General features: G+C 70.8%; 54 protein-coding genes (2 of these 54 only partly in view). 36 read left to right on the top strand and 18 right to left on the bottom strand.

Going from position 1 to position 57671, the window contains the following annotated elements; all coding sequences use genetic code 11:
• The 5 genes in view from AC1MEY_RS11265 to AC1MEY_RS11245 are tightly spaced (at most 58 nt apart) and all read left to right on the top strand, a layout consistent with a single transcriptional unit that may run on beyond the window.
• On the top strand, nt 1-811 hold the 3' portion of the coding sequence (locus tag AC1MEY_RS11265) for a sugar porter family MFS transporter (protein ID WP_480230710.1). Its footprint begins 662 nt before the window's first position; the window shows 811 of its 1473 coding nt (coding positions 663-1473); its start codon lies beyond the left edge, outside the window; the stop codon is at nt 809-811.
• Between the two features lie 58 nt (nt 812-869).
• Nucleotides 870-1151 (top strand): phosphoribosyl-ATP diphosphatase, encoded by a 282-nt coding sequence (locus tag AC1MEY_RS11260; RefSeq protein WP_480230709.1) that lies wholly within the window; start codon nt 870-872, stop codon nt 1149-1151.
• Between the two features lie 32 nt (nt 1152-1183).
• Nucleotides 1184-2035 carry an ATP phosphoribosyltransferase gene (gene hisG / locus AC1MEY_RS11255; RefSeq protein WP_480231425.1) on the top strand — a complete coding sequence of 284 codons (852 nt, stop codon included), beginning with the start codon at nt 1184-1186 and terminating at the stop codon, nt 2033-2035.
• Nucleotides 2036-2053: 18 nt separating this feature from the next.
• Entirely contained in the window at nt 2054-2536 is a 483-nt protein-coding gene (locus AC1MEY_RS11250) for a DUF4126 domain-containing protein (RefSeq protein WP_480230708.1), read from the top strand.
• A gap of 4 nt (nt 2537-2540) precedes the next feature.
• Complete coding sequence (locus AC1MEY_RS11245) at nt 2541-3917, top strand: FAD-containing oxidoreductase (protein WP_480230707.1); 1377 nt, start codon at nt 2541-2543, stop codon at nt 3915-3917.
• A 7-nt stretch (nt 3918-3924) separates the two neighbouring features.
• Here the strand turns inward: AC1MEY_RS11245 and AC1MEY_RS11240 are convergent, their stop codons facing one another.
• The gene (locus AC1MEY_RS11240; protein WP_480230706.1) at nt 3925-4725 is read right to left on the bottom strand and encodes a thioesterase family protein; all 801 of its coding nucleotides are present in this window, start codon (nt 4723-4725) and stop codon (nt 3925-3927) included.
• Nucleotides 4722-5540: a RecB family exonuclease gene (locus AC1MEY_RS11235; RefSeq protein WP_480231424.1), complete on the bottom strand. Its 819-nt coding sequence runs from the start codon at nt 5538-5540 to the stop codon at nt 4722-4724. The genes AC1MEY_RS11240 and AC1MEY_RS11235 overlap by 4 nt, the downstream gene beginning before the upstream one ends.
• A gap of 170 nt (nt 5541-5710) precedes the next feature.
• Here AC1MEY_RS11235 and AC1MEY_RS11230 point away from each other — a divergent pair, with 170 nt between their 5' ends.
• On the top strand, nt 5711-6538 hold the full coding sequence (locus AC1MEY_RS11230; RefSeq protein ID WP_480230705.1) for a tRNA (adenine-N1)-methyltransferase: 828 nt from the start codon (nt 5711-5713) through the stop codon (nt 6536-6538).
• A gap of 23 nt (nt 6539-6561) precedes the next feature.
• On the opposite strand, the gene AC1MEY_RS11225 is transcribed toward AC1MEY_RS11230, so the two are convergent.
• From AC1MEY_RS11225 to AC1MEY_RS11215, 3 genes are read right to left on the bottom strand one after another with little or no spacing between them, the layout of a single operon-like run.
• Nucleotides 6562-6858 (bottom strand): DUF503 domain-containing protein, encoded by a 297-nt coding sequence (locus tag AC1MEY_RS11225; protein ID WP_480230704.1) that lies wholly within the window; start codon nt 6856-6858, stop codon nt 6562-6564.
• A gap of 7 nt (nt 6859-6865) precedes the next feature.
• Nucleotides 6866-7393 (bottom strand): lipoprotein LppK, encoded by a 528-nt coding sequence (gene lppK, locus AC1MEY_RS11220; protein ID WP_480230703.1) that lies wholly within the window; start codon nt 7391-7393, stop codon nt 6866-6868.
• Nucleotides 7394-7402: 9 nt separating this feature from the next.
• Complete coding sequence (locus AC1MEY_RS11215; protein ID WP_480230702.1) at nt 7403-7894, bottom strand: MTB12 family secreted protein; 492 nt, start codon at nt 7892-7894, stop codon at nt 7403-7405.
• A gap of 145 nt (nt 7895-8039) precedes the next feature.
• Here AC1MEY_RS11215 and arc point away from each other — a divergent pair, with 145 nt between their 5' ends.
• A complete protein-coding gene (gene arc, locus AC1MEY_RS11210; protein WP_480230701.1) occupies nt 8040-9881 on the top strand; it encodes a proteasome ATPase in 1842 nt (613 codons plus the stop codon).
• Between the two features lie 22 nt (nt 9882-9903).
• Here arc and AC1MEY_RS11205 read toward each other — a convergent pair whose 3' ends face one another.
• Nucleotides 9904-11163 carry a hypothetical protein gene (locus tag AC1MEY_RS11205; RefSeq protein WP_480231423.1) on the bottom strand — a complete coding sequence of 420 codons (1260 nt, stop codon included), beginning with the start codon at nt 11161-11163 and terminating at the stop codon, nt 9904-9906.
• A 33-nt stretch (nt 11164-11196) separates the two neighbouring features.
• Between AC1MEY_RS11205 and AC1MEY_RS11200 the strand changes: the two genes are divergently transcribed.
• Complete coding sequence (locus tag AC1MEY_RS11200; protein WP_480230700.1) at nt 11197-12603, top strand: sensor histidine kinase; 1407 nt, start codon at nt 11197-11199, stop codon at nt 12601-12603.
• On the opposite strand, the gene AC1MEY_RS11195 is transcribed toward AC1MEY_RS11200, so the two are convergent.
• The 3 genes from AC1MEY_RS11195 to AC1MEY_RS11185 form a co-directional block, all read right to left on the bottom strand.
• Nucleotides 12564-13253 carry a response regulator transcription factor gene (locus AC1MEY_RS11195; protein ID WP_480230699.1) on the bottom strand — a complete coding sequence of 230 codons (690 nt, stop codon included), beginning with the start codon at nt 13251-13253 and terminating at the stop codon, nt 12564-12566. The genes AC1MEY_RS11200 and AC1MEY_RS11195 overlap by 40 nt on opposite strands.
• Nucleotides 13254-13402: 149 nt before the next feature.
• The gene (gene mspA, locus AC1MEY_RS11190) at nt 13403-14038 is read right to left on the bottom strand and encodes a porin MspA (protein ID WP_480230698.1); all 636 of its coding nucleotides are present in this window, start codon (nt 14036-14038) and stop codon (nt 13403-13405) included.
• A gap of 154 nt (nt 14039-14192) precedes the next feature.
• A complete protein-coding gene (locus AC1MEY_RS11185; RefSeq protein WP_480230697.1) occupies nt 14193-15365 on the bottom strand; it encodes a hypothetical protein in 1173 nt (390 codons plus the stop codon).
• 112 nt (nt 15366-15477) lie between these two features.
• Between AC1MEY_RS11185 and dop the strand changes: the two genes are divergently transcribed.
• The 8 genes from dop to AC1MEY_RS11145 all read left to right on the top strand — a co-directional run bounded on the left by dop (nt 15478) and on the right by AC1MEY_RS11145 (nt 25358).
• Nucleotides 15478-16986, top strand: coding sequence for a depupylase/deamidase Dop (dop, locus tag AC1MEY_RS11180; protein ID WP_480230696.1), 1509 nt, complete (start codon nt 15478-15480; stop codon nt 16984-16986).
• Nucleotides 16987-17082: 96 nt separating this feature from the next.
• A complete protein-coding gene (locus AC1MEY_RS11175; RefSeq protein WP_480230695.1) occupies nt 17083-17277 on the top strand; it encodes a ubiquitin-like protein Pup in 195 nt (64 codons plus the stop codon).
• On the top strand, nt 17274-18176 hold the full coding sequence (gene prcB, locus AC1MEY_RS11170) for a proteasome subunit beta (RefSeq protein WP_480230694.1): 903 nt from the start codon (nt 17274-17276) through the stop codon (nt 18174-18176). Before AC1MEY_RS11175 ends, prcB begins: the two co-directional genes overlap by 4 nt.
• Complete coding sequence (gene prcA / locus AC1MEY_RS11165; RefSeq protein WP_480230693.1) at nt 18173-18916, top strand: proteasome subunit alpha; 744 nt, start codon at nt 18173-18175, stop codon at nt 18914-18916. The genes prcB and prcA overlap by 4 nt, the downstream gene beginning before the upstream one ends.
• 64 nt (nt 18917-18980) lie before the next feature.
• Nucleotides 18981-20474, top strand: a complete 1494-nt coding sequence (locus AC1MEY_RS11160) for an aldehyde dehydrogenase family protein (RefSeq protein WP_480230692.1) — start codon at nt 18981-18983, stop codon at nt 20472-20474.
• Nucleotides 20475-20487: 13 nt separating this feature from the next.
• Nucleotides 20488-22023, top strand: coding sequence for an APC family permease (locus tag AC1MEY_RS11155; protein ID WP_480230691.1), 1536 nt, complete (start codon nt 20488-20490; stop codon nt 22021-22023).
• Complete coding sequence (locus AC1MEY_RS11150; RefSeq protein WP_480230690.1) at nt 22016-23536, top strand: GMC family oxidoreductase; 1521 nt, start codon at nt 22016-22018, stop codon at nt 23534-23536. The genes AC1MEY_RS11155 and AC1MEY_RS11150 overlap by 8 nt, the downstream gene beginning before the upstream one ends.
• Nucleotides 23511-25358 (top strand): putative nucleotidyltransferase substrate binding domain-containing protein, encoded by a 1848-nt coding sequence (locus AC1MEY_RS11145; RefSeq protein ID WP_480230689.1) that lies wholly within the window; start codon nt 23511-23513, stop codon nt 25356-25358. Before AC1MEY_RS11150 ends, AC1MEY_RS11145 begins: the two co-directional genes overlap by 26 nt.
• A gap of 6 nt (nt 25359-25364) precedes the next feature.
• Here AC1MEY_RS11145 and AC1MEY_RS11140 read toward each other — a convergent pair whose 3' ends face one another.
• Complete coding sequence (locus AC1MEY_RS11140; protein ID WP_480230688.1) at nt 25365-26822, bottom strand: HNH endonuclease signature motif containing protein; 1458 nt, start codon at nt 26820-26822, stop codon at nt 25365-25367.
• Between the two features lie 260 nt (nt 26823-27082).
• Here AC1MEY_RS11140 and pafA point away from each other — a divergent pair, with 260 nt between their 5' ends.
• The 7 genes from pafA (at nt 27083) to AC1MEY_RS11105 (ending at nt 35459) form a co-directional block, all read left to right on the top strand.
• Nucleotides 27083-28441, top strand: a complete 1359-nt coding sequence (gene pafA, locus AC1MEY_RS11135) for a Pup--protein ligase (RefSeq protein WP_480230687.1) — start codon at nt 27083-27085, stop codon at nt 28439-28441.
• Between the two features lie 64 nt (nt 28442-28505).
• On the top strand, nt 28506-29507 hold the full coding sequence (locus tag AC1MEY_RS11130; protein WP_480230686.1) for a helix-turn-helix transcriptional regulator: 1002 nt from the start codon (nt 28506-28508) through the stop codon (nt 29505-29507).
• 11 nt (nt 29508-29518) lie between these two features.
• Entirely contained in the window at nt 29519-30502 is a 984-nt protein-coding gene (locus AC1MEY_RS11125) for a helix-turn-helix transcriptional regulator (RefSeq protein WP_480231422.1), read from the top strand.
• Nucleotides 30503-30533: 31 nt separating this feature from the next.
• Nucleotides 30534-30806: a Sec-independent protein translocase subunit TatA gene (gene tatA / locus AC1MEY_RS11120; RefSeq protein WP_480230685.1), complete on the top strand. Its 273-nt coding sequence runs from the start codon at nt 30534-30536 to the stop codon at nt 30804-30806.
• Between the two features lie 62 nt (nt 30807-30868).
• Nucleotides 30869-31816 carry a twin-arginine translocase subunit TatC gene (gene tatC / locus AC1MEY_RS11115; RefSeq protein WP_480230684.1) on the top strand — a complete coding sequence of 316 codons (948 nt, stop codon included), beginning with the start codon at nt 30869-30871 and terminating at the stop codon, nt 31814-31816.
• Nucleotides 31800-34586 (top strand): DEAD/DEAH box helicase, encoded by a 2787-nt coding sequence (locus AC1MEY_RS11110; protein ID WP_480230683.1) that lies wholly within the window; start codon nt 31800-31802, stop codon nt 34584-34586. The genes tatC and AC1MEY_RS11110 overlap by 17 nt, the downstream gene beginning before the upstream one ends.
• A gap of 63 nt (nt 34587-34649) precedes the next feature.
• The gene (locus tag AC1MEY_RS11105) at nt 34650-35459 is read left to right on the top strand and encodes a DUF4333 domain-containing protein (RefSeq protein ID WP_480230682.1); all 810 of its coding nucleotides are present in this window, start codon (nt 34650-34652) and stop codon (nt 35457-35459) included.
• A 6-nt stretch (nt 35460-35465) separates the two neighbouring features.
• Here the strand turns inward: AC1MEY_RS11105 and AC1MEY_RS11100 are convergent, their stop codons facing one another.
• Nucleotides 35466-36422 carry a 5'-3' exonuclease gene (locus AC1MEY_RS11100; RefSeq protein WP_480230681.1) on the bottom strand — a complete coding sequence of 319 codons (957 nt, stop codon included), beginning with the start codon at nt 36420-36422 and terminating at the stop codon, nt 35466-35468.
• Nucleotides 36423-36444: 22 nt separating this feature from the next.
• Here AC1MEY_RS11100 and AC1MEY_RS11095 point away from each other — a divergent pair, with 22 nt between their 5' ends.
• Nucleotides 36445-36840, top strand: a complete 396-nt coding sequence (locus tag AC1MEY_RS11095) for a VOC family protein (RefSeq protein ID WP_480230680.1) — start codon at nt 36445-36447, stop codon at nt 36838-36840.
• 10 nt (nt 36841-36850) lie between these two features.
• Complete coding sequence (locus tag AC1MEY_RS11090; protein WP_480230679.1) at nt 36851-37996, top strand: M24 family metallopeptidase; 1146 nt, start codon at nt 36851-36853, stop codon at nt 37994-37996.
• On the opposite strand, the gene AC1MEY_RS11085 is transcribed toward AC1MEY_RS11090, so the two are convergent.
• Entirely contained in the window at nt 37993-38418 is a 426-nt protein-coding gene (locus tag AC1MEY_RS11085; RefSeq protein WP_480230678.1) for a F420-dependent biliverdin reductase, read from the bottom strand. The genes AC1MEY_RS11090 and AC1MEY_RS11085 overlap by 4 nt on opposite strands.
• A gap of 35 nt (nt 38419-38453) precedes the next feature.
• Between AC1MEY_RS11085 and dprE2 the strand changes: the two genes are divergently transcribed.
• Genes dprE2 through AC1MEY_RS11065 form a run of 4 tightly spaced genes read left to right on the top strand, consistent with a single transcriptional unit; the run spans nt 38454 to nt 41888 of the window.
• Nucleotides 38454-39236: a decaprenylphospho-beta-D-erythro-pentofuranosid-2-ulose 2-reductase gene (gene dprE2, locus AC1MEY_RS11080; RefSeq protein ID WP_480230677.1), complete on the top strand. Its 783-nt coding sequence runs from the start codon at nt 38454-38456 to the stop codon at nt 39234-39236.
• A complete protein-coding gene (cbiE, locus tag AC1MEY_RS11075) occupies nt 39233-40411 on the top strand; it encodes a precorrin-6y C5,15-methyltransferase (decarboxylating) subunit CbiE (protein WP_480230676.1) in 1179 nt (392 codons plus the stop codon). The genes dprE2 and cbiE overlap by 4 nt, the downstream gene beginning before the upstream one ends.
• Nucleotides 40408-41166, top strand: coding sequence for a precorrin-4 C(11)-methyltransferase (gene cobM, locus AC1MEY_RS11070; RefSeq protein ID WP_480230675.1), 759 nt, complete (start codon nt 40408-40410; stop codon nt 41164-41166). The genes cbiE and cobM overlap by 4 nt, the downstream gene beginning before the upstream one ends.
• Entirely contained in the window at nt 41166-41888 is a 723-nt protein-coding gene (locus AC1MEY_RS11065) for a cobalt-precorrin-6A reductase (RefSeq protein ID WP_480230674.1), read from the top strand. Before cobM ends, AC1MEY_RS11065 begins: the two co-directional genes overlap by 1 nt.
• Here AC1MEY_RS11065 and AC1MEY_RS11060 read toward each other — a convergent pair.
• From AC1MEY_RS11060 to AC1MEY_RS11045, 4 genes are all read right to left on the bottom strand, one after another.
• Nucleotides 41875-42936, bottom strand: a complete 1062-nt coding sequence (locus AC1MEY_RS11060; protein ID WP_480231421.1) for a phosphotransferase family protein — start codon at nt 42934-42936, stop codon at nt 41875-41877. The genes AC1MEY_RS11065 and AC1MEY_RS11060 overlap by 14 nt on opposite strands.
• A gap of 83 nt (nt 42937-43019) precedes the next feature.
• Nucleotides 43020-44504, bottom strand: coding sequence for a precorrin-2 C(20)-methyltransferase (locus AC1MEY_RS11055; protein ID WP_480230673.1), 1485 nt, complete (start codon nt 44502-44504; stop codon nt 43020-43022).
• On the bottom strand, nt 44501-45127 hold the full coding sequence (locus tag AC1MEY_RS11050) for a precorrin-8X methylmutase (protein WP_480230672.1): 627 nt from the start codon (nt 45125-45127) through the stop codon (nt 44501-44503). The genes AC1MEY_RS11055 and AC1MEY_RS11050 overlap by 4 nt, the downstream gene beginning before the upstream one ends.
• 44 nt (nt 45128-45171) lie before the next feature.
• Nucleotides 45172-47076, bottom strand: coding sequence for an AMP-binding protein (locus tag AC1MEY_RS11045; RefSeq protein WP_480230671.1), 1905 nt, complete (start codon nt 47074-47076; stop codon nt 45172-45174).
• 170 nt (nt 47077-47246) lie between these two features.
• On the opposite strand from AC1MEY_RS11045, the gene AC1MEY_RS11040 reads away from it, so the two are divergent.
• The 6 genes from AC1MEY_RS11040 to AC1MEY_RS11015 all read left to right on the top strand — a co-directional run bounded on the left by AC1MEY_RS11040 (nt 47247) and on the right by AC1MEY_RS11015 (nt 52694).
• Nucleotides 47247-47645, top strand: a complete 399-nt coding sequence (locus tag AC1MEY_RS11040; RefSeq protein WP_480230670.1) for a GlcG/HbpS family heme-binding protein — start codon at nt 47247-47249, stop codon at nt 47643-47645.
• Nucleotides 47646-47718: 73 nt separating this feature from the next.
• Nucleotides 47719-48147, top strand: a complete 429-nt coding sequence (locus AC1MEY_RS11035; RefSeq protein WP_480230669.1) for a diol dehydratase small subunit — start codon at nt 47719-47721, stop codon at nt 48145-48147.
• A gap of 9 nt (nt 48148-48156) precedes the next feature.
• On the top strand, nt 48157-49869 hold the full coding sequence (locus AC1MEY_RS11030; RefSeq protein WP_480230668.1) for a propanediol/glycerol family dehydratase large subunit: 1713 nt from the start codon (nt 48157-48159) through the stop codon (nt 49867-49869).
• 1 nt (nt 49870) lies between these two features.
• Nucleotides 49871-50455, top strand: a complete 585-nt coding sequence (locus AC1MEY_RS11025; RefSeq protein WP_480230667.1) for a propanediol/glycerol family dehydratase medium subunit — start codon at nt 49871-49873, stop codon at nt 50453-50455.
• Nucleotides 50456-50466: 11 nt separating this feature from the next.
• The gene (locus AC1MEY_RS11020; RefSeq protein ID WP_480230666.1) at nt 50467-52314 is read left to right on the top strand and encodes a diol dehydratase reactivase subunit alpha; all 1848 of its coding nucleotides are present in this window, start codon (nt 50467-50469) and stop codon (nt 52312-52314) included.
• A complete protein-coding gene (locus AC1MEY_RS11015) occupies nt 52311-52694 on the top strand; it encodes a glycerol dehydratase reactivase beta/small subunit family protein (protein WP_480230665.1) in 384 nt (127 codons plus the stop codon). The genes AC1MEY_RS11020 and AC1MEY_RS11015 overlap by 4 nt, the downstream gene beginning before the upstream one ends.
• On the opposite strand, the gene cobG is transcribed toward AC1MEY_RS11015, so the two are convergent.
• Nucleotides 52691-53755, bottom strand: coding sequence for a precorrin-3B synthase (cobG, locus tag AC1MEY_RS11010; protein WP_480231420.1), 1065 nt, complete (start codon nt 53753-53755; stop codon nt 52691-52693). The two genes, AC1MEY_RS11015 and cobG, sit on opposite strands and share 4 nt — an antisense overlap.
• A 79-nt stretch (nt 53756-53834) precedes the next feature.
• Entirely contained in the window at nt 53835-54788 is a 954-nt protein-coding gene (locus AC1MEY_RS11005) for a TauD/TfdA dioxygenase family protein (RefSeq protein ID WP_480230664.1), read from the bottom strand.
• Between the two features lie 417 nt (nt 54789-55205).
• On the opposite strand from AC1MEY_RS11005, the gene cobN reads away from it, so the two are divergent.
• Nucleotides 55206-57671, top strand: partial view of a cobaltochelatase subunit CobN gene (cobN, locus tag AC1MEY_RS11000; RefSeq protein ID WP_480231419.1) — the 5' portion only. Its footprint extends 1110 nt past the window's final position; only the first 2466 of its 3576 coding nucleotides appear in the window; its start codon is at nt 55206-55208; its stop codon lies beyond the right edge, outside the window.

Genomic DNA, 57671 nt, shown 5'->3' with positions numbered 1-57671 from the left:
CGTTGCGAGCCATCAGATCCCCGAGGCGCGCAGGGTCCTCAGCACGTTGCTCGGCAAGAAGAACCTCGAGATCACGATCACCCGCATCCGGGACACCCTGGAGCGCGAGGACAAGCCGTCGTGGCGCGACATGCGCAAGCCCACGGGCGGCATCTATGGCATCGTGTGGGTCGGCCTCGGGCTGTCGGTGTTCCAGCAGTTCGTCGGCATCAACGTCATCTTCTACTACTCGAACGTGCTGTGGCAGGCGGTCGGCTTCAGCGCCGACGACTCCGCGATCTTCACCGTCATCACCTCGGTGATCAACGTGTTGACCACCCTCATCGCGATCGCGCTGATCGACAAGATCGGCCGCAAGCCGCTGCTGCTCATCGGGTCGTCGGGCATGGCGATCACGCTGATCACGATGGCGGTCATCTTCGGCAACGCGACGCTCAACGCCGATGGGACGCCCAGCCTGCCCGGCGCCTCCGGGACGATCGCGCTGATCGCGGCCAACCTGTTCGTCGTCGCCTTCGGCATGTCGTGGGGCCCGGTGGTCTGGGTGCTGCTCGGCGAGATGTTCCCCAACCGCATCCGCGCCGCCGCCCTCGGCCTCGCCGCCGCCGGGCAGTGGGCCGCCAACTGGCTGATCACCGTCACGTTCCCGGGTCTGCGCGAGCACCTCGGTCTGGCCTACGGCTTCTACGGGCTGTGTGCGGTGCTGTCGGGTCTGTTCGTGTGGAGGTGGGTCATGGAGACCAAGGGCATGGACCTCGAGGACATGCACGGCCAGATCATCGCCAGCCCGAAGACCGCCACCAACCCCTGATCGCGACGGGCCCGTCACGGCGGTCCGGGGAAACCGCCGTGACGGCGCCGTGCGCGGCGTGGAACAATCGCGAGCCGTGAAGACCTTCGATGCGCTGTTCGCCGAATTGAACGAGCGTGCGCGCACCCGGCCCGAGGGCAGCGGTACCGTCGCGGCGCTCGACGGTGGCGTGCACGGGCTCGGCAAGAAGATCATCGAGGAGGCCGGCGAGGTCTGGCTGGCCGCCGAGCACGAGGGTGACGAGGCGCTCGCCGAGGAGATCAGCCAGCTCCTCTACTGGACGCAGGTGCTGATGATCAAGCGCGGGCTCACCCTCGACGACGTGTACGCCAAGCTGTGAGCGGCTCAGGGGCGAACGCGTCGGCGGCGAACCTGCTCCGGGTCGCCGTCCCCAACAAGGGGGCGCTCAGCGAATCCGCCGCCGAGATCCTGTCGGAGGCCGGCTACCGCCGCCGCCGCGACGCCAAGGACCTGACGGTCATCGACCGCGTCAACAACGTCGAGTTCTTCTTCCTGCGGCCCAAGGACATCGCGATCTACGTCGGTTCGGGGCAGCTCGACCTGGGCATCACCGGACGCGACCTGGCCGCCGACTCCGGCGCCGCCGTCGGCGAGCGGCTCGCCCTGGGCTTCGGCAACTCCACCTTCCGCTACGCAGGCCCGATCGGCCGCGACTGGGCCGTCGAGGACCTCGCCGGCCTGCGGATCGCCACGTCGTTCCCCAATCTGGTCCGAAAGGACCTGGCGGACAGGGGGATCGACGCGACCGTGATCCGGCTCGACGGCGCGGTCGAGATCTCGGTGCAGCTCGGCGTCGCCGACGTGATCGCCGACGTCGTCGGATCCGGACGCACGCTCGGCCTGCACGACCTCGTCGCGTTCGGTGACTCGCTGTGCGACTCGGAGGCCGTGCTCATCGAGGGCGACGACCCCGACCCGGCGACCGCCCCTGCCCGCGCACAGCTCACCGCGCGCGTGCAGGGCGTGGTGTTCGGTCAGCAGTACCTGATGCTGGACTACGACTGTCCGCGAACGGTTCTCGATCGCGCGACCGCCGTCACGCCCGGCCTGGAGTCGCCCACCATCGCGCCGCTGGCCGACCCGGACTGGGCCGCGGTCCGAGCGCTGGTGCCGCGCAGCGACGTCAACGCGATCATGGACGAACTGGCCTCCATCGGGGCCAAGGCCATCCTCGCTTCGGACATCCGGTTCTGTCGCTTTTGACGTGTTAGCGTCCTGCGCATGACGCATGCGCTCGTCCTCGTCCTCGCTGTCCTGATCGGTGTCGTGGCGGGGCTGCGGGCGCTGACGCCGCCGGCCGCCGTCGCCTGGGGCGCCATGCTGGGTTGGCTGCCCACCGAGGGCACCTGGGCCGAGTGGGTCGGCCATCCCATCACCGTCGCGGTGCTGACGGTCCTGCTGATCGTCGAACTGGTCACCGACCAGTTGCCCAAGACGCCGCCGCGGACCGTGCCGCCGCAGTTCATCGCGCGACTGCTGACCGGTGCCTTCGCCGGTGCGGTGATCGGCGCCGGCTTCCACCACACGTTCAGCGCCATCGGCGCCGGCATGATCGGCGCCGTGCTGGGCACGCTCGGCGGCTTCCACGCCCGTCGCGCGCTGGTGAGCCGCAACGGCGGTCGCGACCTGCCGATCGCCGCCACCGAAGACGTCATCGCAGTCCTCGGCGGGTTCGCCGTGGTCGCCCTCGCCGCCACGCTCTGACGCCATGGCCCGCGAATTCGACGCCATCGTCATCGGAGCCGGCCAGGCCGGCCCGCCGCTCGCCGGCCGACTGACCGAGGCGGGCAAGACCGTCGCCGTCATCGAACGGAAACTGGTCGGCGGCACCTGCGTCAACTACGGCTGCATCCCCACCAAGACGTTGGTCGCGAGCGCGCACACCGCCCACGTCGCCCGCCGCGCCGCCGACTTCGGCATCGGCACCGGCGACGTCACCGTCGACATCGCGAAGGTGAAGGCGCGCAAGGACCGCATCATGCTCGACGACCGACACGGCCTCGAGTCGTGGCTCGAGGGCATGGACGGCGCGACGCTGATCCGCGGCCACGCCCGCTTCGAGGGGCCGCATCAGATCCGCGTCGGCGACGAGGTGCTCACCGCGCCGCAGATCTTCCTCAACGTCGGTGGGCGCGCGACGGTCCCCGACGTGCCCGGCCTCGCCGACGTCGACTACCTCACCAACGTCGGCATCCTGGACCTCGACGAGCTGCCCGAGCACCTCGTCGTGCTGGGCGGCAGCTACATCGCCCTCGAGTTCGCCCAGATGTACCGCCGCTTCGGTGCGCGGGTCAGCGTCGTCGAACGTGGTCCGCGGCTCACGTCCCGTGAGGACGAGGACGTGTCCGCCGCGATCAAGGAGATCCTCGAGGCCGAGGGCATCGACGTCCACCTCGACGCCACCGGCATGCGAGTGGTCAAGCACGACAACGGAACTGGTTTCGACCTGTATCCGAGCGACGGCGCCGATCCCGTCTCGGGCAGCCACCTGCTGGTGGCCACGGGCCGGCGACCCAACACCGACGACCTCGGCCTCGACGTCGCCGGCGTCGCCACCGACTCGCACGGGTACGTCGAGACCGACGATCAGCTCCGGACCAACGTCGAGGGCATCTGGGCCATGGGCGACTGCAACGGCAAGGGCGCCTTCACCCACACCTCCTACAACGACTTCGAGATCGTCGCGGCCAACCTCCTCGACGGTGACGCACGCCGGGTCAGCGACCGGGTGAGCACCTACGCGCTCTACATCGACCCGCCGCTGGGCCGCGCGGGCATGAGCGTGGACGAGGTGCGCAGATCGGGCCGCAAGGCGCTGGTGGGCAAGCGGCCGATGACGAAGGTCGGGCGCGCCGTCGAGAAGGGCGAGACGCAGGGCTTCATGAAGGTGGTCGTCGACGCCGAGACCGAGCAGATCCTCGGCGCCGCGATCCTCGGGGTGGGCGGCGACGAGGTGATCCAGGACATCCTCGACGTGATGACCGCCGGACTGCCGTACACCGCGATCTCCCGCACCATGCACATCCACCCCACGGTCGGCGAACTCGTGCCGACCATGCTGCAGGGCCTCGAGCCGCTGACGTAGGTCCTCCTCAGCGGCGCTGCACCAGCAGCGTCTGGGCGGAGGTGCCGATGAACCCGCGGCGGTCGAAGACGTCGGCGGTGGTGACACCGATGCCGTCGGGTCCGATCGACCCGCGTGCGCGCAACGCGAAGTCGTTGCCCTCGGGCAGACGGTGCAGGTGCACGGTGGTGTCGGTGTTCATGAACAGGAACTCGGCGGGGTCGATCGCCGCGCCGACCCCGTTGGCGGAGTCGACGACCATGGTCAGGCGCTGCAGGTCCGACATCGGTTCGTCGTCGACGAGCGGCACCAGCGGACTCATCCACGACACCGCGGCCTCGCCCTCGGCGGTGACCTGACTGCGCCAGCTCACCGATTCGAGGTATCCGGGCGCGCCCATCCAGCCGTGGGCGTTCTCCCTGGCCTCGCCTTCGACGAGTGGGGGATGGCGGTCGGTGACGGCGTCGGTGGTGTCGCTGGTCGCGAGCAGCCAGGTGCTCAGCCGGGCGACGGCCCGGTCGGTGCCGTCGGGGCGGGTGGCGAGCATCTCGGCCGTCATCAGCGAGATGCGCGATCCCGGCCGGTCGACCCAGGCCCGAACCTTCACCGGCGCAACGGGAATGGCGCCCAGGATGTCCATCGCCAGCCGGCCCACCCGCAGACCCGGTGCGGTGTCCGCGGCCAGTTCCTCGACCACCTTCGTCATCAGCGCCAGCGGCGGCGAGCCGTGCTGGATCGACGGGTCCCAGTTGCTGGCCGTGCCCATGGTCGACTCGAACACCTGGAGGTCGCCGTCGGCGGGCAGCCGGCGGTAGTGACGGTCGATCATGCTGCGGGCTCCGTGACCTCGGGCCACCCCGGATAGGGCGGCGGCGTCCCACCGAACACCGGGCAGAACTCGTGATGGGCGCACCAGTCGCACATCCGCGACGGGTTCGGCCGGAAGTCGCCGGTCTGGCCGGCCGCCTGGATGGCCCGCCACATCGCCATCAGCGTCTTCTCGAACCGCTCGAGTTCATCCAGGTCGGGGCTGTAGTCGAGCACCTGCCGGTCGGTGAGGTAGATGAGCCGCAGCCGCGCGGGCAGCACGCCGCGCGAGCGCAGCAGCGCCACGGCGTAGAACTTCATCTGGAACATCGCCTTCGCCTCGGCCATGGCGCGCGCCGCGGGCGGTGCCTTGCCGGTCTTGTAGTCGACCACCCGCATCTCGCCGGTCGGGGCGACGTCGATCCGGTCGACGAAGCCGCGCAGCAGGGTGCCGTCGGCCAGTTCGACCTCGACGTGCTGCTCGCAGCTCTGCGGGTCGACCCGCCGCGGATCCTCGAGCCGGTAGTACCCCGACAGCAGTCGACGGGCCTGCTCGAGCAGTTCGGCCCGGAGTTCCGGTGCGAAGTCGACCGCCAGTTCCGGCTTCTCGCCCGAGATGCGGTCCCAGGCCGGATCGACGAGCGACATCGCGGTGTCGGGATGACGGTCGGCGGCGGGCAACGCGTAGAGCTGTTCGAGGGCGGCGTGCACCACCGAGCCGCGCACCTGCGCCGTGGACGACGGTTCCGGCAGTCGGTCGATCGCGCGGAACCGGTACAGCAGCGGGCACTGCTTGAAGTCGCTGGCCCGCGACGGCGACAGTGCCGGCCGCCGCATGGGCTTCACGGTCACCGCGGCCACCGGCGGCGCCGCCCGCTCCTCGTCCACGCGCTGCTCCTCTCCGGTCGGCTCCCGGCCGCCCCCGACGGCCGTGCTGCCAGGGTATGGCGCGGGTCGGACAACCCCGCGCACCGCATCCGGCGCGTTCGATGGCAGGCTGAGCAGCCGTGTCCACTACCGGTCCCTTCGTCGTCGGCGATCGCGTGCAGTTGACCGACCCCAAGGGTCGGCACTACACGATGGTCCTCGCGCCGGGGGGCGAGTTCCACACCCACCGCGGTGCCATCACCCACGACTCCGTCATCGGTCAACCCGAGGGCAGCGTGGTCAAGTCGACCAACGGCGACCAGTTCCTGGTGCTGCGGCCGCTGCTGATCGACTACGTGCTGTCGATGCCGCGCGGCGCCCAGGTCATCTATCCGAAGGACGCCGCCCAGATCGTGCACGAGGGTGACGTGTTCCCGGGTGCGCGCGTTCTGGAGGCGGGCGCCGGGTCCGGTGCGCTGACGTGCTCGCTGCTGCGCGCCGTCGGTCCCGAGGGCACGGTGACGTCCTACGACGTGCGCGCCGACCACGCCGAGCACGCCGAGCGCAACGTGGTGACGTTCTTCGGCGGACACCCGCCCAACTGGGACCTGCGCGTCGCCGACGTGAAGGACTACGACGGCGACCAGGTCGACCGCGTCGTGCTCGACATGCTGGCCCCGTGGGAGGTGCTCGACGCCGTGTCGGCCGCGCTCATCCCGGGTGGGGTCCTCATCGTCTACGTCGCGACGGTGACGCAGCTGTCGCGCACGGTCGAGGCGCTGCGCGAGCAGCAGTGCTGGACCGAGCCGCGGTCGTGGGAGTCGCTGCAGCGCGGCTGGGACGTGGTGGGGCTCGCGGTGCGTCCGCAGCACTCCATGCGCGGCCACACCGCGTTCCTGATCAGCGCCCGCCGCCTCGCGCCGGGTGCGGTGACGCCGGCGCCGTTGCGCCGCAAGAAGAACATCTAGTCGTCACCGCCGCCGGAGGCGGCTCAGTCATCACTGCTGCGTCGCAGCCCGCGCCGCGCGGAGAGCAACTCGATCTCGGGACGTGCGGCCACCATGCGCTCCGCGGTGTCGAGCACGTCGACCACGTGGCCGCGGTCGGCGGCCACCACAGCCACGCCGATCGCCGCCCGGCGGTGCAGGTCCAGCTCGCCGGTCTCGGCGGCGGTGACGCTCAGCCGGCGGCGCAGTTCGGCGACGATGGGACGCACCACCGACCGCTTCTCCTTCAGCGAGTGCACGTCACCGAGCAGGAGGTCGAACTCGAGCCAGCCGATCCACACGATCGGCTCAGCGGGGCGGAGTGGGTGCGGTGAGGAAGGGCAGGAGCTGGTCGGCGGTGCGGCGGGTGAGTTGCCACCCGTCGCGCATCGGACTGAACTCCATCGGATAGACGAATGGCGGGATCGCCGAATCGGCGGCGCCCAGCGTCATGGTGGCGGTCACGTTCCCCGGCTGCGCGGCCCAGGTCAGGTCGGCCGCCCGAACGGTCAGCGGGTCGTAACCGTTCGCGGCCAGGGCGTCGGCGAAGTTCACCAGCACGGGTTCGTCCTCGGCGGTGCCGTACTGGATGAGGCCGATCTTCTGGGCGGGCGGGACCGCCCGGTCGGCGAGGGTCGACAGCACACGCGTCAGCGTGTCGGGGGCGGGCAGCGGCGCGACGTCGGGGGCGGGCGCTGCGGCCGGGATCGACGTCGTGCCGCGCACGCGCGACGTCGCGGGCTCGGCGGACGGTACGCCGGTGTCGGCACACCCGCACAGCCCGAACGCCGCCACGAAGGTGACGGCGCTCAGGACTGCTGTCGTGGTGCGGTGCACCGGTGGGTGTCAGCCCACCGCTGACATCACGGACAACGCGGATTCCTTGGTGATCTGGTATCCGGTGGGGCTCGGGCCGGTGACGAAGACCACGGGCTGGGTGGCCGTGCCTCCGGTGGCGGCCGTTGCCGTGACGTTGGCCGTGACGACGGGGCCGTTCTGGTCGATGTCCACGACGGTGAACGTCAGGGGGAAGTAGCCCTTGGCGGCCGCGTCCTGGTACTTGCGGTCGGCCAGGCGGCTCTCGACACGCCCGAGGCCACCCTGGATGTAGGTGCCCTTCGAGGAGAAGGAGCCGGGGCCGGCGAGACCGTTGAGGGTCTGCGTCAGCGGCGCCTGCAGGTCGGGGGCGGGGGCCTGCGGCAGGGGAACGTCCCACACGACCGGGGTGACCGACGGCGCCGAGGCGAGCGTGCTGGACGCAATGGACGTCACACCACCCGCAGCTGCGGCCACCACGGCCGCCGCTGCCATGCCGGTAACGAGGGTTTTCAGGATCACGACGGACCTTTCGATGGGACCAACTCTTGACAGAGGCTAACAGTGTTGCTGGTGTGTCGAATTACTACACCGCACACGAAGACTGAATCGCCGGTAGCGTTGAAGGTGTTACTGCACCAACTTTCGGTGCGGGGAGGAGCCTGACATGAGTGAGTCGCAGCGTTCGGGAACGAACCCAGAAGACGACACCTCTCCACTGTCGAGCAGCGATGCTGCCGAGCTGGAGGAACTTCGCCGCGAGGCGGCGTTGCTCCGGGAGCAACTCTCGGAGGTCGCGAGCACGCCCAGCGCGTCGCGCAGCCCGCGCGACGTGCATCAGTTGGAGTCCAGGATCGACTCCCTCGCGGCGCGCAACGCCAAGCTCATGGACACGCTCAAGGAGGCCCGGCAGCAATTGCTGGCGCTCCGCGAGGAGGTGGACCGGCTCGGCCAGCCGCCCAGTGGATACGGCGTCCTGCTCGCCACCCACGAGGACGACACGGTCGACGTGTTCACCTCGGGGCGCAAGATGCGGCTCACGTGCTCGCCCAACATCGAGGTCGACGAACTCAAGCAGGGCCAGACGGTCCGCCTCAACGAGGCGCTGACGGTCGTCGAGGCTGGCAGCTTCGAGTCCGTCGGTGAGATCAGCACGCTGCGCGAGGTGCTCTCCGACGGCCACCGCGCACTCGTCGTCGGCCATGCCGACGAGGAGCGCATCGTCTGGCTGGCCGAGCCTCTCGTCGCCGCGGAGTTCCTGCCCGAGGGCGTACCGCTCGCCGACGACCAGCCCAACGACGACTCCCGGCCGCGCAAGCTGCGCCCGGGCGACTCGCTGCTGGTCGACACCAAGGCCGGCTACGCGTTCGAGCGCGTCCCCAAGGCCGAGGTCGAGGATCTGGTCCTGGAGGAGGTGCCGGACGTCAGCTACGAGGACATCGGCGGCCTGACCCGGCAGATCGAGCAGATCCGCGACGCCGTGGAGCTGCCGTTCCTGCACAAGGACCTGTACCGCGAGTACTCGCTGCGGCCGCCGAAGGGCGTGCTGCTCTACGGGCCTCCCGGCTGCGGCAAGACGCTCATCGCGAAGGCCGTCGCCAACTCGCTCGCCAAGAAGATGGCGGAGCTGCGTGGCGAGGACTCCCGCGAGGCCAAGTCCTACTTCCTGAACATCAAGGGCCCCGAGCTGCTCAACAAGTTCGTCGGCGAGACCGAGCGGCACATCCGGCTGATCTTCCAGCGCGCCAGGGAGAAGGCCTCCGAGGGCACGCCCGTCATCGTGTTCTTCGACGAGATGGACTCGATCTTCCGGACCCGTGGCACCGGCGTCAGCTCCGACGTCGAGACCACGGTCGTGCCTCAGCTGCTCAGCGAGATCGACGGCGTCGAGGGCCTGGAGAACGTCATCGTGATTGGCGCCTCCAACCGCGAGGACATGATCGACCCGGCGATCCTGCGGCCCGGCCGCCTGGACGTCAAGATCAAGATCGAGCGGCCCGACGCCGAGGCGGCGATGGACATCTTCTCGAAGTACCTGACCGAGAACCTGCCCGTGCATGCCGACGACATCGCCGAGTTCAACGGTGACCGTTCGCTGACGATCAAGACGATGATCGAGAAGGTCGTCGACCGGATGTACGCCGAGGTCGACGAGAACCGGTTCCTGGAGGTCACCTACGCCAACGGTGACAAGGAAGTCATGTACTTCAAGGACTTCAACTCCGGCGCGATGATCCAGAACGTCGTCGACAAGGCGAAGAAGTTCGCGATCAAGTCGGTGCTCGAGAGCGGCCAGCACGGCCTGCGGATCCAGCACCTGCTCGACTCGATCGTCGACGAGTTCGCCGAGAACGAGGACCTGCCCAACACGACCAATCCGGACGACTGGGCCAGGATCTCGGGCAAGAAGGGCGAGCGGATCGTCTACATCCGCACGCTGGTCACCGGCAAGAGCAGCAGCGCGAGCCGGGCCATCGACACCGAGTCCAACCTCGGGCAGTACCTGTAACCACCCACACCTGCCGGTCGCGTCATTCCGGCGAGCAGTCGCCAACTCCCCTGAATCCCGGTGATTCAGGGGAGTTCGCGTCTGGTCGCCGCGTGCGGGCTGGTCGGACACTGTTCGTTGACTGCTCCACGGCCAGGTAGGCGTCCCGGCCCGCGAGGCTGACGGCGACGTCGGCGATCAGCGGGTCGAAGAACCGTTCGCGGTAGATCGGGTCGACGCTGGTGCTCACCGTGAAGTACAGGCCCGACAGCACGGCCACGAACAGCGACATGTGCACCACGGTCTGCGGCACCGGCACGTGGACGCCGAACCAGGTTCCCGCGCAGGGCGGCTGACCCACCGCACACGCCTCCTCCGCCGACCACAGCACGGCGACGTCGTCGGGGACCGCGATACTGCCCAGCGCCAGGAAGAACGCGAACACCCCGGCGGTGAAGAACACCACCTGGATCGACTGCGACACCACCATCACCGCGACGACGTTGATCTGTTCGGCGCGGGACAGGGGAGTGCGCGGCACGGCGTCGCCTGCCACCTTTGCCAGCGGCGTCCCGGCGAGCAGCTCGGCGGTGTCGGTGTTCTCGGCGCGGTCCTCCCGCAGCGCGCGCACCTCGTCGCGGATCGTGGTGACCACGAACAGCAGCGCCACGAGGGCCAGGAATCCGATGACCTGCCAGAGCCGCTGCCGGCTCATCCGCGCGGCCAGCTGCCACAGCTCCCCGGTGAAGTACACGACCACGGTCAGCATGAGCAGCGGCAGCGCCCGGCCCATCAGCGTGCCGAGGGCACCGAACTGCACCCAGGCGAAACGGAACGCCCACGCGGCGATCGACCCGAAGCCCAGGTACGTCAACCAGACGGCGAGCAGGGTGATGATCACGAAGATCGGTGCCTCCGCGGCCGCCGCGCCCGTCCACCCGCTGACCGTGATGGGCATGACCACCACGAAGAGGGTCATGACCACCAGGGCGGCGCCCCGCCTGCCCGCCTCGCCGCGCGACGTGTCGAGCCGGTGCAGCAGGTACAGCCCGAACGGTGCGGCGAGCAGGATGACGCCGATGACGCCCAGCCGCAGCGCGTACCCGTAGTCGGGGCGGTCGCCGGTGACCTCGGCCAGCAGCATGGTGACCGCGGTCAGCGCGCCCACGCCGCTCACCGTCGGCGCCGACCGCGCGATCAGGTCGCGCGACCGGACCCGGCGGGTGAGGACCAGCGGCAGTCCGCGGTGCAGGAACCACTCGTGGATCTGCTTCGTCTCGAGGGCGTCGGACACGGCTGACATTGTCACCCGCCGCTGTGGTGGACTGACCCCACTATGGCGATCCGGAGGGCGAGGGGATTCACCTCGAGGTGGCCCATCTCGGCCGGTATCTCGGCGCGGTCGGCGTTCGTGGCGGCCTCGGTCGTGTTCGTCGCGCTGGCCGTCGCCGGCGCGGGCCTCGCCGCCATCCAGTACCGGACCCTGCTGTACGGCGTCGACAGCGCGGCGGCCTCACGGGTCGCGGCGGTGTCCGAGGACGTGGTGCGCGGGGGTCCCGACGCGGTGGCCCCGGAACTGCTCGAGACCGACGAGCGCATCGTCGCCGTCCAGATCATCGCCGCCGACGGCGCGGTGGTGCGGCGCTCACCGTCGGCACCCGAGACGGCGCTGCTCCCGATCGCGGAGGTGGGCTCGGGGCTACGCATCGGGATCCCGAACCGCTCCTCGCCGTACGGCAGCATCCGATTCAGCGCGCAGACCATCGACGGCGTCGCAGGCCGGTACACCGTGCTGGTGGGCGAGGGCAGCGCCACGATCGTGTCGACGCTGCGCAACGTCATCCTGGCGCTGGCGCTCGCCGCGCCCATCGTGATCGGTGTGTCCGGGCTGGCCACCTATCTGCTGGTGCGCCGGTCGTTGCGCTCGGTCGACGAGATCCGTTCGCGCGTGGCCGACATCACCACCTCCGACCTCGCCGAGCGGGTGCCGGTACCGGAGCGGCGGGACGAGATCGCCGCGCTCGCCGTCACGATGAACGAGATGCTGGCTCGCATCGAGGCGGGGCACGCCGCGCAGCAGCGCTTCGTCGGCGACGCCTCCCACGAACTCCGCAGCCCGTTGACCACGATCATCTCGGCCCTCGAGGTGGCCGTCGCACACCCGGAGGTGTTCGACACCGACCTCGCGACCTCGACGCTGCTGCCGGAGACCCAGCGGATGAAGGTCCTCATCGACGACCTGCTGCTGCTCGCCCGCGCCGACGAGCGCGGGCTGACCGTCGCGCGCGACGACGTCGACCTCGACGACGTCACCGCGGCCGAGGTGGACCGGCTGCGTCGCGGCACGACGCTCACCGTGCGGACCGACATCCGTCCCGCGCGGATCGTCGGTGATCCGGCCGCGCTGTCGCGGGTCCTGCGCAACCTGCTCGACAACGCTGCGCGGCATGCGGTCTCGCGCGTCGAGGTCACGGTCGCCCCGCAGGCCGACGCGGTGACGGTGGAGGTGTTCGACGACGGTCCGGGCATCCCGGTCGACGACCGCGTCCGCGTGTTCGACCGGTTCGTGCGGCTCGACCCCGACCGCTCGCGCAGTGGCGGCGGCACGGGTCTCGGGCTGGCGATCGTCCGCGAGATCGTCGGCGCGCACGGCGGCACGGTGGTGATCGGGGACCGCGACGGTGCGGGCACCTCGGTCGGGCTTCAGCTGCCCTTGACGGCGCCGCCGGCGTCGAGGCGGTAGCCGACGCCGCGGATCGTCTGAATGGTGCTGGTGCCGAACGGGATGTCGATCTTGCGGCGGACGTACCCGACGTAGACCTCGACGACGTTGTCGGCGCCCTCGTAGTGTGCGTCCCACACGTTCTGCAGGATCTCGGTCTTCGTGACCACGGAGTCCTTGTTGCGCATCAGGAACTCGAGGAGCCCGTACTCGCGCGGGGTCAGCGAGATCGGGGTGGCGTCGCGCTGGACCATCCGGCGGGACGGGTCCAGGGTCAGCGATCCGGCGGTCAGCACCGCGGGCCGCTGCGGCGCCGAACGCCGGACCAGCGCACGCAGTCTGGCGACCAGCACGATGAACGAGAACGGCTTGGTCATGTAGTCGTCGGCGCCGAGGTCGAAGGCGTCGGTCTGGTCGTACTCGCCGTCCTTGGCGGTCAGCATCAGCACCGGCGTCCAGACGTCCTTGGTGCGCATCCTGCGCAGCACCTCGTAGCCGTTGAGGCCGGGCAGCATGATGTCGAGGACGATCACGTCGAAGTCGTTCTCGACGGCCTGCCAGAGGCCGTCCACACCGTTGTGCGCCTCGACGACGACGCATCCCTCGGCGCGCAATCCGATGGTGAGCGTTGATGCCAGTAGTGGCTCGTCCTCGACGACTAGAACCTTCATCCCACCGGTGATTCTGCCATCCGGCCGGGTCCGGACACGAAGCCGGCGCACCACGCCGCCCGTGTCCCCGCATGCCAGGGAGGTCAACGCAAGGCATGCGGGACGAGCGTGCGTGGCGCGCCGACGGTCGAGACGGCTTGCCGCAGTGGCTAGTTCATGTTCCAGGGCTCGCCGTAGGTGGTGACGCTGTCGCCGGTGCTCGAGATGAGGCGAGCGAACGGACGCAGCAGCACGCCACCGGCAGCACCGGTCACGGTGCCGTGAGCGTTGGACACCGCGACGGCACCCTCGGCACCGGACACGTCGACCGAGAACGTGGCGACTTCCTGGATGCCGGGGCCGTTGCCCAGGTCGGCGCTGATCGACACACCCGGGAAGAGGTTCGGGGTGATGACCGATTCCAGACCGAACGGCGGCGCGGTGATGTTGCCGTCGTCGATCAGGATGTTGGGGGTGGTGTAGGAGAAGTTGATGCCCACGCCCAGCGACCAGGGGAAGCCGATCTGGTAGCCGAGTTCCAGGGTGCCCTCGAACTCCTCGGCGCCGGGGCCGGCGACGATGTACTTGGCCTTGCCGGAGTGGAACCACTCACGGGTGAGGCGGTTGCGGTCCAGCGGGAACACGCCGTTGAGGAACGTGTCCCATTGCTGGATCGTCAGCGTGCGGTCCTTGCCGTCGACGAGGCTCAGCTCGTTGTCCAGCCCGGCGTGTGAGGTGCCGGTGCTCGCGAACAGCGCCGCGATGGCCGCGATCATTGCGATCAGCACCCGACTGAATGCCTTCATGTTCTCCCTAGGTCTTCTCTGGCTCCCGCCGCGCGGCGGCCGGTGACTCCGTGCAGGACGTCACTGCCGAACGACGTCGATCGGCAGGGCGCCGACCTTTCCAAAGATTACCTGTGAGATCGCTGAGTAAAGGTTAATTTTCCGAGTCGCGGTGTTACGCGGAGCCGCCGCGCAGTCGCGCGACGTACGCCCGATACCTGTTGCGCGCCACCAGCAAAGCGCGAAGGTCGTCGATCAGGGGGTCCAGGAACTGCTTGCGGTACTCGCCGTCGCCGACCGACCGCGCGCTGACGTACATGAACGTCAGCGCACCCAGGAACATCGACACGTGGATGAGGGCCTGGGGGACGGGCAGTGTCATGCCCAGCCAGGTGCCCTGCCACGTCCCGTCCACGGTGAGGCGGGTCAGCAACGCGGGCGTCAGTGCGATCAGGCCCATCACCAGGAAGATCACCGATGTCAGCGCCGCCACGACGGCGATCTGGACGAACTGCGAAGCGGCCACCACGAACACGACGTTGGACCGCTCGCTGCGGGACAGCGGGGCGACCGTGCCGCCCTCGGGGTCGGGCAGGGCGGCGAACGGGGTGTCCTCCAGACGCGTGACGTCGACGTCGCGTACGCCGTCCGACGACAGCATCGGCCGGACCCGTTCGACGACGCCGGTGAAGACGAACATCCCCGCCAGTGACGCCATGAAGCCGATCAGCAGCCAGAGCCTGCCGCGGCTGATCGTCGTGGCCATCGACCAGACCGGACCGTTGAAGAACACCAGCACCGTCAGCAGGAGCACCGGCAGCGCGCGGGTGATCAGCGCGCCCACCGACCTCAGGTGGGACAGTGTCAGCCGGATCGACCAGCCGACCACCGAACCCACGCCGCTGCCGTTGATCAGCAGGACCACCGCGATCGCCGCCAAGGTGGAGGACAGTTCGGAGACGATCGCAGCCGGCCTGCCCGCCGCGGCGTCGACGAACGCGAGCGCCACCAGGGCGATCGCGAGCACGATGCGGCGCGCATGCCGGGTGGCCAGTCGCGACGTCCACCACGCCCCGGCCCCGGCCAATGGCAGGACGACGAGCAGGACGCCCACGATCAGCCATTCGGCGGGGGTCGGGTCGGCGTCGATGTCGATGTACCCCCCACCTGAGGCGACGGTGACGACGCGGACGGCGACGAAGACGATCGCCAGTGCGGTGAGGGCGGGCGCACTGCGCCACCACAGCCGCCGCCAGCGCGCCCGCGGGGTCAGCACCGACGGCAGCCCGAAGCGCAGGAACCACTGCTCGGCCGCGACGCGGTCGCCGGCCGGGGTCGGGGCCGTCACCCGGCGAGCCCGTGGAACGGCGTGGTGTGCGTCGGCGTCGTACTCATCGTCGACCACTGCACCAATCAACCGCGCTCACCGCAAGGAAACACGGGTAGTTAGGCTCGACCTCATGCAACGGATCATCGGTACCGAGGTCGAGTACGGCATCTCTTCGCCGTCGGATCCGACCGCGAACCCGATCTTGACGTCGACGCAAGCCGTGCTGGCCTATGCGGCGGCCGCCGGGATCCAGCGCGCCAAGCGGACCAGGTGGGACTACGAGGTCGAGTCGCCACTGCGCGACGCCCGCGGCTTCGACCTGAGCCGCGCGTCCGGCCCGCCGCCGGTGATCGACGCCGACGAAGTCGGCGCGGCCAACATGATCCTCACCAACGGCGCCCGGCTCTACGTCGACCACGCCCACCCCGAGTACTCCGCGCCCGAGGTCACCGATCCGATGGACGCGGTCATCTGGGACAAGGCCGGGGAGCGCGTCATGGAGGCGGCCGCGCGGCACGTCGCCAGCGTCCCGGGTGCGGCGAAACTCCAGCTCTACAAGAACAACGTCGACGGCAAGGGTGCGTCCTACGGCACGCACGAGAACTACCTCATGTCGCGCCAGACCCCGTTCTCGGCGATCATTGCCGGGTTCACGCCGTTCCTGGTGTCGCGTCAGGTGGTCACCGGATCGGGCCGCGTCGGCATCGGACCGGCCGGCGACGAACCCGGCTTCCAGCTGACACAGCGTGCCGACTACATCGAGGTCGAGGTCGGCCTCGAGACCACGTTGAAGCGCGGCATCATCAACACCCGCGACGAGCCGCACGCCGACGCCGACAAGTACCGCCGCCTCCACGTCATCATCGGCGACGCCAACCTCGCCGAGACGTCGACCTACCTCAAGGTGGGCACCAGCTCACTGGTTCTCGACCTGATCGAGGAGGGCCCGCAGCACGGTCTGGACCTCTCCGACCTGACGCTGGCGCGGCCGGTGCACGCCGTGCACGTCGTGAGCAGGGACCCGTCGCTGCGCGCGACCGTCGCGCTGGCCGACGGCCGGGAGCTGACCGCGCTTGCGCTGCAACGCATCTACCTCGACCGGGTGGCCAAGCTGGTCGACGCGCGCGACCCCGACCCAAGGGCCACGCACGTCCTCGAGACGTGGGCCGAGGTGCTCGACCTGCTCGAGCGCGACCCGATGGAGTGCGCGGAGATCCTGGACTGGCCCGCCAAGCTGCGGTTGCTCGAGGGCTTCCGGCAGCGGGAGAACCTGAGCTGGTCGGCGCCGCGGCTGCACCTCGTCGACCTCCAGTACTCCGACGTGCGGCTCGACAAGGGGCTCTACAACCGCCTGGTGGCGCGGGGTTCGATGCGCCGCCTGGTCACCGAACAGCAGGTCATCGACGCCGTCGACAACCCGCCCACCGACACCCGCGCGTACTTCCGCGGGGAGTGCCTGCGCCGCTTCGGCGCCGACATCGCCGCCGCGAGCTGGGACTCGGTGATCTTCGACCTCGGCGGCGACTCGCTGGTGCGCATCCCCACCCTGGAGCCGTTGCGCGGGAGCAAGGCACACGTGGGGGCGCTGCTCGACTCGGTGAACAGCGCCGCTGAACTGGTGGAGCAGTTGACGAACTGATGTGCGAGTCCAGCCCGGCTGATCGGTCGGGCGACCGGTAGGGTGAAGAGACTGGCGGGCAGCTCACGAGCCCGCCATCGAACGCAGGAGGCAGCGATGGCTCAGGAGCAGACCAAGCGTGGCGGCGGTGGTGGCGAGGATGACGACGCCACCGGCAGCTCGGCCGCAGGCCAGGAGCGTCGCGAGAAGCTGACCGGGGAGACCGACGATCTGCTCGACGAGATCGACGACGTACTCGAGGAGAACGCCGAGGACTTCGTCCGGGCGTACGTCCAAAAGGGCGGACAGTGATCTGGCCGAATAGCGACAAGCTGGCCATCTCACACCCGATCTCCGGAGCATCCCCACTTCACATGGACACGTCGTCCTTCTCCGAACTCCTGCGCAGGCAGGCCCCGCATCTGCTGCCGTCCGGGCACGACGGACTCGCCGGCGTGCCGCCGGTCTCCGACGCGCTGCCGCACGGCACCACGATCGTCGCGCTGAAGTTTCCCGGCGGCGTCCTGATCGCCGGTGACCGCCGCTCGACGCAGGGCAACATGATCGCCGGCCGTGACGTACAGAAGATCCACGTCACCGACGACTACACCGCGACCGGCATCGCGGGCACCGCGGCCATCGCCGTCGAGTTCGCCCGCCTGTACGCCGTCGAACTCGAGCACTACGAGAAGCTCGAGGGCGTCCCGCTGACGTTCCCGGGCAAGGTGAATCGCCTCGCGATCATGGTGCGCGGAAACCTCGGCGCCGCCCTGCAGGGCTTCGTCGCCCTCCCGCTGCTCGTCGGATACGACCTCGACGACTCCGACCCGCGGGGTGCCGGGCGCATCGTGTCGTTCGACGCGGCCGGCGGCTGGAACGTCGAGGTCGAGGGTTACCAGTCGGTGGGCTCGGGCTCGATCTTCGCCAAGTCGTCGATCAAGAAGCTCTACTCGCGCGTCACCGACGCCGACACGGCGCTGCACGTCGCGGTCGAGGCGCTCTACGACGCCGCCGACGACGACTCGGCGACCGGCGGACCCGACCTGGTCCGCGGCATCTACCCGACCGCCGTGGTGATCGAGGCCGAGGGAGCGGAGGAGATCGCCGAGGAGCGCATCGCCGCCATCGCCCGCGACGTCATCCAAAGCCGTTCGCGGACCGACACGTTCGGCCCCGACTCGGCCAACCATCCCGGTGAGGTCGACCTGTGAGCTTCCCCTACTTCATCTCGCCCGAACAGGCGATGCGTGAGCGCAGTGAACTGGCGCGCAAGGGCATCTCCCGCGGCCGCAGCGTCGTCGCGCTGGCCTACTCCGGGGGCGTGCTGTTCGTCGCCGAGAACCCCTCGCGCTCACTGCAGAAGGTCAGCGAACTGTACGACCGCGTCGGCTTCGCCGCGGTAGGCCGGTTCAATGAATTCGACAATCTGCGGCGCGGCGGCATCCAGTTCGCCGACACCCGCGGCTACGCCTACGACCGACGCGACGTCACCGGCAGGCAGCTGGCCAACGTCTACGCCCAGACCCTGGGCACCATCTTCACCGAGCAGGCCAAGCCCTACGAGGTCGAACTCTGCGTTGCCGAAGTCGCGCACTACGGCGAGACGAAAGCGCCTGAGCTGTACCGGATCACCTACGACGGGTCGATCGCCGACGAGCCGCACTTCGTCGTCATGGGCGGCACCACGGAGCCCATCATCACCGCGCTCAACGACACCTTCCAGGAGAACGCCGGCCTGGAGGAGGCGGCCAAGATCGCCGTCGACGCGTTGCGGGGCGGTGCCGGCGGCAACGGCGCAGAGCCGCGCACGCTGGGACCGTCGGTCTTCGAGGTGGCGGTGCTGGACGCCAACCGGCCGCGTCGCGCGTTCCGCAGGATCACCGGTGCCGCGCTCGAGGCTCTGATCCCCGCCGAGGAGTCGACTTCCGACGAGGAGAAGACGGCCGAGTAGTTCACCTCTCGTTGGGCTCCGTGCCGGGGTAGTGTCCCGTCTCGGCAACGCGAAGGGGTGACCGATGAACGGCGAGCCTGACCTCTACATCGGAGGTGCGTGGCGTCATGCGTCCGACGGCGGTACGCGCGACAGCATCAATCCGGCCGATGGCAGCGTCGCCGGGGTGGTCGACGAGGCCACCCCCGACGACGCCCGTGCGGCGGTAGCCGCGGCGCGAACGGCCTTCGACGACGGTGCCTGGCCCGCGACACCGGTCGCCGAGCGGGCGGCCCTGCTCGACCGGATCGCCGACCTGCTGCAGCGCGACCGGGAGTCGCTGTCGCTGCTCGAGACCGCCGACACCGGAAAGACGTTGCCGGAGAGCCGGATCGACATCGACGACGTCACGTCGGTCTTCCGGTACTACGCCAAGCTCGTCGGCGTGGAGTCCGACCGCCTCGTCGACGTGGGCGATCCCGCGGTCGTCAGCAGGGTGGTCCGCGAACCCATCGGCGTGTGCGTCCTCATCGCACCCTGGAACTATCCGCTGCTGCAGATGTCGTGGAAGATCGCGCCCGCACTCGGAGCGGGGTGCACCATGGTCGCGAAGCCCAGCGAGGTCACGCCGCTGTCGACCATCGCGTTCGTCCACCTCCTCGAGGAGGCCGGCGTGCCACCCGGCGTCGTCAACCTGATCCAGGGCAGCGGTGCCGTCCTCGGCGACGCGCTGACCGGCGACCCGGCCGTCGACTTCGTCTCGTTCACCGGTGGATTGGCCACCGGCCGCACCATCTCGCGGGTCGCCGCCGAGCACGTCACCAAGGTCGCGGTGGAACTCGGGGGGAAGAACCCGCACATCGTGTTCGCGGACATAGCGGCGTCCGACGGGGGTTTCGATTCGGCGGTCGACCACGTGCTGACGGGGGTGTTCCTGCACTCCGGCCAGGTGTGCTCCGCGGGCACCAGGTTGATCGTCGAGGAGTCGATCGCCGACGACTTCGTGGCCGCCCTCGCCGAGCGCGCCGCGAAGATCCGGGTGGGCAACGGGATGGACCCGGCGTCGGAGACCGGTCCGCTGGTGTCCGAGCAGCACCGCGAGAAGGTCGAAGGCTATGTCGCCCTTGGCATCTCGGAGGGCGCGAAGCTCGTCGTCGGTGGCGAGCGGCCCAGCGACCCCGCGCTCGCGGAGGGCAGCTACTACCTGCCCACGATCTTCGACCGGTGCGACAGGTCGATGCGGATAGTCCAGGAGGAGACCTTCGGGCCGATCCTGACCGTCGAGCGCTTCACCGACGAGGCCGAGGCCGTCCGCCTCGGCAACGACACGGAGTACGGCCTCGCCGCCGGTGTCCGCACCTCCGACGCCGCCCGGGGCGAGCGCGTCGTCCGGGCGCTGCGCCACGGCACGGTGTGGCTCAACGACTTCGGCTACTACACCGCCGCCGCGGAGTGGGGCGGGTTCGGCAAGTCGGGCAACGGCCGCGAACTCGGACCCGCCGGGCTCGCGGAATACCAGGAGATCAAGCACATCTGGCACAACACCGCGCCATCGCCGGCCGGCTGGTTCAAGGGTTAGGGGAAGGGCCGTCATGGTGATCAAGCAGCCTCACGCAGACAGTGGCATGGAGGACTTCGGCTACAAGGAGTCCCTGGACCGCAGCATCGGCAAGTTCGCGAGCTTCGCCGCGGGGGTCAGCTACATCTCGATCCTCACCGGCACGTTCCAGCTGTTCTACTTCGGCTTCGGCACGGCCGGTCCCGCGTACCTGTGGTCGTGGCCGATCGTGTTCGTCGGCCAGATGGCCGTCGCGCTCTGCTTCATGGAACTGGCCGCCAAGTACCCGGTGGCCGGCTCGGTCTACAACTGGTCGAAGAAGCTGGGCAGCCGCCTCGTCGGATGGATGTCGGGCTGGCTGATGCTCACCGCGTCCATCGTGACCATCTCGGCGGTGGCGCTGGCGTACCAGCTCAACCTGCCGCGCCTCTGGAGCGGCTTCCAGATCATCGGCGACGGCACCGGCGAGTACGACTACGCCGCCAACGCCGTGCTGCTGGGCACCGTCCTGATCGCGTTCACCACGCTGATCAACGCGCTGGGCGTGAAGCTGATGTCGCGGATCAACAGCGCCGGCGTGTTCATCGAGCTGATCGCTGCGGTGCTGATCGTGATCCTGCTCGCGGTCAACGTGGAGCGCGGGCCGGACGTCTTCTTCTCCAGCAACGGATACGGCGCCGGGGAGAGCGGCGGCTGGCTCGCCGCATTCCTGATCGCCTCGCTCGCCTCCGGCTACGTGATGTACGGCTTCGACACCGCCAGCTCGCTGGGGGAGGAGACCGTCGAGCCGCGACGCACCGCGCCCAAGGCGATCTTCCGCGCGATCCTTGCGTCGTTCGTCATCGGCGGCGGCATCCTGGTGTTCGCGGTGATGGCCGCGCCCAACCTCGAGGATCCCGCGCTCGGCGAGAGCACCGGCGGCCTGCAGTACATCGTCGAGCAGGTCATGTGGGGCCCACTCGGCACCATCTTCCTGATCTGCATCGTGATCGCCGTGACGGTCTGCACGCTGGCCGTCCACACCGCGGCGATCCGGCTGACGTTCGCGATGGCACGCGACAACGCGCTGCCGTTCGGTGAGCGCCTGGCCACCGTCAACCCGAAGACCCAGACGCCGATCATCCCGGCAGTCACCATCGGCGTCATCTCGGTGATCATCCTGGTCATCAACATCGGTCAGCCGAAGATCTTCACGGTGCTGACGTCGATCGCGATCATCATGATCTACCTGGCGTACCTGATGGTGACCGGTCCGCTGCTCAAGAAGCGCCTGCGGGGCGAGTGGCCGCCCAAGGACCTGAAGGAGGGCGGCTACTTCACGATGGGGCGCTGGGGTCTACCGGTGAACATCGTCGCCGTCGTGTGGGGCGTCGGCATGGCGCTGAACCTCGCGTGGCCGCGGTCGGCGGTGTACGGCGACCCCTGGTACAACACGTGGGGCGCGTTCGTCTACATCGGCGTGATCCTCGGCGCCGGCCTGCTCTGGTACTTCGTCAAGGGCCGCAACCACATCGGCACGCTGCAGTCGCACGCCGCGGAGACCACGTCGGAGGCGCTGCCCGATGCCTGACGGCACCTTCGATTACGTCATCGCCGGTGGTGGTTCGGCGGGCTGCGCTCTCGCGGCGCGGCTGTCGGAGGACGCGGGAGTCACCGTGTGCCTGCTCGAGGCCGGTCCGACCGACGTCGGCGACGACGACATCCTGGTGCTGTCCGAGTGGATGCACCTGCTCGACTCCGGGTACGACTGGGACTATCCGGTCGAACCGCAGGAGCGGGGCAACTCGTTCATGCGGCACGCGCGGGCCAAGGTACTCGGCGGGTGCTCGTCGCACAACTCCTGCATCGCGTTCCTGCCGCCCCCGGAGGCGCTCGACGACTGGGTCGCGATGGGTGCGACGGGGTGGAGTCCGGCCGAGATCGAGCCGCTGGTGCGCCGCATGGCGGGCACCGTGGGGTTGCGCGACGTGCCGCCGGGCGATCCGTGTGGCGCGGCGGTGCTGGAGTCGGCGGCCAAGGTCGGGCTGCCGACGGTCGCGTTCAACCGCGGCGAGACCGTCCGCAACGGCGCCGGCTGGTTCCAGATCAACGCCACCGAGGACGGCATCCGCAACTCCAGTTCGCATGCGTACCTGCACCCCATCCTGGAGTCGCGGCCCAACCTCGAGGTCCGCACCGGGTGCTGGGTGTCGGAGATCCTGTTCGACGACGCCAAGGCCGCGACGGGTGTGCGCTACCAGCGGCCCGACCTCACCGGCTACGACGTCGCGACCGCGCGACGCGAGGTCATCGTCACCGCCGGGGCGATCGACACCCCGAAGTTGTTGATGCTCTCCGGGATCGGCCCGACGGCGCACCTGCGCGAGATGGGCATCCCGGTCCTGGTGGACTCGCCGGGCGTCGGCTCCAACCTCGACGACCACGTCGAGGGCCTGGTGTTCTGGGAGGCGTCGCGGCCCATGGTCACCACGTCGTCGCAGTGGTGGGAGATCGGGCTGTTCACGTGCATCGACGAGGACTTGCGCCAACCGGACCTGATGATGCACTACGGCAGTGTGCCGTTCGACATGAACACGCTGCGGCGCGGCTATCCGACCACCGACAACGGGTTCTGCCTGACGCCGAACGTCACGCAGGGCCGGTCGCGCGGCACGGTTCGGTTGCGCACCAGGGACTTCCGCGACCGGCCGAAGGTCGATCCGCGGTACTTCACCGACCCCGAGGGGTACGACGAGCGGATCATGCTGGCGGGGCTGCGGCTGGCCCGTGAGATCGCCGCCCAGTCACCGCTCGCGGAGTGGGTGGCGCGCGAGTTGGCACCGGGACCCGACGCCACCACCGACGACGAACTGCTCGACTACGTCCGCCAATGCCACAACACCGTGTACCACCCCGCCGCGACGGCGCGGATGGGGGCGATGGACGACCCGATGGCGGTGCTCGATCCGCAGCTGCGGGTCAAGGGCGTCTCGCGGTTGCGGGTGGTGGACGCGTCGGCCATGCCGAAACTGCCTGCGGTGAACCCGAACATCACCGTCATGACGATGGCCGAGAAGTGTGCCGAACTCATCCGAAACGCCTGACGTCGATGACCTGACGTCCTTCCTCGGTCGGTACACGCCGTTCCAGGGCATGGCCGACGACGAACTCGGCTCGTTGGCCGCGGCGTCGACGTTCGTCACCTTCGACGGGCCGGCGCTGGTCGCCGACTACGCCACGCGGGTGCCCGACGACGTCTGGATGGTGCGGACCGGTCAGGTGTCGCTGACGGGGCCCGACGGTGCGGTGATCGACACCGTGGGCCCGGGCGGTCTGTTCGGGTACACGCCGCTGCTGGTCGAGGGCTCGATGGAGTTCGCGGCGTACACCACGGCGCCCACCACGTTGATCCGGCTGCCCGGTGGACTGGTCCGCACGCAGTTCGCGAAGCCGGCGGGTCTCGCGTTCCTCGCCGCGTCGGCGTGGACGGCGGGTTCGGCGGAACGGCCGACCGTGGCGCCCGCCACCGACAACCGCCCGGTGAGCGATCTCCTGCGCGGCGAGGTGCTGCTCGTCGAACCGGGCACGTCGGTGCGCGACGCGGTGATCCGGATGACCGAGCGCGGCGTCTCGTACGCGCTGATCCGTTCGCCCAACGGCGAACTCGGCATCTTCACCGACCGCGACCTGCGGACCCGCGTGGTCGCCAGGGGGCTGCCCGTCGACGTGCCGATCGGGTCGGTGATGAGCGCGCCCGCCCGCACGATCACCGCGGACCTGACCGCCGAGACGGTGCTGATGGAGATGCTGGAGTGCGGGCTGCGCCACATGCCGGTCATCACCCCGCGCGGCGAGGTCATCGGGGTGCTGGAGGACGCCGACCTGCTGGCGGCGTCTGCGCGGCAGAGCTTCATGCTGCGACGGTCGATCGGCTCGGCGCGCAGTGCCGACGAGTTGCGGTCGCTCGGGCGGCGGGTGTCCGGCATGGCCGCGGACCTGTATCGCAACGGCACCAAGGCCTCGGCCACCAGTGCCATCGTGTCGGTGGTGATCGACAGCCTGGTGCGAAAGGCCTTGCAGCTGGCCGTGTCCGAGCAAGACCGCATTCCCGCCGACGGGTTCGCGTGGCTGCTGCTGGGCAGTGTGGCGCGGCGTGAGGCGATGCCGTCGTCCGACGTCGACAGTGCGCTGTCGTGGCGCGACGATCTCGACCCCGAGGCCGGTCGGTTGCGTGCGATCGCGGCGCGCACCCACGAGATCCTCGACGGGTGCGGCCTGCCCGGCGACTCCAACGGTGCCGTGGCGGATCAGCCGAACTTCTCGCGCTCCCGGTCGCAGTGGGCGGTGGCGGCCGACGGGTGGCTCGAGGATCCGCTGCGCGATCGGGGACTGATCCTGTCGTCGCTGCTGATCGACGGCCGGGTGGTGTGGGGTGATCCCGCGCTGAACACGGTGTCCGCGGCGTACCGCCGGATGCGTCGCGACCACCCGAATGCGCTACGGCTGCAACGGCTCAACGCGCTGGCCGACAAGGTGCGGGCGCGGTCGCTGCGGGACGTGCTGTCGCGGCGCGGTGGCACGTTCGACCTGAAGAGCCACGCGGTGACGCCGATCGTGAACCTGGCCCGCTGGGGCGGGCTGTCCGCGGGCGTCACGTCGGCGACGACGCCGGTGCGGCTCAGTGCGGCGGTCGACGCGGGCGCGATCACCGCGTCGGACGGCGCGACGCTCGACGACGTGTTCGTGATGCTGCAGCGGCTGCGGATGGCGCATCAGGTCGACCAGTTGTCGGCGGGGCACCCGCCCGGCGACGTCATCACGATGTCGGAGCTGTCGCCGTTGAACCGCAGCCTGCTCGGTGACGGCCTGCGGGAGATCGCCGCCGTCCAGCGGCGGGTACGGGGCTCGGGGTACGTGCCGGGCTGAATCCGGCTACGGGACCTCGTCGTCCTCCCGCCCCGGGCCGATGAGGCGTTCGGGGTGGTGGAAGTGGTTGATCCGGGCTTGGCCGGTGTCGAGTTCGAGCGGCGGGATCCACTCGGTCCGACCGTCGGGGCGCTTGCGGGTGCGCCACGCGGTGGTCTCGATCAGCCGGTTGTCCGGCCCGCAGGCCAGCGTCAGGTCGCCGACGTCGGTGCGGCCGCCGTCCTTCCAGTCGGTGACGGCGTGGTGCACCTGCGAGTGGTAGCCGTCGACCGTGCAGCCGGGACGCGTGCAACCGCGTTCCCTGGCGATCAGCGCGATGCGCTGCGCCGGCGACGCGCACCGTCGGCTGCGGCCGAGGTGCAGCGTCTCGCTGGTGTGCTCGTCGTACACGTGCAGATAGTGGTATGCCCGCGTCGACAGCCGGATCAGGTCCGCCATCGGCAACCGTGACCCGCCCGCCGTCAGCGCGATGCCGGCGCCCCTTTCGAGTTCCTGAAGCGTCGTCGACACGATGACGGTGACCGGCAGGCCGTTGAGCTTGCCGAGCGTGCCGGAGCAGAGCAGCATCCGGAACAGCGTCAGAACGGCGTCGTGGTTGCGTTGCGGCTGCGATCGGTAGTCGCGGTAGGTGGGTGCGGGCTCGTCGAAGGGCTCGGGTTCGGGGGCGTCGGGCGCGGGTTCGTCGAACGTCAGCTGATCCTCGGTGTCAGCGGGCCCCTCGCCCGAGTCTCCGAGGTTCGGGACGGTCGGCACCTCGTCGTCGGGGTTGCACATGCCGTAGGCGGAGAATTTCGCGAGCAGCGGCTCGGCCAGCGCGCGCAACTCGGCGCTGATGTAGCCCCGGACGTACGACGTGCCGTCGGCCTGCTGCTTGCCGATCACGAGGCCCTGCTTGCGCTTGGACTCGGCGTCGGAGTAGTCGCCGTCGGGATTGAGCACCGTCAGCGTGTACTCGGCCAGGCCGGACAGTTCCTCGGGTCCGTATTGCGTCGCCAACTCGGCGAGTTCCCGCTCGACCTGCTGGCGGGTGGCGAAGTCGACGTGGGCGGGCAACTTCTTGAAGAACGACTGGATGACCATGATGTGCTCGTCGCCGATCAGCCCCTGGGCCTGCGCGGCGGCGGTGTGCTCGAGCAGCGGCGGAAGCGGTTCGCCGGTGAACGACCGTCGGGGGCCGAGGTTCGCCGCCCGGGTGAAGCGGCGCGACGCCTCGGCGGTGCTGATCCGAGACCGGTATGCCAGCGCCTTGACCAGCGTCGTGTCGCCGAAGTCGTGCGGACTGGCCTCGGCCGCGAGCCGGTTGAGGGCGGCGTGCTGCATCACCGGGACGCGCCGCGACGCAGTTTCGACCTCGTGCAGCGCCTCCAGCAGTTCCGACGGGTTCGACCTGCCCACGTCCGCGGACGCCAACGCGTCGGCCGCCGCGACGTACGCGGCGACGGCGGCGGTCAGGTCCATGGACATACCTCGAACACTAGTTCGATGGTCCGACATCTCGGGGTTGGTTTGTGACAAGTGAAACCGTTGTGGCAGAGGAGTTTTGAGGGATCTACGAGCGTGCGGAAACTCCCGTTCCGAACCGGCGTGTCGCCCGCAGACACGCACGCTCGCGGAAGGTGTGGGGCGCGCGTTTACGAAAGGTGGGCCGACTGTCATGCGCGGCGGGTGACACGAGCGGGCGGCACTCCCCACTTCCCCCGGCATCAGCCCGTAAGCTCGGATACGTGCAGCGGCGAATCATGGGCATCGAGACCGAGTTCGGCGTGACGTGCACGTTCCACGGCCACCGACGGCTCTCCCCGGACGAGGTGGCGCGCTACCTGTTCCGGCGGGTCGTGTCGTGGGGACGTAGCTCCAACGTCTTCCTCCGCAACGGTGCGCGGCTCTATCTGGACGTCGGATCCCACCCCGAGTACGCCACGGCGGAGTGCGACAGCCTGGTGCAGCTGGTCACCCACGACCGCGCCGGCGAGCGCGTGCTGGAGGACCTGCTCATCGATGCCGAGCAGCGCCTCGCCGACGAGGGCATCGGCGGCGACATCTACCTGTTCAAGAACAACACCGACTCGGCGGGCAACTCCTACGGCTGCCACGAGAACTACCTGATCGTGCGCGCCGGTGAGTTCTCCCGGATCTCCGACGTGCTGCTGCCGTTCCTCGTCACCCGCCAGCTGATCTGCGGCGCGGGCAAGGTGCTGCAGACGCCCAAGGCCGCGACGTTCTGCCTCAGCCAGCGCGCCGAGCACATCTGGGAGGGCGTCTCGAGCGCCACCACGCGCAGCAGGCCCATCATCAACACCCGCGACGAGCCGCACGCCGACGCCGAGAAGTACCGCCGGCTGCACGTCATCGTGGGCGACTCGAACATGTGCGAGTCCACGACGATGCTCAAGGTCGGCACCGCAGCCCTGGTGCTCGAGATGATCGAGGCCGGCGTGCCGTTCCGCGACTTCTCGCTGGACAACCCGATCCGCGCCATCCGCGAGGTCAGCCACGACCTCACCGGTCGTCGTCCCGTGCGGCTGGCGGGCGGCAGGCAGGCCAGCGCGCTCGACATCCAGCGCGAGTACTACAGCCGCGCCGTCGAGCACCTGCAGACCCGCGAGCCCAACGCCCAGATCGAGCAGGTCGTCGACCTGTGGGGCCGCCAGCTCGACGCCGTCGAGAGCCAGGACTTCGCCAAGGTCGACACCGAGATCGACTGGGTGATCAAGCGCAAGCTGTTCCAGCGCTACCAGGACCGATACAGCATGGAGCTGGCCGACCCGAAGATCGCACAGCTCGACCTCGCCTACCACGACATCAAGCGCGGCCGCGGCGTCTTCGACCTGCTGCAGCGCAAGGGTCTGGCCGCCCGCATCACCACCGACGAGGACATCGAGGCCGCGGTCAACGAGCCGCCGCAGACCACGCGCGCAAAGCTGCGCGGCGAGTTCATCACCGCCGCTCAGGCCGCCGGCCGGGACTTCACCGTCGACTGGGTGCACCTCAAGCTCAACGACCAGGCGCAGCGCACCGTGCTGTGCAAGGACCCGTTCCGGTCGGTCGACGAGCGGGTGAAGCGGCTCATCGCCAGCATGTGAGACCGGCTCGGACGCGCGCCACGCGAGCGGTCGAGGCATGCCTCCGGGGGATTAAGCTTCACCAGTGGGGATCTCAAAAGTCGAGCGATTGATGAACCTCGTCATCGCACTCCTGTCCACCCGCCACTTCATCACCGCCGAACGCATCCGCAAGACCGTCTACGGCTACGGCGACAGCCCGAGCGACGAGGCGTTCTCCCGGATGTTCGAGCGCGACAAGAACGAGTTGCGCGACCTCGGCATCCCGCTGGAGACCGGCAAGGTGTCGTCGATGGATCCGACCGAGGGGTACCGGATCAACCAGAAGGCCTACGCGCTGCCACAGGTCGAGCTGACCGCCGACGAGGCGGCCGCGGTCGCCATCGCCACGCAGCTGTGGGAGTCGCCCGAACTGGTCACGGCCACCCAGGGCGCGCTGCTCAAGCTCCGCGCCGCGGGTGTCGACGTCGAGGCCCCCGACAGCGACGTCATGATCAGCACGTCGGCCGCGATGCCCGGACTCCGCGGCTCCGAGGAGGTGCTGCGAATCCTGTTGGACGCCATCGACTCCGGCCAGGCGGTCCAGTTCGAGCACCGCTCGTCGCGCACGTCGCCGTTCACCACCCGCACCGTCGAACCGTGGGGCGTGGTGACCTACCGGGGCCGCTGGTACCTCGTCGGCCACGACCGCGACCGCGACGACACCAGGACGTTCCGGCTGTCCCGCGTGGGGGCCGAGGTCAGGGCAATCGGTCCGCGCGACGAGGTCGCCCGGCCCGAGGGCGTCGACCTGCGGGAGATCGTGCACCGCGCGGTCGCCGAGTGGCCGCAGGGCGCCCAGGCGCGGGTGTGGGTCGCGGAGGGCCGGGGCACCGCGCTGCGACGCTCTGCCACCGAGGTGACACCGCGGACCGTCGGGGGACGGGCCGGCGACGAGCTGGCCATCGACATCGGCATGCACGACCGGCTGGCCCGCGAGGTCGCCGGTTACGGCGCCGACGCGCTGGTACTCGACCCGCCGGCACTGCGCGACGACGTGATCGCCCGGCTGCGGGCCCAGGCAGGAGTGGGGGCGGATCTCTCGTGACTTCCCAGCGAATGACCGGCGTCTCGACCCGCCTTGTGCGGCTGTTGAACATGGTGCCGTACTTCCAGGCCAACCCCCGGATCACCTACGACGAGGCCGCGATCGACCTCGGCGTCACGGTGGACCAGCTGCGTGAGGACCTCACGCAGCTGTTCCTGTGCGGGCTGCCCGGCTACGGTCCCGGCGACCTGATCGACTTCGAGATGGACGGCACCACCATCGAGGTCACGTTCTCGGCGGGCATGGACCACCCGCTGCGCCTCACGTCGCCGGAGGCCACCGGCATCCTCGTCGCGCTGCGGGCGCTGCTCGAGGTGCCCGGCATGGTGGACCCGGCCGCCGCGCGCAGCGCGATCGCCAAGATCGAGTCGGCGGCGGGCACGGCGAGCGGTGCCGAGGGTGGTGCGGCCGCGGCGTCGGACGAGCCGGCTCCGGTCGAGAGTTCGGCGGCGGCCGCGGTGCGGTCGGCCGTCCGCGACGACCACGCCCTCACCATCGACTACTACTCGGCGTCGCACGACGTCCTCACGACGAGGGTCGTGGACCCGATCCGCGTGGTGCTGGTGGGCGACCACAGCTACCTGGAGGCGTGGTGCCGCTCGGCGGAGGGCGTTCGGCTGTTCCGGTTCGACCGCATCGTCGACGCCCGCGTCCTCGACGAGCGCTCGGCGCCGCCCGAACCCGCGGTGGCCGCCGGGCCCGACACCTCGCTGTTCGACGGGGATCCCTCGCTGCCGTCGGCGACGCTGCTGATCGAGCCGTCGGCGTCCTGGATGTTCGACTACTACCCGCTGCGGGTCGTGCGCGAGATGGCCGACGGCACCTGCGAGGCCACCATGACCTACGCGTCGGACGCCTGGATGGCACGATTCGTGCTCGGTTTCGGCTCGGGAGTGCGGGTGTTGGAGCCGCAGTCGCTGGTCGACAGGGTGCGCGAATCCGCGGTCGCCGCGCTGAACGCCTACGAGAGTTCCCGCGCCGAAATCGCCGGGTAGACTCGGCCACGACACTTGGAGGTGACCGAAAATGGGTGGTCTGCAACCCTGGCATTGGTTGATCGTGATCGCAGTCTTCGTGCTGCTGTTCGGCGCCAAGAAGCTGCCCGACGCAGCGCGTTCGCTCGGCAAGTCGATGCGCATCTTCAAGTCGGAGATCAAGGAGATGCAGTCGGACGGCAAGCCCGAGTCGACCGACTCCGCGCCGCCCGCCGCGACCCCGATCGCCTCCGAGCGGGTCGTCCCGAGTCCCGAGCCCACGGCGCAGCCGGTGGCCGAGCCCTCCGACAAGCGCACCGCCTGACCCACGCCCCCGGCGACCGCGACGTCTCGTCGCGTCGCTAGTTGGCGTCTTCCGACGTTCCCGTGCGCACTTCCGGTCTCTTCGCCAAGTTCGATCCGCGCCGTCGACGGTCGCAGGTCAACCCCGACGGCACCATGTCGTTGGTCGACCACCTGGCCGAACTGCGCAACCGCCTGCTGATCGCCGTGGTGGCCGTCGTCGTCACGACCACCCTCGGGTTCTTCTGGTACACCCACGGCGTGTTCGGCACGCCCAGCCTGGGCGAGTGGCTGCGCCAGCCGTACTGCTCGCTGCCGGCGTCCGCGCGCGCAACGATCGCCCCCGACGGCGAGTGCCGCCTGCTCGCCACGGCGCCGTTCGACCAGTTCATGCTGCGGCTGAAGGTCGCACTGACCGCCGGCGTCGTCCTCGCCTGCCCGGTGTGGCTGCACCAGATCTGGGCGTTCATCACGCCCGGCCTCTACAAGAAGGAGCGCCGCTTCGCGTCGGTGTTCGTCGGCTTCGGCGCCACGCTGTTCATCGCCGGCTCGGTGCTCGCCTACGTGGTGCTCTCGCAGGCGTTGGCCTTCCTGCTGACGGTTGGCAGCGACGTGCAGGTCACGGCGCTCTCCGGTGACCAGTACTTCAGCTTCCTGCTCAACCTGCTGCTGGTGTTCGGCATCAGCTTCGAGTTCCCGCTGCTGATCATCATGCTGAACCTCGTCGGGATCCTGACCTATGAGCGGCTCAAGGCCTGGCGTCGCGGGTTGATCTTCGGCATGTTCGTGTTCGCGGCGTTCGCGACGCCGGGCTCCGATCCGTTCTCGATGCTGGCGCTCGCCTGCGCGCTGTCCATCCTGCTCGAACTCGCCATCCAGGTGGCCCGGTTCAACGACCGTCGCAAGGCCCGCCGCGCGGGTCTCGACGTCCCCGACGACGAGGCCGCCCCGATCGGGGAGACCGAGGACGTCGGCGCGCCGAGTCCCGTTCCCGCTCCGTCCCGCCTGACGGTCGATGACCAAGCCACCTGAGTCGTCGCTGCCCGGTGAGCTGGGCCGGTTCGCCGCGGAACTCCCGTTCGGGCTCGATCCCTTCCAGCTGCGGGCCTGCCGCGCGCTGGAGTCCGGACACGGCGTGCTCGTCTGCGCGCCGACCGGTGCGGGCAAGACGGTGGTCGGCGAGTTCGCCGTCCACCTGGCGCTCGCCGCGGGCCGCAAGTGCTTCTACACCACGCCGATCAAGGCGCTGAGCAACCAGAAGCACGCCGACCTCGTCCGGCGGTACGGCGCGGACCGGATCGGCCTGCTCACCGGTGACCAGTCGATCAACGGTGACGCCGACGTGGTCATCATGACCACCGAAGTGCTGCGCAACATGCTGTACGCCAACTCGACCGCGCTGCACGGACTCTCGCACGTCGTGATGGACGAGGTGCACTTCCTCGCCGATCGGATGCGCGGTGCGGTGTGGGAGGAGGTCATCCTCCACCTGCCGGACGAGGTCCGCCTGGTCAGTCTGTCGGCGACGGTGAGCAACGCCGAGGAGTTCGGCGGCTGGATCCAGACGGTGCGGGGCGACACGACCGTCGTCGTCGACGAGCACCGGCCGGTCCCGCTGTGGCAGCACATGCTCGTCGGCCGCCGCCTGTTCGACCTGTTCGAGGGCGGTCAGGCCGGTCCGGGGACCACGCTGGTCGACAAGGAGCTGCTGCGGCACATCTCGTTGCGCCGCGAGTCCGACCGGATGTCGGACTGGCAGCCGCGGGGACGCGGCCGGTCCGGCGGCAGGGACCGCGGTGGCAGGCCGACGCTCTACCGGCCGCCGTCACGTCCGGACGTGATCGGCACGCTGGATCGCGAGGGGCTGCTGCCCGCGATCACGTTCGTGTTCTCCCGGGTGGGCTGCGACGCCGCGGTCAAGCAGTGCCTGCGCTCGCCGTTGCGGCTCACCTCCGAGGAGGAGCGGGGCCGCATCGCCGCGGTGATCGACCGGCGCTGCGCCGACCTCGCCGACGAGGACCTCGTCGTGCTCGGCTACCACGAATGGCGCGAGGGTCTGCTGCGCGGCCTCGCCGCGCACCATGCCGGGCTGCTCCCGGTGTTCCGCCACACCGTCGAGGAACTGTTCACCGCCGGGCTGGTCAAGGCCGTGTTCGCCACCGAGACACTGGCTTTGGGCATCAACATGCCCGCCCGCACGGTGGTGCTGGAACGCCTGGTCAAGTACAACGGCGAGCAGCACGCGCCGCTGACGCCGGGGGAGTACACCCAGCTGACGGGTCGTGCGGGCCGTCGTGGCATCGACGTCGAGGGTCACGCGGTGGTGCTGTGGCAGCCCAACGACACCAGCGTCGAGCCCGCCGACGTCGCGGGTCTGGCGTCGACGCGCACGTTCCCGCTGCGCAGTTCGTTCGCGCCGTCGTACAACATGACGATCAACCTGCTGGGCCAGATGGGTCCCGAACAGTCGCGCAGACTGCTCGAGCGGTCCTTCGCGCAGTTCCAGGCCGACAAGTCGGTGGTGGGTCTGGTCCGCGGCGTGACGCGCGGCGAGAAGATGCTCGACGACATCGCCGCCGAACTGGGCGGCAGGGATGCGCCGGTGCTGGAGTACGCCCGGTTGCGTGCGGCCGTCGCCGCGAGGGAGCGGGCGCAGTCCCGGTCGTCGCGCCTGCAGCGGCGCAAGGCGACCACCGACGCGCTCGCGGCGTTGCGGCGCGGTGACGTCATCGCGATCGGTCACGGCAGGCGCAGCGGCGTCGCCGTCGTCCTCGAGGCCGCGGGCGACGCCGACGACCCACGGCCACTGGTGCTCACCGAGGAACGCTGGGCGGGCCGCATCTCGTCGGCGGACTACTCCGGCCCCTCGTCGAAGCTGGGGACGATGACGCTGCCCAAGCGGGTCGAGCACCGGCAGCCCAAGGTGCGCCGCGACGTGGCGGCCGCACTGCGGACCGCCGCGGCGTCGTTCGACGTGCCGTCGCGACGGTCGAAGCGCGACGCACCGCAGGAGCCCGACGTCGACCCCGAACTCGCCCGGCTGCGCGAGCAGGTGCGCAACCACCCCGGACACCACGAGCCCAACCGCGAGGAGCGGGTCCGGGTGGCCGAGCGGTACCTGCGCATCGAGCGCGACAACGCCGACATCGAGAAGAAGGTGTCCGCGGCCACCAACTCGCTGGCGCGCACCTTCGACCGAATCCTCCTGATGCTCACCGAGCGTGGCTTCGTGGCCGACGCCGCCCCGACCGACGGCGCCGACGACCCCAGGGTCACCGACGACGGACGGCTGCTGGCCCGCATCTACAGCGAGAGCGACCTCCTGGTGGCCGAGTGTCTCCGCCAGGGCACCTGGGACGGATTGAAGCCGGCCGAGCTGGCGGCGGTGCTGTCGTCGGTGCTGTACGAGTCCCGGGGCGACACGCCCGGTGCGGCGCCGAGTGTCGACGCGGTGAGCGCGCCGGTCCGCCGCGCCCTGGCGGCGACGCGCAGGACGTGCGCCGAGATCCGTTCCGACGAGCAGCGCCACCGGCTCTCGCCCAGTCGGGAGACCGATCCGGGGTTCGTCGCCGCGGTCTACCACTGGGCGACCACCGGGGATCTGTCCGCGGCACTGGCCGCGTCGGACACCAACGGCAGCGGGTCGCCGCTGTCCGCGGGGGACTTCGTGCGGTGGTGCCGGCAGGTTCTCGACCTGCTCGATCAGGTGCGCAACGCGGCCCCGTCGGCACCCCTGCGGGCCGCCGCGAAACGCGCCATCACCGACATTCGGCGCGGCGTCGTCGCAGTTGATGCAGGGTAGTGTGTTGCCAGCGCTTCGGTTACCCACGATGACGGCCGAGCGAGCAAGCATCAAGGAGAGACGATGAGCGGACCGCAGGGATCCGACCCGAACCAGCCGTGGTCGGGTCAGCAGTCGCCGCAGGGCGATCCGTCGGCCTGGCAGCAGCAGAACGCCACTCCCGATCAGCCCGCAGGTGACGCTCCGGCGTGGCAGCAGCAGCCGCCCGCCTACAACCCGCAGCAGTACCCCCAGACCGAGCAGTACGGTCAGCAGCCCACCGCCTACGGCCCCACGTCGTACCAGCCGCCGCAGCCCGAGCAGCAGTACGGGCAGCAGCCGCAGTACGGCCAGCCGCAGTACGGGCAGCCGGGTCAGTACGGCCAGCCGCAGTACGGGCAGCCCGGCCAGTACGGCCAGCCGCAGTACGGACAACCGGGTCAGCCCGGTCAGTACGGCCAGCCGCAGTACGGACAGCCCGGCCAGTACGGTCAGCCGGGTCAGCCGGACCAGCAGTACGGGCAATACGGCGCGCCGAACTCCGGTGACTCGTCGAAGAAGTCGCTCAAGCTCATCCTCGCGGTGGCGGGCGGTCTGGTCGCGCTGCTGGTGATCGTGGTGGTCGTGCTCGGGTTCTTCACCCCGGGGTGGTTCGTCGAGAAGCAACTCGACGTCAACGCCGCGCAGACCGGCGTCGCGCAGATCCTGGGCGACGAGGCCAACGGCTACGGCGCCAAGAACGTCTCCGACGTCACGTGCAACGACGGCGCCAACCCGCAGGTGAAGAAGGGCGACACGTTCTCCTGCGAGGTCAGCATCGACGGCACCAAGCGTCAGGTCACCGTCACGTTCCAGGACGACGACGGCACCTACGAGGTCGGTCGACCCAAGTAGCTCGCGTCAGCCGGGCAGGTCGTCGAGAGCCTTCTGCAGCCTGCCGATCGACGACGTGACGCCGTACTCGGCGGCCAATTCGGCGACCTTGCGGGGATGCCGTGCGGCCAGCGGTAGCACGTCGGAGTCGCCGGACACCGTGACGGGCGCGTCGCGTGCCACCAGCACCACCGGCTCGGCCGCGGCGATGTAGTCGGCCGCCGCCAGCAGCTTCTTGCGTTGTGCGCCCGGCATCTTCGACGACTGGTCGTTGGCGGCGGCGACGATCGCCTCGAGCGATCCGTGCTGGGCGAGCAGCGTCGCGGCGGTCTTCTCCCCGATGCCGGGCACCCCGGGCAGGCCGTCGGACGGATCACCGCGCAGCAGCGCGAGTTCGGCATAGGCGGTGCCCGCCCGCTGGAGCGGCACGCCGTAGGTCTCGGCGACCTCCTTGGGCCCGTACGTGATCGCCTTCGACAGTCCACGTCCGATGTAGAACACCCGCACCGGCACGTGCTCGTCGCCGACGAGCTGCAGCAGGTCGCGGTCGCCGCTGACGACGACGACGGGATCGGTGCGCTCGCGGGTGGCGAGGGTGCCCAGCACGTCGTCGGCCTCGTAGCCGGGCGCGCCCGCCGTCGCGATGCCGAACGCGTCCAGCATCGCCATGATCATGTCGACCTGGGGGGTCAGCTCGTCGGGCACCTCCTCGACGTCGGGATCGCCGCCCGGGTGCGCCTCCTCGACGCGGTGCGCCTTGTACGACGGGATCAGGTCGACGCGCCACCGCGGTCGCCAGTCCAGGTCGAGACACACCACCAGGCGCGACGGCCGCTCCCGGGTGATGAGCGTGGCGACGGTGTCGAGGAAGCCGCGCAACGCGTTCACCGGCCTGCCGTCGGGTGCCGTGATCGACGAGGGAACCCCGAAGTAGGACCGGAACCACATGCTCGCGCCGTCGAGAAGCAGGATGGGTGCGCTCACCCGAGTGACAGTAGCGTGGGGTATGGCCTTGACCGTCGAAAGCATCGACCACGTCGTCCTGAACTGCCGTGACGTCGAGGCCACCGCCTACTGGTACGTGCGGGTGCTCGGGATGCGGCGCGAGACGTACGGCGAGGGCCGGGTGTCGCTGACGTTCGGCACCCAGAAGATCAACGTCCGTCCCACGGGCGCCGACGGCTGGGTCACCGCCGCCGCGGACGCCCCGGGATCGCTGGACCTGTGCTTCGTCGTCGACGCCGGGGCCGACGCCGTGGGGGAGCACCTGCGCGCCCGCGGCGTCGAGATCACCGAGGGCCCGATCTCGCGGACCGGCGCCCGGGGTCCGATGACCTCGCACTACTGCCGGGATCCCGACGGCAACCTGGTCGAGGTCGCCACCTACCGGGGCGCCGATTAGCCTCGAGCGCATGGACTCCGACGTCGAGAACACCGGTCGCTTCAGCACCGACGTGTACGCCGGTCGGCTGCGCGCCGCCCAGGAGGCCACCGCGGCCGCCGGACTGGCCGGGCTGATCATCACGCCCGGATACGACCTGCGCTACCTGCTGGGGTCGCGCGCCCAGACATTCGAACGATTGACCGCGCTGGTGCTGCCGGCCGCCGGGACGCCGACCGTGGTCGTCCCGAGGATGGAGCTGGCGTCGCTACGCGAGTCCGCGGTCCCCGGTCTCGGCCTGGCCGTGCGGGATTGGATCGACGGCGAGGACCCCTACGCGCTGGTCGCCGACACTCTCGGCGGCGCTCGGGTCGCGACCGCCGTCACCGACTCCATGCCCGCCCTGCACCTGCTGCCGCTGGCCGGGGTGCTCGGCGAGGTGCCGGTGCTCGCCACCGACGTGCTGCGCCGGCTGCGGATGGTCAAGGACGCCGCGGAGATCGACGCGCTGCGCAAGGCCGGTGCGGCGATCGACCGCGTCCACGCCCGGGTGCCCAAGTTCCTGGTCCCCGGCCGCACCGAGGCCGACGTCGCGGCCGACATCGCCAAAGCGATTGTGGCCGAGGGGCATTCGGAGGTGGCGTTCATCATCGTCGGATCCGGTCCCAACGGCGCCGACCCGCACCACGAATGCTCGGACCGCGAGCTGCGCGAGGGCGACGTGGTCGTGGTCGACATCGGCGGTCCGTACGAGCCGGGCTACAACTCGGACTCGACGCGCACCTACAGCATCGGCGAACCGGCCGCCGACGTCGCGGCCCGCTACGCGGTACTGGAGCGGGCGCAGCGGGCAGCGGTCGCCGCCGTGCGCCCGGGCGTGACCGCCGAGCAGGTCGACGCCGCCGCGCGCGACGTGCTGGCCGCCGAGGGCCTCGCCGACGTCTTCGTGCACCGCACCGGTCACGGCATCGGCCTCTCGGTGCACGAGGAGCCCTACATCATCGCGGGCAACGACCTGCCGCTCGAGGTGGGCATGGCGTTCAGCGTGGAGCCGGGAATCTACTTCTCCGGCGAGTGGGGCGCGCGCATCGAGGACATCGTCGTGGTCACCGCGGACGGGGCGCTGTCGATGAACGACCGGCCGCACGAGCTGGTCGTCGTACCGGTGGGGCGTTAGTCTCCGGAGCGGTCGAGCAACTCCGACGAGCCGAGCACGCGCTCGACGCGGACCTCGATGACGACGCGCCGGGGATTGACCCGCGGGGTCCGGTACCGCTGCGCGTAGCGCAGTTCGGCGTCGCGAACGGCCTCGGTCTCGCCGCTGACGACGGACTTGCCCTCCAGCGACAGCCACCGCGCACCGTCGACCTGGCTCAGCACGGCGACGCCGCGTTCGGCGGCGTTGACGGCCTTCTGGGAGCCGCCGGTGGTGATGACGCGGGCGATGTGCGTCTTCGGGTCGAAGGTGAAGCCGACCGCCACCACGTGGGGTGAGCCGTCGGACCGCAGCGTGGTCAGCATGGCGAGGTGGCGTTCGGTGAGGAACGCGATCGCGTCGCTGGTGAGCCGCGTCGTCGCCTTGCGACCGGAAGTAGCCATCGGCACCCAACCTAGCGCAGGACATAATCGCAGCCATGAAGGACACGACGGCCCACACGGGCCCGCGCGACGAATCGGTCACGGGCGACGTGATGGTCGTGTTCGGCGGACGCAGCGAGATCGGCCTCGAGCTGGCCACCCGGCTCGCCCGGGGAGCGACGGTGGTGCTGGCCGCCCGTCGGGCCGGCGAGCTGGCCGAGGAGGCGGCGACGGTGACGGCGGCCGGCGCGGTGGCGGTACACGCGGTCGAGTTCGACGCCGACGACCTCGCGTCCCACGCGGGGCTGGTCGCGGCGATCGTCGCCGAGCACGGGCGCATCGACACGGCGGTGGTGGCGTTCGGCATCCTGGGCGACCAGGCCCGCGCGGAGGGCGACGCCGCGCACGCGGCGGCGATCGTGCACACCGACTTCACCGCGCAGGTCAGCCTCCTCACGGTGCTCGCCGCCACGATGCGCGGCCAGGGTCACGGCGACATCGTGGTGTTCTCCTCGGTCGCCGGCGCCCGGGTGCGCCGGGCCAACTACGTCTACGGGTCGGCGAAGGCGGGTCTCGACGGCTTCGCCCGCGGTCTCACCGACGCGCTGCACGGGTCGGGGGTGCGGCTGCTGCTGGTCCGGCCCGGGTTCGTGATCGGCCGGATGACCGAGGGCATGTCGCCCGCTCCGCTGTCGAGCACACCCGCCCAGGTGGCCGAGGCGGCGGCGAGGGCGCTCGCCGGCCCGCGCACGGAGATCTGGGTGCCGAGGACGCTGGGCGCGCTGGTGCTGGCGTTCCGGGTGATGCCGCGCGCGGTGTGGCGCAGGCTTCCCCGATGATCGTCGTGGTCGGCATCGGCGCCGACGGCATGGCGGGCATCGCACCGACCTCGCGGGCCGAGTTGCACCGCGCCACGGTCGTCTACGGTTCGCGCCGGCAGCTGGAGCTGCTCGACGCGTCGGTGACGGCGGTGCGCCGGGAGTGGCCGTCGCCGATGCTGCCCGGTCTGCGGACCCTGCTCGACGGCGCCGACGGCGACGTCCACGTGGTGGCCAGCGGGGATCCGCTGCTGCACGGCGTGGGCGGGGTGCTGATCCGCATGCACGGCGCCGAGCGGGTCGCGGTGCTGCCGCACGTGTCGTCGGTGACGCTGGCGTGTGCGCGGGTGGGCTGGCCGGTGCAGGACACCGAGATCATCAGCCTCGTCACCGCCGAGCCGCATACCGCGGTGCGCCGCGGCGGCCGGGCCGTGGTGCTGTCGCGGGACGGCGCCGGCCCGGCCGCGCTGGCGCGGCTGCTGACCGACACCGGCCGGGGCGACTCGGAGATGACCGTGCTCGAACAGCTCGGCGGGCCAACGGAATTGCGCCGCACGGCCACCGCCCGCGAGTGGGCGTCGCGCCCGCCGACCGGCGTGGACCCGCTCAACGTGATCGCCGTGCGCTACCTGCCCGACGAGCGCGTCCTCGCGACGCTGCCCGACGAGGACCTCGAGCACGACGGCCAGCTCACCAAGCAGTCGATGCGGGCGGTGACGCTCGCGGCGCTGGCCCCGCGGCCGGGCGAACTGCTGTGGGACGTCGGATCCGGCTCGGGCAGCATCGCCATCGAATGGACTCGCGCCGGTGCCGGGTGCCGAGCCGTCGCCTTCGAGCGCTCGGAGGAGCGGCGAACGCGCATCACCGCCAACGTGACGGCGTTCGGCGCCGCCGTGGCGGTACGGCCGGGTGCCCCCGGGGCGTTCGGCGCCGAACCCGGGCCCGACGTGATCTTCGTCGGTGGCGGGGTCAGTCAGCCCGGGTTGCTCGACGCGTGCTGGGAGCGGCTCCCGGCGGGCGGCAGGCTGGTCGCCAACGTCGTGACGGTCGAATCGGAGGCCGTTCTGGCGCAGTGGTATTCACGTCACGGGGGTGAGTTGCGGCGCTTCCAGCACTCGCGCGGCGAACCCGTCGGCGGCTTCACCGGCTGGCGGCCCGCCATGCCGGTCACCCAGTGGATCGCGAGCAAGCCGTGACCGTGTACTTCATCGGCGCCGGACCGGGCGCCGCCGACCTGATCACCGTGCGCGGCCACCGGCTGATCGAGCGCTGTCCGGTGTGCCTCTACGCCGGGTCGATCATGCCCGCGGACCTGTTGGCGCTGTGCCCGCCGGACGCGCGGGTGGTCGACACCGGACCGCTCAACCTGGACCAGATCGTCGACGAGCTGGCCGCCGCCCACGCGGCGGGCCACGACGTCGCGCGGCTGCACTCGGGCGACCCGTCGCTCTACAGCGCCATCGCCGAGCAGTGCCGGCGCCTCGACGCCCGCGGCATCGACTGGGAGGTGGTGCCCGGCGTGCCCGCGTTCGCCGCCGCTGCCGCCACGCTGGGCCGCGAACTCACGGTGCCCGGCGTCGCGCAGACCGTCGTGCTGAGCCGCGTCGCGACGCTGTCGACGGCGATGCCGCCGGGGGAGGACCTGCGCACGCTGGCGACCACCGGCGGCACCCTGGTGCTGCACCTCGCGGCGGCGCAGATCGACGCCATCGTGCCCGAGCTGCTCGCGGGCAGGTTCACGTCCGAGACACCCTGCGCAGTGGTGGCATTCGCGAGCTGGCCGCAGGAGACGGTGATCCGGTGCACGCTGGCCGACGTCGCGGAGCGGATGCATGCCGAGAACGTCACCCGCACCGCGGTGATCGTCGTCGGCGACGTGCTGGCCACCGAGGGCGGCGGCACCGACAGCTACCTGTACTCGGCGGACCGCCGCCGGGGGAGTCGGCACTAGTGCGCCTGCTGCTGCTCGGCGGTACCGGTGAGGCACGCGCGCTGGCCGCCCGCCTGCACGACCGGGTCGAGGTCATCAGCTCGCTCGCCGGCCGCGTGCCGAATCCCGCGCTGCCGGTCGGACGCGTGCGGATCGGCGGCTTCGGTGGCGCGGACGGGCTGCGGAAGTGGTTGGCCGACAACTCCGTCGACGCCGTCGTCGACGCCACGCACCCGTTCGCCGCGACCATCACCGCGAACGCGGCGGCGGCATGCCGCGCCGCGGGTGTGCCCCATCTGGTGCTGGCGCGGCCGGCGTGGTCGCCGGGTCGCGCGGTCGTGGTGGGCTCCGACGTCGAGGCCGCCCGCGTGGTCGCCGAGCACGGCCATCGGCGGGTGTTCCTGACCACCGGCCGTACCGGGACCGCGGCCTTCGTCGGCGTCGACGCGTGGTTCCTGATCCGCGCCGTCACCGCGCCGGACCCGGACACCCTGCCCGCCGACCACGAACTGCTGCTGTCCCGCGGGCCCTACCGCGTCGACGGTGAGCGGGAACTGTTGCGGCGACATCGGATCGACGCGCTGGTCACCAAGAACAGCGGCGGTGCCATGACGCACGCGAAGCTCGACGCCGCCGACGATCTCGGCGTGACCGTCGTGATGGTGGACCGACCGCCGCTGCCCGACGGCGTCGACGCGGTGGCGACCGTCGACGACGCCTGCTCCTGGGTCAGCTCCCGGTGAGCAGGGCGATGCTGCCGAGGTCGCGGATGGCCTGGCACCCGCGCTCGAGCATGACCCGCATCATCTCGTCGCCGCGATCGGTGTTGGCGGCGAACGCGCAGCCGAGCGTGGTGATCAGCGGCGCCTGCAGCATGCCCAGCCGGTAGTCCCGCCAGCACGCATCGCGGTCGTAGTCGGTGACGCCGTGGGCCAGCAGTTCGTCGTGGTAGGCGGCCACCAGGTGCTCGTCGAGGTCGGCGCGCAGGGCCGGCAGCAGGCTGGTCGCGGTGAAGTAGGCCAGGTCGCGTGCGGGCAGTCCGGCGCCGAGGGTCTGCCAGTCGACCACCGTGATCGCGGTGCGGTCGGGGGTGAACAGCAGGTTGTCGAGCCGGTAGTCGCCGTGCATCAGCGAGAAGCGGCCGGGCTCGGCGAGCAGCCACGGCGTCACCTTGGCCATGGATTGCGTTGCGGTCTGGCGATTCTCGTCGGTCATCTGGTCGCCGAGCCGGTCGAGCGTGATCTGCGTGGCCATGACGGCCAGATCGCCCATCCCCTTGGCCACGTCGGCGTTCGGCAGTGGCATCACCAGGCCGGGGAAGTCGGCCCACGCCGGGTCGCACCACGTGGGGCCGTGCAGGCCCGCGATCGCGCGCACCGCGAGTTCGGCCTCGGCCGCGTCGCAGCCGCCGATCTGGTCACCTTGCACGGCGGGGGCCATGTCGGCGAGCAGCAGCACGATGTCGCCGCCGTCGTCGGAGATGTCGCAGTAGTACACGTCGGGGATCGGCACCCGGACCGCGTCGGCGATGCGGGTGTAGAAGGCGTGCTCGGCGCGGTACCCGAGGGCGACGCGCTCGCGCACCGTCTCGTCCTGCGAGGGCAGCTTGACCGCGAACGTGCGGGGCAGGGCGACGCCGTCGTCCGAGTAGGTGACCGTCAGCCGGTACGTCGCCCCGGTCTGGCCGGTGCCGATCGGTGCGGTGTCGACGGTCGCGACGTCGGCGCCGAGCGCGGCGGTGAGGAACTCCGGTGTCACGTCGACGGGGCTGCGCGGAATCGATACGGCCATACCCGAGTCCGACGTCATGGGGCCGGACACTATCGGCGGTGCTGACAGCTGTCAACGATTCTCGACGGCGGTCGGCGGGCCGATCAGTCGGGGTATCGGCGCAGCGTGAACACGCGGTCGCCCGCACTGCTCGCGTGCCAGCGGGTCTGTGACGACCCGATGATCAGCAGGCAGCGCATGTCGACGTCGGCCGGGTCGAGGTCGCCGAGGCGCACCACGCGGACGTGCTCGCGCGGCCCGGCGACGTCGCGGCCGATCACCACCGGGGTGCCGGGATCGCGGTGCTCCAGCAGGATGTCGCGCATGGCGCCGACCTGCCAGGTGCGGGTCTTGCTGGCGGGGTTGTAGATCGCCAGGACCAGGTCGCTGGTGGCGGCCGCGGTGAGGCGCGCGGCGATGACGTCCCACGGCTTGAGTCGGTCCGACAGCGAGATCACCGCGTAGTCGTGGCCCAGCGGTGCGCCCACCCGGCTGGCGACGGCCTGGGCCGCCGTCATCGCCGGGATCACGCGCACGTCGACGTCCGGCCAGGCCTCGGCCTCCTCGAGCACGGCGGTCGCCATCGCGAACACGCCGGGGTCACCGGACGAGACGACGGCCACCGCGCGGCCCGCCCGCGCCAGCGTGCAGGCCAGCCGCGCGCGCTCGGGCTCGTCGGTGTTGTCGCTGGGGTGCAGGGTCTGACCGTCGCGCACGCCCACGCGGTCGAGGTAGGGCGCGTAGCCGATGAGGTCGGTCGCGGCGGCCAGTTCGCGCCGCGACTGCGGCGTCATCCACTCGGCGTCACCGGGTCCCAGGCCCACGACGGCGACGCTGCCCGCCGGCTCGGGCGACGGTTCCGGCGCCGGCGTCATCCCGGGCACCATGGCGATCGCGAAGTACGGCACCGAGCCGGGATCGGCGTCGGCGGCGGGCAGTACGCGCTGCCGTTCGGTGCTGGCCCGTTCGACGTAGAACGTCCGATCGAGCCGGCCGGACTCCGAGAGTGCCTGCAACACCGCGGGATACGTGCGGCCGAGCTTCATGATGACGGCGGCGTCGGTGTCGAGCAGCCGGCGCCGGAGTTCGGCGGGCGGCAGCGTGCCCGGCAGGACCGTCAGGACCTCGTCGCCCTGCACCAGCGGCGTGCCGGTGGCCGCCGAGGCCGCGCTGACCGACGTCACGCCGGGCACGATGATCGCCTCGAAGCGTTCCGTGAGCCGGGTGTGCATGTGCATGTACGAGCTGTAGAACAGCGGGTCGCCCTCGGCGAGCAGGGCGACGTCGCGGCCGGCCTCCAGGTGCACGGCGATCCGGTCGGCCGCCTCGGCGTAGAAGTCGGCCATCGCGCCCGCGTAGCCGCCGGGGTGGTCGCTGGTCTCCGTCGTCACCGGGTAGACGAGGTGCTCCTCGATCTGACCGGCCCGCAGGTACGGTTCGGCGATGCCGCGCGCGATGCTCCGGCCATGTCGCGCACTGTGATACGCCACGACGTCGGCCTCGCCGATCACCCGGGCGGCCTTGACGGTGACGAGTTCCGGGTCGCCGGGGCCGAGTCCGACGCCCCACAGCCTGCCGCGTGCGGTCATTCGCGTTCGCTGGCGATCGCGTTCACGGCGGCCGCGGCCATCGCGCTGCCGCCGCGCCTGCCGGTCACCACCAGGTAGGCCATCCCGCGGGGGCGGGCGATCAGCTCGTCCTTGGACTGCGCCGACCCGACGAACCCGACGGGACCGCCGAGCACGGCAGCCGGGACGGGCGCCCCCTCGTCGATCAGTTCGAGCAGCCGGAACAGCGCCGTCGGCGCGTTGCCGATCGCCAGCACGGCGCCGCCCATCCGCTCCGCCCACAGGTCGACGCCCGCCGCGGAGCGCGTGCTGCCCAGTTCGACGGCGAGGTCGGCCGCACGCGGATCGGTGACGAGCGGCACCACCTCGTTGTCGGCCGGCAGCCGCGCGCGGGTGATGCCCGAGGCCACCATCGACGCGTCGCAGAGGATGGGCGCACCGGCCGCCAGCGCCGCGTGGGTGCGGGTCACGACGTCGTCGGTGAACGACACGTGGTCGGCGACGTCGACCTGGCCGCAGGTGTGGATCATCCGCACCACGACACGGGACACGTCGTCGGGGAAGCGTGCCAGGTCGGCCTCGGCGCGGATGGTCGCGAACGACTGGCGGTAGATCTCCGCGGCATCGCGGACGTAGTCGAGCACCCGCTCACCCTACGGGGGGCTGCCGGGCCGGAGTCCCGCGCCGGTCACTCGCTCAGCACCGCCGAGGCCGCCAGCGCGTCGAGCACTCCGGGATCCTCGATGGTGGGCGGCACCGTGAACTCCTGGCCCGCCGCGATCTGGCGCATGGTGCGCCGCAGGATCTTGCCCGACCGCGTCTTCGGCAGAGCGGGTACGACGAGGACGTCCTTGAGCGCGGCGACGGGGCCGATCTGCTCGCGGACCAGCGCTACGACGTCGGCGCAGAGCGTCGCGGGGTCGACGTCGGCGCCCGACTTGAGCACGACGTACGCGACGGGGCGTTCGCCCTTGAGCGCGTCGGGGACGCCGATCACCGCGCACTCGGCCACCGCGGGGTGCGTCGCGACCACGGCCTCCATCGAACCGGTGGTCAGCCGGTGGCCGGCGACGTTGATCACGTCGTCGCTGCGGCCGAGCACGAAGAGGTAGCCGTCGTCGTCGAAGTACCCGGTGTCGCCCGTGGCGTAGTGCCCGGGAAACGCCCGCAGGTAGGAATCGACGAAGCGTTCCGGCGAATTCCACAGTCCCAGTAGCGATCCGGGCGGAAGGGGCAGCGCGATGACGATGTTGCCCTCCCGATTCGCGCCGAGCTCGGCGCCATCGGCGTCGACGACCTTCACGTGGTAGCCGGGCACCGGCAGCGACGCGGACCCTGCCTTCACCGGCATCGGCTCGAGCCCGCGCAGGTTGGCGCAGATCGACCACCCGGTCTCGGTCTGCCACCAGTGGTCGACCACCGGCCGGCCCAGTCGGTCGGCCGCCCAGTGGTAGGTCTCGGGGTCGAGCCGCTCGCCCGCGGCGAACACCGTGTGCAGCGACGGCATCTCGTGGTCGGCCAGCAGGACGCCCTCGGGATCCTCCTTGCGGATCGCGCGCAGGGCGGTCGGCGCACAGAACAGCACGTTGACGTCGTGCTCGGTGACCACCCGCCAGAACGCGCCCGCGTCGGGGGTGCCCACGGGCTTGCCCTCGTAGAGCACGGTCGTGGCGCCGGCGATCAGCGGCGCGTACACGATGTAGGAGTGGCCGACCACCCAGCCCACGTCCGACGCCGCCCACATGACGTCACCGGGGTGCACGTCGTAGATCGACGCCATCGACCACGCCATCGCGACGGCGTGACCGCCGTGGTCGCGAACCACGCCCTTCGGCTTGCCCGTGGTCCCCGACGTGTAGAGCACGTAGAGCGGGTGGGTGGCGGGCACGGGCACCGCGTCGGCCGGCGGCGCACCGGCCACCACGGTGTCCCAGTCGAGCCAGCCCTCGGGCGTCGCGTCGTCGGAGGACACCTCCGGGCGGTGCTTGACCACGACGATCGACGGTGGAGAGGCGCTGAGCGACAACGCCTTCGACACCGTCGGCAGGTAGTCGACGGTGCGGCCGGGCTCGAGGCCGCCGGTGGCGGTGAGCAGCGCCGTCGGCTGGGCGTCGTCGATCCGCGCCGCCAGTTCGGCCGCGGCGAACCCGCCGAACACGACCGAGTGGATCGCGCCGATCCGTGCGCAGGCCAGCATCGCGACGAGTGCCTCGGGGATCATCGGCAGGTAGATCACCACCCGGTCGCCGAGGCCCACGCCGAGCCGCGCCAGCGCACCCGCCAGCGTGGCCACCTCGTCGCGCAGCTCGCGGTAGGTGAACCGGCGGCGGGAGTTCGTCATCGCGGAGTGGAAGATCAGCGCGGCGCGGTCGCCGTGCCCGGCGTCGACGTGCCGGTCGAGCGCGTTGAAGCTGGTGTTCAGCATCCCGTCGGGGAACCAGCGCCAGGCGTGCGGGTCGGTGTGGTCGAGTGCCGAACTCGGCGCGGTGTGCCAGTCGATGGCCTCGGCGGCGCGCAGCCAGAACGCCTCCGGGTCGGTGATGCTGTCGCGATGCGCGCCGGTGGTGGCGGCAACGGATTCCGGAACGCTCAACGGCCTTCCTTCCTGGCGGTGTGTCGGTCCCGTGCAAGCTAGGCGCGGCAGCGTTGCATCACGGTTGCACCGGGACTGCCCAGGACGGCGTCCATCGTCTACGCTCGCCAGTCATCGGCGTCGCCCGGCGTCAATCTGCTTGACCGCGAACACATCCGAAGGGGCATGCCATGAACCGACTCACGCTCGACACCGCGACGAGGATCGTCTCGGCCGCCACGGCCAGGGCGACGGAGATCGGCCAGCCGATGAACGTCGCCGTGGTCGACGACGGTGGGCACCTCGTCGCGTTCGCCCGGATGGACGGCGCGATCAAGGCGAGCATCGACATCTCGATCCGCAAGGCGCGGACCTCGATCCTGATGAACCTGCCCACCAGCGCGCTGATGGACGTGTGCCAACCGGGCGGCGAGCTGTACGGCCTCGAGCAGCTGTCGGGCGGCATGGTGCTGTTCGGCGGCGGCCTGCTGCTGGAGGTCGACGGTGAGGTCGTCGGCGCCATCGGGGTGAGCGCGGGAAGCGTCGAGCAGGACGTCAGCGTCGCCGAGGCGGGCGTTGCCGCGCTCTGACGCCGTGCCGCCCGGCATGTCCTGACCTGCCGTGCAACGAACATGCAACGTGACCCAGCGCACAATCGCAGACGTGACGGAACCCGTACTGGACCCGGCGGCCGACTACCCACTGAGCGTGCACCGCACCGACGTGCTGTTCACACCCACCGGAAAGTCGATCGAGGACATCACGATCGAGGCGGTGATGGCCGGTGAGGTCGGCGCCGAGGATCTGCGCATCACGCCGGACACGCTGCGCCTGCAGGCGCAGCTCGCCGAGAAGGTGGGCCGCCCCCAGCTGGGTGACAACCTGCGGCGCGCGGCGGAGATGACGGCGATCAGCGACGAGCGCGTCCTGGAGATCTACAACGCACTGCGGCCGAACGCGTCGACCAAGCCAGAGCTGGATGCGATCGCCGAGGAACTCGAAACCGTTTACGGCGCAACGTTGCTGGCCGGCCTCGTCCGCGAGGCCGCCGACGTCTACGAGCGCCGCGACGTCCTGGCGACCGGCGAGTAGGAGCATCCGATGACCGCAGCACCGCAGCACGGCACCGACGGCGTCCGGCACTCCAAGCGCACCGAGGTGCTGGAGAACCGCCCGGTCAACCTCGACGGGTTCGTCGAGGAGTGGCCCGAGGCCGGCATGGTCGCGATGGACAGTGCGTTCGACCCCGCCCCGAGCGTGCGGGTGGCCGACGGCCTGATCGTCGAGATGGACGGCCGGGCCCGCGCCGACTTCGACTTCATCGACCAGTTCATCGCCGACAAGGCGATCGACGTGGCCAGCACCGAGGAGTCGATGGCGCTCTCGGCCCAGCACATCGCGCGAATGCTGGTCGATCCCGGCGTGTCTCGCGACGAGGTGCTGTCGGTGACCCGCGGCCTGACCCCGGCCAAGCTGCTCGAGGTGGCCAAGGCCATGAACATCGTCGAGATCATGATGGGCATGCAGAAGATGCGGGCCCGGCGCACGCCCGCCAACCAGGCGCACTGCACCAGCGCCCGGGACAACCCGCTGCAGGTGGTGTGCGAGGCGGCCGAGGCGGCGATCCGCGGCTTCGCCGAGGTGGAGACCACGCTCGGCGTGGTGCGCTACGCGCCGCTGGTCGCGATGGCGCTGCTGATCGGCAGCCAGGCCGGCGAGGGTGGTCCGCTGACGCAGTGCGCGCTCGAGGAGGCGACCGAACTCGAACTCGGCATGCGCGGCATCACCGGCTACGCCGAGACGATCTCGGTGTACGGCACCGAGGCGGTGTTCGTCGACGGCGACGACACGCCGTGGTCCAAGGCGTTCCTCGCGGCGGCCTACGCGTCGCGCGGCATCAAGATGCGCTTCACGTCGGGCACCGGCTCCGAGGTGCAGATGGGCAACGCCGAGGGCCGCTCCATGCTGTACCTCGAGATCCGCTGCATCCTGGTGGCCAAGGGCGCGGGAGTCCAAGGGCTGCAGAACGGTTCGATCTCGTGCATCGGCGTGCCCGGTGCGGTGCCCGCGGGCATCCGGGCCGTCGCCGCGGAGAACCTCATCGCCTCGGCGGTGGACCTCGAGTGCGCGTCCGGCAACGACCAGTCGTTCTCGCACTCGCCGATGCGGCGCACGGCGCGGCTGATGCCGCAGATGATGCCGGGCACCGACTTCGTCTGCTCGGGGTACTCCGCAGTGCCCAACTACGACAACATGTTCGCCGGGTCCAACGTGGACGCCGAGGACTTCGACGACTTCAACACCCTGCAGCGCGACTTCCAGATCGACGGCGGTCTGCGGCACGTCCGGGAGCCGGAGATCCTGGCCGTCCGGCTGCACGCCGCGAAGGCGCTTCAGGCGGTGTTCCGCTACCTCGACCTCGCGCCGATCACCGACGACGAGATCGACGCCGCGGTCTACGCGCACGGCAGCAACGAGCTGATCCCGCGCGACGTCCTCGAGGACTTCAAGAGCGCCCAGCAGGTGATGGACCGCGGTGTCACCGGTCTCGACATCGTCAAGGCGCTGGAGTCGACGGGCTTCTCCGGCATCGCCGATCACGTGCTCACCGTGCTACGCCAACGGGTCTCGGGCGACCTACTGCAGACCTCGGCGATCCTGACCAGGGACCTCGTGCCGCTGTCGGCGATCAACGATCGCAACGACTACGCGGGACCGGGCAGCGGCTATCGGCCGTCCGGCGCCCGGTGGGAGGAGATGAAGCGTCTCCGACACGTGACGAGCGCGGCCAACCCGGAAGTCGAGGTGGACTGAGATGACGTCACCGGTCGAGACGCGCACGCTGGCCTTCACCGAGGTCGGGCCCGCCGAGCGCGGCACCAGGTCCGACGAGGTCGTGGTGTCGGTGTCGCCGGCATTCGCGGACTTCTTCTCCAAGACCATCACCGGGCTGTCGCACGCCGACGTGATCCGTCAGTTGCTCGCAGGCATCGAGGAGCAGGAGGTGGAGGCGCGCTGCATCCGGGTGTCGCACAGCTCCGACCTGGCGGTGGTGGCCCACACCGGCGCCAAGCTGTCCGGATCGGGCATCGGGATCGGGCTGCTGTCCCGCGGCACCACGATGATCCACCAGCGCGACCTGCCCCGGCTTTCGAGCCTCGAGCTGTTCCCGCAGTGCCCGTTGATGACGCTGGAGACCTACCGCCAGGTCGGATCCAACGCGGCGCGGTACGCGAAGGGTGAGTCGCCGGAACCGGTTCCGACGATGAACGATCAGATGGCGCGGCCCCGCTGGCAGGCGAAGGCGGCGCTGCTGCACCTCAAGGAGACCGAGCAGATCCGCAAGCAGGTGCGGCCACTCGAGGTGTCGCCGCAATTCTCGGCGGTCGCCGCGAGCTGACGGCCCACCACGTGGCGATCCTCGCCGTCGGGGTCGACATCGGCAACTCCACCACCGAGGCCAGCCTGGCGTCGGTCGGCCCGGACGGCCACGTCGACTTCCTCGGGAGCGCGCTGACCCCGACCACTGGTGTCAAGGGCACCGTCGGCAACGTCGACGGCGTCGTCGCCGCGGTCACCCACTCGCTCACCGGCGCGGGCGTGGCGCTCGCCGACCTCGACGTCATCCTGCTCAACGAGGCGACCCCGGTGATCAGCGGTCTGGCCATGGAGACGATCACCGAGACCATCATCACCGAGTCCACGATGATCGGTCACGACCCCCGCACGCCCGGCGGCCGTGGCCTCGGCGTCGGGGAGGTGGTCGCGTTCGGCGCGCTCGCCGACGTGGCCGCCGGCACCGCCGTCATCGTCGCCGTGCCCGGCGGCGTCGACTTCGAGGCCGCCGCAACGGAGATCAACGTGGCCCGCGCCCGCGGGGTGGCCGTCGAGGGCGCGATCCTGTGCCACGACGACGCCGTGCTCGTGGTGAACCGGCTCGACGCCAGGATCCCCGTCGTCGACGAGGTGTCCCGCATCGACGCCATCCCACTGGGCATGCGGGCGGCGGTCGAGGTCGCCGCACCGGGGCAGTCGATCCGGACCCTGTCCAACGCCTACGGTCTGGCCACCATCTTCGGCCTCGACGCCGACGAGACGAGGCTGGTGGCGCCCGTCGCCCGCGCGCTGACCGGGACCAGGTCGGCCGTGGTGATCCGCACGCCGTCGGGCGACGTGGGGGACCGCGTGATCCCCGCGGGATCGCTGGTGCTGACGGGGGAGCGGCGGCGCGCCACCGTCGACGTCTCCGGCGGCGCAGCCGACATCATGGCCGCCGTCGAGCGCGTCGGCCCGCTGCTCGACGTCACCGGCGAGTCGGGCACCAACACCGGCGGGATGATCTCCGGCGTGCGGCAGAGCATGGCCGACCTCTGCGGCCACGACCTGGCCGACATCCGCATCGGCGACCTGCTCGGCGTCGACACGTTCGTCCCGCAGGAGGTGCGCGGCGGCCTCGCCGGCGAGGTGGCGTTGGAGAACGCCGTCGCGCTGGCGGCGATGGTGCGGACCCGGGAGAGCGGCATGCAGGCCGTCGCCGACGCGGTGCGCGAGCGGTTGCGCGCGGTGGGCGCCACGCGGGTCGACGTCGTGGTCGGCGGCGTCGAGGCCGAGATGGCGGTGCTCGGGGCCCTGACGACGCCCGGCACCGACCGTCCGCTGGTGGTGCTCGACCTCGGCGGCGGCTCCACCGACGCCGCGCTGATCACCGCCGACGACGCCGTCGACACCGTGCACCTCGCCGGTGCCGGCGATCTGGTGACCAAGCTGATCGACGCCGAACTGGGCACGCAGAACCTCGAACTCGCCGAGTCGATCAAGCGCCACCCCCTGGCGAAGGCCGAGAGCTTCTTCCACGTGCGGCTCGAGAACGGCACCGTCCATTTCTTCGAGAAGCCCTTGCCCGCACCGGCGTTCGGCCGCGTCCTGACCCTCGGCGAGCACGCGATGACGCCGATCCCCACCCGGCACTCGCTGGACCGCATCCGGACCGTCCGCCGCGCCGCGAAGGACCGGGTGTTCGTGGTCAACGCCCTGCGCGCCCTGGCCCGCATCGCGCCGGAGGGCGACCTGCGCCGGATCGGGTTCGTGGTGCTGCTCGGGGGGTGCGCGCTCGACTTCGAGATCCCGCAGCTGATCGCCGACGCGGTGGCGCCCTACGGGATCGTCTGCGGCACCGGCAACGTCCGGGGCACCGAGGGGCCCCGCAACGCCGTCGCCACGGGGCTGGTGTCGTCCTTCGCCCGGCGGCACGCGACGTGAGTGGCGGCAAGGCGCCGGTCCGGCCGGTGGTCGTGGTCCGCAGCGCCGCGGCCGGGCCGGTCGAGGACGCGGTCCTGGCCGGCATCGAGGAGGAGGGCGTCCCGTACCTCGTCGAGCGCGACGCCGGTCCGGACGGTCGCGGGTGCGCGGCCGCCGTCGACCTCGCCAGGGTCGCCGCTGACCGGTCGCCGCTGGGGGTCGGCGTCGGGATCGATGCCGCGGGCGGCGTCTGCGTCCAACCGGAGAAGGTGTTCGACCCGATCACCGACCTGACGGCGGCGCCCGCCGACGGGCCGGCGAGGGCCCGACTGCTGGGCCACGACGCCGCGCGCATCTGCGTCGGCCTGCCGTTGAAGGGCGCGGGACCGCCGGACCGCTAGTCCCGCCGCCGGTATCCGTCCTCGGTGGCCACCAGCACCTCGCCGACCGGCGGGCTGCCGCACGCTCGGCCGCATCCGACGAAGTGCCGGTGCACGCCGGTCGGCTCGAGGACGGCCTCGGCGGCGTCGCGGCGGACGTCGGTGAGCGACCGTTCGCATCCGGGGCTGCCTGTGCACGCGCTCACCGACAGCCACGGCGAGTCGGCGTCGAACACCAGGCCCAGGGGTGCGAGGACCCGCAGTGCCACGTCGGCCACGCCCTCGTCGAGATCGCACACCAGCACCGAGCGCCACGGCGTGATGACCAGCGGCGCCTCGATGGCCGCGAGGAATTCCGCTGTCCGCGCCTCGAGGACACCGAGCCGCACGGCCGCACCGAGCGCCACGCCGCCGTCGTCCTGGGCGATCCACCCCACCGGCGGCCGGACCTCGGGCGGCCAGGTGGCGCCCGCGTCGGCCGTCCGCTCCAGACCGTCGAGCAGCACGTCGGGTTCGTCGAGTTCGTCGATGCGCCAGGCCTTGTCGCGGATGCCGACGAACCGTCGGGCGATGCCGGTCAGCACGTCGACGGCGTCGTCCAGCGCGACCCGCACCCCGGTGTCGACGCCGGAGAGCAGGACCGCGCCGACGTCGGGCGTCAGCGCGTGCACGGCCGCGTCGGTGCCGAGTCCGGACACGTCGCCGCGCCCGTCGTCGACGCCGAACAGGAACCGCCCGGGCAGTCCCTCGAGGACGGCGTCGCGCTGGATCGCCGCGTCGAGGGCCAGCACCACGGCGCGGACGTCCGCGGTGCCGCCGGAGCGGCCGGACAGCGGGGACGCGACGACGTTGCGCACCCGCTCGTGGCTCGGCGAGGGCAGCAGGCCGGCGTCGGCGACCGCGTCGGCGAAGGCGTCGGTGTCGGTCACGCCGCGGGCCTGCACGTTGCCGCGCGAGGTGAGTTCCAGTGTCGCCGAACCGAACCGGGTCGCAGCGGCGGCGAGCGCGCCGAGTTGTGCTGCGCTGATCATCCCGCCGGGCAGGCGGATCCGCGCCAGGGCGCCATCGGCCGCCTGGTGCATCTGCAGCGCTCCCGGGCAGGCGTCGTCGGAGCCGCTCCGGCGGCGACCTCCAACGTCTGCGCGGCTTCGGGTCACCCCCCTACGGTACGGCGGTCAGCCTTCGCGGTGCCACGACCTCGGAGTAGTGCGAGGCGTCGCCGGTGATCACGCGGCTCGTCGCACCGTGCACGTCGACCGGCACGTCGCCCGCGAGCGTCACGCGGCTGAGCTTGCGGTACTGGTCGTCGTAGTCGGACACCGCGTAGTGCTGCGTGGCGCGGTTGTCCCAGATGGCGAGGTCGCCGGGCAGCCAGTTCCAGCGGATCGTGTTCTCCAGCCGGGTGACCCGGGCCTGCAGCAGTGCCAGCAGGGTGGCGGACTCGTGGTTGCCCAGCCCGACGAACCGCTTCACGAAGTGCCCGAGGAGCAGCACCTTGCGCCCCGTCTCGGGATGGACGCGCACCGCCGGGTGCTCGGTCTCGTAGGTGTCGGAGACGAATTCCTCGCGGAACTGCCGGGTGGCGTCGGCGGCGTCCTGGCGGCGCTCGTCGATGTCGCGGATGTAGTCGTAGTCGTTGGTGTGGATGGCCCGCAGGTTCTCGACGAGGTACCGCAGCGGCTCGGGCAGCTGGTCGTAGGCGGCCTCGGTCGACGCCCACGTGGTGGTGCCGCCGTACTCGGGCAGCGTGACCGCTCGCAGCAGCGACGCCTTGGGGATGCGGTCGACGAACGTGACGTCGGTGTGCCACGAGTTCGCCTTGTCGTAGCGCGAGTCGATCGGCAGGACGTCGGTGCCGCGGGACAGCACGGTCGGGTGCGCCAGCGTCGGGGTGCCGAGCAGGCGGGCGAACGCGAGCTGCGAGGCGTCGTCGAGGTGGTGCTGGTCCCGGAAGAAGATCACCTTGTGGGTCAGCAGCGCCTCGTTGATCGCCGCGACGGTGGCGGTGTCGAGGTGGGCGCCGAGGCGGACGCCGTCGATCCGGGCGCCGATGTGGGCGCCGAGCTTGACGACGGTGGGGACCCCCGCGTGGGCGGACGGAGAAGGAGATGCCATCCCGTCATTCCCGCAGAGCCCGCCATCGAGCGCCACGGTTTCGCTTCCCACGAGCGGAACTCACCGCGTCGAGCAGCCTTGTGTGACGTGCATCACCTCGCGGTCGGACGTGTTCCGTGCCGCACGAAACCCGCTCAGGCGGTACCGCCGGTACTACCTTCTTCTCAGCAGTACGCCCGCACCGACAACGACGTCCGCGGGCGCTCATCGAGAGGAACGACCATGTTCGCACTCATCCTTTTCGCAGCCCTCGTCGTCGCGCTCGTCGCGATGCTCGGCCTTCCGTACCCGCAGTCCTGGCAGAGCCGCTGGGGCAACAGCGATCGCTGACGTCGTCGCGCGCCGCGCCGCGACGCGGGGTCCGACCGGCCCCGCGTCGCGGTGCGGTACGAATAGGGCGTGGCTGAAACTCCGTCGGTGCCGACCATCCTCCTGCTGTCGACGTCCGACACCGACCTGATCGCCGCCAGGACCAGTGGTGCGGGCTACCGCTGGGCCAATCCCTCGCGGCTGGTCGAGGGCGAGCTGGCCGAGCTGCTGGACGGCGTGCAGGCGGTCGTGGTGCGCATCCTGGGCGGCTACCGGTCGTGGCAGGACGGCATCGACGCGGTGGTCGCCTCGGGCGTGCCCGCCGTCGTCATCAGCGGCGAGCAGTCGCCCGACGCGGACCTCATGAGCCACTCCTCGGTGCCGGGCGGCGTCGCACTCGAGACGCACGTCTACATGGCGCAGGGCGGCGTCGAGAACCTGACGCAGATGCACGCGTTCCTGTCCGACACGCTGCTGATGACCGGGTTCGGCTTCGCGCCGCCGGTGGCCACGCCGACCTGGGGTGTGCTCGAGTGCCCGGCAGGCAACGAGTCCACCAACGACGGCCCCCGCGTCGCGGTCCTCTTCTACCGCGCCCAGTTCCTGGCCGGCAACACCGCCTACGTCGGTGCCCTGTGTCACGCCATCGACGCCGCGGGCGGCAGGCCCGTCGCCATCTACTGCGCGTCGCTGCGCACCGCCGAACCGGATCTGCTCGAGCTGCTCGGCACCATGGACGCGTTGGTGACCACCGTGCTCGCCGCCGGTGGCGCCACCCCGGCGGCCGTCGGAGCGGGCGGCAACGACGACAGCTGGAACGTCGCGCACCTCGCCGCACTCGACGTGCCGATCCTGCAAGGTTTGTGCCTCACCTCGTCGCGCAGCGTCTGGGCGGCCAACGACGACGGCATGTCCCCGCTCGACGTCGCGACGCAGGTGGCGGTGCCGGAGTTCGACGGCCGGATCATCACGGTCCCGTTCTCGTTCAAGGAGATCGACGACGACGGCCTCATCTCCTACGTCGCCGACCCGGAGCGGTGCGCGCGGGTGGCCGGCCTCGCGGTGCGCCACGCCCGGCTGCGGCACGTGCCGCCCGCCGACAAGCGGGTGGCCCTGGTGTTCTCGGCCTACCCCACCAAGCACGCCCGCATCGGCAACGCCGTCGGTCTCGACACCCCGGCCAGCGCCGTCGCGCTGCTGCGCGCGATGCGCACGGCCGGCTACGACATCGGCGAGGTGCCCGGCGTCGACGCCGGCGACGGCGACGCGCTGGTGCACGCCCTCATCGAGCGGGGCGGGCAGGACCCGAACTGGCTCACCGAGCAGCAGCTGGTGGGCAACCCGATCCGGGTGTCGGCCGCCGAGTACCGCGAGTGGTTCGCCGCTCTGCCCACCGACCTCACCGACGCCGTCACCGCGCACTGGGGTCCCGCGCCGGGTGAGCTGTACGTCGATCGCAGCAGCGATCCCGAGGGCGAGATCGTCATCGCCGCAATGCAATCGGGCAACGTCGTCATCATGGTGCAGCCGCCGCGCGGCTTCGGAGAGAACCCGGTCGCGATCTACCACGACCCAGACCTGCCGCCCAGCCACCACTACCTGGCCGCGTACCGCTGGGTGGATCGCACGTTCGGCGCCGACGCCGTGGTGCACCTCGGCAAGCACGGCAACCTCGAATGGCTGCCGGGCAAGACGCTGGGCATGTCGGCGAGTTGCGGCACCGACGCCGCGCTCGGCGACCTGCCGCTGATCTACCCCTTCCTGGTCAACGACCCGGGGGAGGGCACCCAGGCCAAGCGCCGAGCCCACGCCGTCCTGGTCGACCACCTGATCCCGCCGATGGCCCGGGCCGAGAGCTACGGCGACATCGCCCGGCTGGAGCAGCTGCTCGACGAGCACTCCACGATCTCCGCACTCGACCCTGCCAAGCTGCCCGCGATCCGGCAGCAGATCTGGACGCTGATGCGGGCGGCCAAGATGGACCACGACCTCGGGCTGTCCGACCGTCCGGACGAGGACGTCTTCGACGACATGCTGCTGCACGTCGACGGCTGGCTGTGCGAGATCAAGGACGTCCAGATCCGCGACGGTCTGCACATCCTCGGCCTGGCGCCCGAGGGCGACGTCGAACTCGACCTGGTGCTCGCCATGCTGCGCGCCCGCCAGCTGTTCGGCGGCGAGCAGAACGTGCCGGGACTGCGGGAGGCGCTCGGCCTGGCCGAGGACGGTCAGGACAGTCGCATCTCGGTCGACGCCGCCGAGACCGAGGCGCGCCGCCTCGTCGCCGCGCTGCAGGAGTCCGGGTGGGACGCCGCCGCGGTGGACGGCATCACCTCGGACCCGGCGGTCGCCTCGGTGCTGCGGTTCGCCGCCGACGAGGTCGTCCCCCGCCTGCGCGGCACGTCGCGCGAGATCGACCAGATCCTGCACGCCCTCGGCGGCGGGTTCATCGACTCCGGGCCCTCGGGATCGCCGCTGCGCGGGCTGGTCAACGTCCTGCCGACGGGACGCAACTTCTACTCGGTCGACCCGAAGGCGGTGCCGTCCCGGCTGGCGTGGGACACCGGTGTCGCA

The organism is Mycobacterium sp. PTI7, assembly GCF_056679845.1.
This window is presented reverse-complemented; position numbering and strand designations above follow the sequence as displayed.

Coding starts and splice junctions, on each gene's coding strand:
- AC1MEY_RS11250 (WP_480230708.1), top strand. CDS start 2,054: ATGACGCATGCGCTCGTCCTCGTCCTCGCTGTCCTGATCGGTGTCGTG.
- AC1MEY_RS11245 (WP_480230707.1), top strand. CDS start 2,541: ATGGCCCGCGAATTCGACGCCATCGTCATCGGAGCCGGCCAGGCCGGC.
- AC1MEY_RS11240 (WP_480230706.1), bottom strand. CDS start 4,725: ATGATCGACCGTCACTACCGCCGGCTGCCCGCCGACGGCGACCTCCAG.
- AC1MEY_RS11235 (WP_480231424.1), bottom strand. CDS start 5,540: ATGCGGCGGCCGGCACTGTCGCCGTCGCGGGCCAGCGACTTCAAGCAG.
- arc (WP_480230701.1), top strand. CDS start 8,040: ATGAGTGAGTCGCAGCGTTCGGGAACGAACCCAGAAGACGACACCTCT.
- AC1MEY_RS11205 (WP_480231423.1), bottom strand. CDS start 11,163: ATGTCAGCCGTGTCCGACGCCCTCGAGACGAAGCAGATCCACGAGTGG.
- AC1MEY_RS11200 (WP_480230700.1), top strand. CDS start 11,197: ATGGCGATCCGGAGGGCGAGGGGATTCACCTCGAGGTGGCCCATCTCG.
- AC1MEY_RS11195 (WP_480230699.1), bottom strand. CDS start 13,253: ATGAAGGTTCTAGTCGTCGAGGACGAGCCACTACTGGCATCAACGCTC.
- mspA (WP_480230698.1), bottom strand. CDS start 14,038: ATGAAGGCATTCAGTCGGGTGCTGATCGCAATGATCGCGGCCATCGCG.
- dop (WP_480230696.1), top strand. CDS start 15,478: ATGCAACGGATCATCGGTACCGAGGTCGAGTACGGCATCTCTTCGCCG.
- AC1MEY_RS11175 (WP_480230695.1), top strand. CDS start 17,083: ATGGCTCAGGAGCAGACCAAGCGTGGCGGCGGTGGTGGCGAGGATGAC.
- AC1MEY_RS11160 (WP_480230692.1), top strand. CDS start 18,981: ATGAACGGCGAGCCTGACCTCTACATCGGAGGTGCGTGGCGTCATGCG.
- AC1MEY_RS11155 (WP_480230691.1), top strand. CDS start 20,488: ATGGTGATCAAGCAGCCTCACGCAGACAGTGGCATGGAGGACTTCGGC.
- AC1MEY_RS11150 (WP_480230690.1), top strand. CDS start 22,016: ATGCCTGACGGCACCTTCGATTACGTCATCGCCGGTGGTGGTTCGGCG.
- AC1MEY_RS11140 (WP_480230688.1), bottom strand. CDS start 26,822: ATGTCCATGGACCTGACCGCCGCCGTCGCCGCGTACGTCGCGGCGGCC.
- AC1MEY_RS11125 (WP_480231422.1), top strand. CDS start 29,519: ATGACCGGCGTCTCGACCCGCCTTGTGCGGCTGTTGAACATGGTGCCG.
- tatA (WP_480230685.1), top strand. CDS start 30,534: ATGGGTGGTCTGCAACCCTGGCATTGGTTGATCGTGATCGCAGTCTTC.
- AC1MEY_RS11110 (WP_480230683.1), top strand. CDS start 31,800: ATGACCAAGCCACCTGAGTCGTCGCTGCCCGGTGAGCTGGGCCGGTTC.
- AC1MEY_RS11105 (WP_480230682.1), top strand. CDS start 34,650: ATGAGCGGACCGCAGGGATCCGACCCGAACCAGCCGTGGTCGGGTCAG.
- AC1MEY_RS11095 (WP_480230680.1), top strand. CDS start 36,445: ATGGCCTTGACCGTCGAAAGCATCGACCACGTCGTCCTGAACTGCCGT.
- AC1MEY_RS11090 (WP_480230679.1), top strand. CDS start 36,851: ATGGACTCCGACGTCGAGAACACCGGTCGCTTCAGCACCGACGTGTAC.
- AC1MEY_RS11085 (WP_480230678.1), bottom strand. CDS start 38,418: ATGGCTACTTCCGGTCGCAAGGCGACGACGCGGCTCACCAGCGACGCG.
- dprE2 (WP_480230677.1), top strand. CDS start 38,454: ATGAAGGACACGACGGCCCACACGGGCCCGCGCGACGAATCGGTCACG.
- cbiE (WP_480230676.1), top strand. CDS start 39,233: ATGATCGTCGTGGTCGGCATCGGCGCCGACGGCATGGCGGGCATCGCA.
- AC1MEY_RS11060 (WP_480231421.1), bottom strand. CDS start 42,936: ATGGCCGTATCGATTCCGCGCAGCCCCGTCGACGTGACACCGGAGTTC.
- AC1MEY_RS11055 (WP_480230673.1), bottom strand. CDS start 44,504: ATGACCGCACGCGGCAGGCTGTGGGGCGTCGGACTCGGCCCCGGCGAC.
- AC1MEY_RS11040 (WP_480230670.1), top strand. CDS start 47,247: ATGAACCGACTCACGCTCGACACCGCGACGAGGATCGTCTCGGCCGCC.
- AC1MEY_RS11030 (WP_480230668.1), top strand. CDS start 48,157: ATGACCGCAGCACCGCAGCACGGCACCGACGGCGTCCGGCACTCCAAG.
- AC1MEY_RS11025 (WP_480230667.1), top strand. CDS start 49,871: ATGACGTCACCGGTCGAGACGCGCACGCTGGCCTTCACCGAGGTCGGG.
- cobG (WP_480231420.1), bottom strand. CDS start 53,755: ATGCACCAGGCGGCCGATGGCGCCCTGGCGCGGATCCGCCTGCCCGGC.
- AC1MEY_RS11005 (WP_480230664.1), bottom strand. CDS start 54,788: ATGGCATCTCCTTCTCCGTCCGCCCACGCGGGGGTCCCCACCGTCGTC.